The 45,997-nt window shown below is 42.3% G+C and carries 54 protein-coding genes; 39 read left to right on the forward strand and 15 right to left on the reverse strand.

What is annotated here, in order from left to right:
• From QUF07_RS04675 to QUF07_RS04685, 3 genes are all read left to right on the forward strand, one after another.
• Positions 1 to 183 (forward strand): hypothetical protein (locus QUF07_RS04675; RefSeq protein ID WP_289426893.1); only part of this gene is annotated, 183 nt, incomplete at its 5' end.
• Positions 184 to 209: 26 nt separating this feature from the next.
• Complete coding sequence (locus QUF07_RS04680; RefSeq protein WP_217161716.1) at positions 210 to 1,133, forward strand: glutathione S-transferase C-terminal domain-containing protein; 924 nt, start codon at positions 210 to 212, stop codon at positions 1,131 to 1,133.
• Positions 1,134 to 1,207: 74 nt separating this feature from the next.
• Complete coding sequence (locus tag QUF07_RS04685) at positions 1,208 to 2,959, forward strand: 6-pyruvoyl-tetrahydropterin synthase-related protein (protein WP_289426894.1); 1,752 nt, start codon at positions 1,208 to 1,210, stop codon at positions 2,957 to 2,959.
• A gap of 82 nt (positions 2,960 to 3,041) precedes the next feature.
• Here the strand turns inward: QUF07_RS04685 and QUF07_RS04690 are convergent, their stop codons facing one another.
• Entirely contained in the window at positions 3,042 to 4,043 is a 1,002-nt protein-coding gene (locus QUF07_RS04690; protein ID WP_289426895.1) for a helix-turn-helix domain-containing protein, read from the reverse strand.
• Between the two features lie 96 nt (positions 4,044 to 4,139).
• Here QUF07_RS04690 and QUF07_RS04695 point away from each other — a divergent pair, with 96 nt between their 5' ends.
• Positions 4,140 to 5,414, forward strand: a complete 1,275-nt coding sequence (locus tag QUF07_RS04695) for an MFS transporter (RefSeq protein WP_249778399.1) — start codon at positions 4,140 to 4,142, stop codon at positions 5,412 to 5,414.
• Between the two features lie 13 nt (positions 5,415 to 5,427).
• Here the strand turns inward: QUF07_RS04695 and QUF07_RS04700 are convergent, their stop codons facing one another.
• The 4 genes from QUF07_RS04700 to QUF07_RS04715 are packed head-to-tail and all read right to left on the reverse strand — an operon-like array spanning position 5,428 to position 7,743.
• Positions 5,428 to 5,679, reverse strand: a complete 252-nt coding sequence (locus QUF07_RS04700) for a fatty acid kinase subunit FakA-related protein (RefSeq protein WP_289426896.1) — start codon at positions 5,677 to 5,679, stop codon at positions 5,428 to 5,430.
• 22 nt (positions 5,680 to 5,701) lie between these two features.
• Positions 5,702 to 6,340, reverse strand: a complete 639-nt coding sequence (locus tag QUF07_RS04705; protein ID WP_289426897.1) for a glutathione S-transferase family protein — start codon at positions 6,338 to 6,340, stop codon at positions 5,702 to 5,704.
• Between the two features lie 53 nt (positions 6,341 to 6,393).
• A complete protein-coding gene (locus QUF07_RS04710) occupies positions 6,394 to 6,684 on the reverse strand; it encodes an ArsR/SmtB family transcription factor (protein ID WP_217161722.1) in 291 nt (96 codons plus the stop codon).
• Between the two features lie 42 nt (positions 6,685 to 6,726).
• Entirely contained in the window at positions 6,727 to 7,743 is a 1,017-nt protein-coding gene (locus QUF07_RS04715; protein WP_217161833.1) for a zinc-binding alcohol dehydrogenase family protein, read from the reverse strand.
• Between the two features lie 302 nt (positions 7,744 to 8,045).
• Here QUF07_RS04715 and QUF07_RS04720 point away from each other — a divergent pair, with 302 nt between their 5' ends.
• Positions 8,046 to 8,396 (forward strand): winged helix-turn-helix transcriptional regulator, encoded by a 351-nt coding sequence (locus tag QUF07_RS04720; protein WP_289426898.1) that lies wholly within the window; start codon positions 8,046 to 8,048, stop codon positions 8,394 to 8,396.
• 144 nt (positions 8,397 to 8,540) lie between these two features.
• A complete protein-coding gene (locus tag QUF07_RS04725; RefSeq protein ID WP_217161724.1) occupies positions 8,541 to 8,825 on the forward strand; it encodes a type II toxin-antitoxin system RelB/DinJ family antitoxin in 285 nt (94 codons plus the stop codon).
• 514 nt (positions 8,826 to 9,339) lie between these two features.
• Here the strand turns inward: QUF07_RS04725 and QUF07_RS04730 are convergent.
• Positions 9,340 to 9,591, reverse strand: a complete 252-nt coding sequence (locus QUF07_RS04730) for an Mce/MlaD family protein (protein WP_289426899.1) — start codon at positions 9,589 to 9,591, stop codon at positions 9,340 to 9,342.
• A gap of 124 nt (positions 9,592 to 9,715) precedes the next feature.
• Complete coding sequence (locus tag QUF07_RS04735; RefSeq protein WP_289426900.1) at positions 9,716 to 11,044, reverse strand: MFS transporter; 1,329 nt, start codon at positions 11,042 to 11,044, stop codon at positions 9,716 to 9,718.
• An 86-nt stretch (positions 11,045 to 11,130) separates the two neighbouring features.
• Between QUF07_RS04735 and QUF07_RS04740 the strand changes: the two genes are divergently transcribed.
• The gene (locus QUF07_RS04740) at positions 11,131 to 11,253 is read left to right on the forward strand and encodes a hypothetical protein (RefSeq protein ID WP_289426901.1); all 123 of its coding nucleotides are present in this window, start codon (positions 11,131 to 11,133) and stop codon (positions 11,251 to 11,253) included.
• A gap of 293 nt (positions 11,254 to 11,546) precedes the next feature.
• Positions 11,547 to 12,002, forward strand: a complete 456-nt coding sequence (locus QUF07_RS04745; RefSeq protein ID WP_217341413.1) for an HIT family protein — start codon at positions 11,547 to 11,549, stop codon at positions 12,000 to 12,002.
• Positions 12,003 to 12,233: 231 nt separating this feature from the next.
• On the opposite strand, the gene QUF07_RS04750 is transcribed toward QUF07_RS04745, so the two are convergent.
• On the reverse strand, positions 12,234 to 12,485 hold the full coding sequence (locus tag QUF07_RS04750; protein ID WP_430673518.1) for a helix-turn-helix domain-containing protein: 252 nt from the start codon (positions 12,483 to 12,485) through the stop codon (positions 12,234 to 12,236).
• 499 nt (positions 12,486 to 12,984) lie between these two features.
• Here QUF07_RS04750 and QUF07_RS04755 point away from each other — a divergent pair, with 499 nt between their 5' ends.
• The 11 genes from QUF07_RS04755 to QUF07_RS04805 all read left to right on the forward strand — a co-directional run bounded on the left by QUF07_RS04755 (position 12,985) and on the right by QUF07_RS04805 (position 22,435).
• A complete protein-coding gene (locus QUF07_RS04755; RefSeq protein ID WP_289426902.1) occupies positions 12,985 to 14,028 on the forward strand; it encodes a family 20 glycosylhydrolase in 1,044 nt (347 codons plus the stop codon).
• 124 nt (positions 14,029 to 14,152) lie between these two features.
• Positions 14,153 to 15,367, forward strand: a complete 1,215-nt coding sequence (locus QUF07_RS04760) for a glycosyltransferase family 2 protein (RefSeq protein WP_217161736.1) — start codon at positions 14,153 to 14,155, stop codon at positions 15,365 to 15,367.
• Between the two features lies 1 nt (position 15,368).
• The gene (locus QUF07_RS04765; RefSeq protein WP_217161738.1) at positions 15,369 to 15,674 is read left to right on the forward strand and encodes a hypothetical protein; all 306 of its coding nucleotides are present in this window, start codon (positions 15,369 to 15,371) and stop codon (positions 15,672 to 15,674) included.
• Entirely contained in the window at positions 15,667 to 16,557 is an 891-nt protein-coding gene (locus QUF07_RS04770; RefSeq protein ID WP_217161740.1) for a polysaccharide deacetylase family protein, read from the forward strand. The genes QUF07_RS04765 and QUF07_RS04770 overlap by 8 nt, the downstream gene beginning before the upstream one ends.
• A gap of 254 nt (positions 16,558 to 16,811) precedes the next feature.
• Positions 16,812 to 17,876, forward strand: coding sequence for a HoxN/HupN/NixA family nickel/cobalt transporter (locus QUF07_RS04775; protein WP_217161835.1), 1,065 nt, complete (start codon positions 16,812 to 16,814; stop codon positions 17,874 to 17,876).
• 75 nt (positions 17,877 to 17,951) lie between these two features.
• Complete coding sequence (locus QUF07_RS04780; RefSeq protein ID WP_217161742.1) at positions 17,952 to 18,431, forward strand: hypothetical protein; 480 nt, start codon at positions 17,952 to 17,954, stop codon at positions 18,429 to 18,431.
• Positions 18,432 to 18,697: 266 nt separating this feature from the next.
• On the forward strand, positions 18,698 to 19,210 hold the full coding sequence (locus QUF07_RS04785) for an ECF transporter S component (protein ID WP_217161744.1): 513 nt from the start codon (positions 18,698 to 18,700) through the stop codon (positions 19,208 to 19,210).
• Between the two features lie 73 nt (positions 19,211 to 19,283).
• On the forward strand, positions 19,284 to 20,042 hold the full coding sequence (locus tag QUF07_RS04790) for an AIR synthase related protein (RefSeq protein WP_217161745.1): 759 nt from the start codon (positions 19,284 to 19,286) through the stop codon (positions 20,040 to 20,042).
• Positions 20,043 to 20,068: 26 nt separating this feature from the next.
• Entirely contained in the window at positions 20,069 to 20,827 is a 759-nt protein-coding gene (gene cobS, locus QUF07_RS04795) for an adenosylcobinamide-GDP ribazoletransferase (protein ID WP_289426903.1), read from the forward strand.
• Entirely contained in the window at positions 20,828 to 21,415 is a 588-nt protein-coding gene (locus QUF07_RS04800) for a histidine phosphatase family protein (RefSeq protein ID WP_217161750.1), read from the forward strand. It abuts the gene before it with no gap.
• A 309-nt stretch (positions 21,416 to 21,724) separates the two neighbouring features.
• Positions 21,725 to 22,435: an MIP/aquaporin family protein gene (locus QUF07_RS04805; protein WP_217161752.1), complete on the forward strand. Its 711-nt coding sequence runs from the start codon at positions 21,725 to 21,727 to the stop codon at positions 22,433 to 22,435.
• 274 nt (positions 22,436 to 22,709) lie between these two features.
• On the opposite strand, the gene QUF07_RS04810 is transcribed toward QUF07_RS04805, so the two are convergent.
• Complete coding sequence (locus tag QUF07_RS04810; RefSeq protein WP_289426904.1) at positions 22,710 to 23,828, reverse strand: helix-turn-helix domain-containing protein; 1,119 nt, start codon at positions 23,826 to 23,828, stop codon at positions 22,710 to 22,712.
• Between the two features lie 312 nt (positions 23,829 to 24,140).
• Here QUF07_RS04810 and QUF07_RS04815 point away from each other — a divergent pair, with 312 nt between their 5' ends.
• The 20 genes from QUF07_RS04815 to QUF07_RS04910 are packed head-to-tail and all read left to right on the forward strand — an operon-like array spanning position 24,141 to position 40,050.
• On the forward strand, positions 24,141 to 24,443 hold the full coding sequence (locus QUF07_RS04815) for a BMC domain-containing protein (RefSeq protein WP_217161756.1): 303 nt from the start codon (positions 24,141 to 24,143) through the stop codon (positions 24,441 to 24,443).
• Between the two features lie 44 nt (positions 24,444 to 24,487).
• Entirely contained in the window at positions 24,488 to 25,312 is an 825-nt protein-coding gene (gene pduB, locus QUF07_RS04820; protein WP_217161758.1) for a propanediol utilization microcompartment protein PduB, read from the forward strand.
• A gap of 18 nt (positions 25,313 to 25,330) precedes the next feature.
• Positions 25,331 to 27,007 carry a propanediol/glycerol family dehydratase large subunit gene (locus QUF07_RS04825; RefSeq protein ID WP_289426905.1) on the forward strand — a complete coding sequence of 559 codons (1,677 nt, stop codon included), beginning with the start codon at positions 25,331 to 25,333 and terminating at the stop codon, positions 27,005 to 27,007.
• A gap of 28 nt (positions 27,008 to 27,035) precedes the next feature.
• Positions 27,036 to 27,746, forward strand: a complete 711-nt coding sequence (locus QUF07_RS04830) for a propanediol/glycerol family dehydratase medium subunit (protein WP_217161763.1) — start codon at positions 27,036 to 27,038, stop codon at positions 27,744 to 27,746.
• Positions 27,747 to 27,757: 11 nt separating this feature from the next.
• A complete protein-coding gene (locus tag QUF07_RS04835) occupies positions 27,758 to 28,279 on the forward strand; it encodes a diol dehydratase small subunit (RefSeq protein ID WP_217161765.1) in 522 nt (173 codons plus the stop codon).
• Positions 28,280 to 28,300: 21 nt separating this feature from the next.
• A complete protein-coding gene (locus QUF07_RS04840; protein ID WP_217161767.1) occupies positions 28,301 to 30,130 on the forward strand; it encodes a diol dehydratase reactivase subunit alpha in 1,830 nt (609 codons plus the stop codon).
• Positions 30,131 to 30,133: 3 nt separating this feature from the next.
• Complete coding sequence (locus QUF07_RS04845; protein ID WP_217161769.1) at positions 30,134 to 30,487, forward strand: glycerol dehydratase reactivase beta/small subunit family protein; 354 nt, start codon at positions 30,134 to 30,136, stop codon at positions 30,485 to 30,487.
• Between the two features lie 17 nt (positions 30,488 to 30,504).
• Positions 30,505 to 31,149 (forward strand): BMC domain-containing protein, encoded by a 645-nt coding sequence (locus tag QUF07_RS04850; RefSeq protein WP_289426906.1) that lies wholly within the window; start codon positions 30,505 to 30,507, stop codon positions 31,147 to 31,149.
• Between the two features lie 18 nt (positions 31,150 to 31,167).
• Positions 31,168 to 31,452 carry a BMC domain-containing protein gene (locus tag QUF07_RS04855; protein ID WP_275453022.1) on the forward strand — a complete coding sequence of 95 codons (285 nt, stop codon included), beginning with the start codon at positions 31,168 to 31,170 and terminating at the stop codon, positions 31,450 to 31,452.
• Between the two features lie 38 nt (positions 31,453 to 31,490).
• Positions 31,491 to 32,126 carry a phosphate propanoyltransferase gene (locus QUF07_RS04860; protein ID WP_217161837.1) on the forward strand — a complete coding sequence of 212 codons (636 nt, stop codon included), beginning with the start codon at positions 31,491 to 31,493 and terminating at the stop codon, positions 32,124 to 32,126.
• A 34-nt stretch (positions 32,127 to 32,160) separates the two neighbouring features.
• On the forward strand, positions 32,161 to 32,664 hold the full coding sequence (gene pduM / locus QUF07_RS04865) for a PduM family microcompartment protein (protein ID WP_289426907.1): 504 nt from the start codon (positions 32,161 to 32,163) through the stop codon (positions 32,662 to 32,664).
• Positions 32,646 to 32,915, forward strand: coding sequence for a EutN/CcmL family microcompartment protein (locus QUF07_RS04870; protein WP_054748920.1), 270 nt, complete (start codon positions 32,646 to 32,648; stop codon positions 32,913 to 32,915). Before pduM ends, QUF07_RS04870 begins: the two co-directional genes overlap by 19 nt.
• Positions 32,916 to 32,933: 18 nt before the next feature.
• Complete coding sequence (locus QUF07_RS04875) at positions 32,934 to 33,509, forward strand: cob(I)yrinic acid a,c-diamide adenosyltransferase (protein ID WP_217161775.1); 576 nt, start codon at positions 32,934 to 32,936, stop codon at positions 33,507 to 33,509.
• A gap of 6 nt (positions 33,510 to 33,515) precedes the next feature.
• A complete protein-coding gene (locus QUF07_RS04880) occupies positions 33,516 to 33,998 on the forward strand; it encodes a GlcG/HbpS family heme-binding protein (RefSeq protein ID WP_054748918.1) in 483 nt (160 codons plus the stop codon).
• 3 nt (positions 33,999 to 34,001) lie between these two features.
• Positions 34,002 to 35,444 carry an aldehyde dehydrogenase family protein gene (locus QUF07_RS04885; RefSeq protein WP_217161777.1) on the forward strand — a complete coding sequence of 481 codons (1,443 nt, stop codon included), beginning with the start codon at positions 34,002 to 34,004 and terminating at the stop codon, positions 35,442 to 35,444.
• A gap of 6 nt (positions 35,445 to 35,450) precedes the next feature.
• A complete protein-coding gene (locus QUF07_RS04890; protein ID WP_289426908.1) occupies positions 35,451 to 36,572 on the forward strand; it encodes a 1-propanol dehydrogenase PduQ in 1,122 nt (373 codons plus the stop codon).
• Between the two features lie 29 nt (positions 36,573 to 36,601).
• The gene (locus QUF07_RS04895; RefSeq protein WP_217161781.1) at positions 36,602 to 37,786 is read left to right on the forward strand and encodes an acetate/propionate family kinase; all 1,185 of its coding nucleotides are present in this window, start codon (positions 36,602 to 36,604) and stop codon (positions 37,784 to 37,786) included.
• Positions 37,787 to 37,816: 30 nt separating this feature from the next.
• Positions 37,817 to 38,161: a BMC domain-containing protein gene (locus QUF07_RS04900; RefSeq protein WP_054748916.1), complete on the forward strand. Its 345-nt coding sequence runs from the start codon at positions 37,817 to 37,819 to the stop codon at positions 38,159 to 38,161.
• 17 nt (positions 38,162 to 38,178) lie between these two features.
• Positions 38,179 to 39,234, forward strand: a complete 1,056-nt coding sequence (locus QUF07_RS04905) for an oxidoreductase (RefSeq protein WP_289426909.1) — start codon at positions 38,179 to 38,181, stop codon at positions 39,232 to 39,234.
• Between the two features lie 24 nt (positions 39,235 to 39,258).
• The gene (locus tag QUF07_RS04910) at positions 39,259 to 40,050 is read left to right on the forward strand and encodes a tyrosine-protein phosphatase (RefSeq protein ID WP_289426910.1); all 792 of its coding nucleotides are present in this window, start codon (positions 39,259 to 39,261) and stop codon (positions 40,048 to 40,050) included.
• Positions 40,051 to 40,119: 69 nt separating this feature from the next.
• Here QUF07_RS04910 and QUF07_RS04915 read toward each other — a convergent pair whose 3' ends face one another.
• From QUF07_RS04915 to QUF07_RS04940, 6 genes are all read right to left on the reverse strand, one after another.
• Positions 40,120 to 40,548 (reverse strand): EutP/PduV family microcompartment system protein, encoded by a 429-nt coding sequence (locus tag QUF07_RS04915; protein WP_217341404.1) that lies wholly within the window; start codon positions 40,546 to 40,548, stop codon positions 40,120 to 40,122.
• A gap of 21 nt (positions 40,549 to 40,569) precedes the next feature.
• On the reverse strand, positions 40,570 to 41,322 hold the full coding sequence (locus QUF07_RS04920) for a DUF4430 domain-containing protein (RefSeq protein ID WP_217161789.1): 753 nt from the start codon (positions 41,320 to 41,322) through the stop codon (positions 40,570 to 40,572).
• A 25-nt stretch (positions 41,323 to 41,347) separates the two neighbouring features.
• A complete protein-coding gene (locus QUF07_RS04925) occupies positions 41,348 to 42,391 on the reverse strand; it encodes a prenyltransferase/squalene oxidase repeat-containing protein (protein WP_217161791.1) in 1,044 nt (347 codons plus the stop codon).
• 25 nt (positions 42,392 to 42,416) lie between these two features.
• Positions 42,417 to 43,064 (reverse strand): ECF transporter S component, encoded by a 648-nt coding sequence (locus tag QUF07_RS04930; RefSeq protein ID WP_289426912.1) that lies wholly within the window; start codon positions 43,062 to 43,064, stop codon positions 42,417 to 42,419.
• A 64-nt stretch (positions 43,065 to 43,128) separates the two neighbouring features.
• Positions 43,129 to 44,784: an ABC transporter ATP-binding protein gene (locus QUF07_RS04935; RefSeq protein ID WP_289426911.1), complete on the reverse strand. Its 1,656-nt coding sequence runs from the start codon at positions 44,782 to 44,784 to the stop codon at positions 43,129 to 43,131.
• Positions 44,772 to 45,668 (reverse strand): energy-coupling factor transporter transmembrane component T, encoded by an 897-nt coding sequence (locus QUF07_RS04940; protein ID WP_217161795.1) that lies wholly within the window; start codon positions 45,666 to 45,668, stop codon positions 44,772 to 44,774. Before QUF07_RS04940 ends, QUF07_RS04935 begins: the two co-directional genes overlap by 13 nt.
• Positions 45,669 to 45,997: the final 329 nt, after the last annotated feature.

Raw genomic sequence — 45,997 nt, forward strand, 5'->3', positions numbered from 1 at the left:
ATTAAAAAAATCTGTACAACCAAGGGACAAGTGTATCCAAAAGTTCAAAGCAATTCTGAGTTAGTTGAAAAAATCTTACTAGTTAGGACTGATAAACATCATATTTCAACAAAAGATAAAAACATACCCGTCAGTTTTCGAAAAAACACGAAAACTGACGGGCTTTTAATGAACTATGAATAATTCAGGTCATTAGAGGAGTGATTGATATGAGTGATCAATTTAAACCAAATGATGCTTGCAGCTGGCAACCCAAAAAGACAACTGATTCACCATTTTCAAAGAAGTTTTCAACTGGGGAACTGCCGATTGAAGCCAATCGTTATCGATTAATTTGGGGCAGATTCTGTCCGTGGGCGACGCCGATTGCCACGATGATTGATTACACTGGTTTGAATCAGGTGATTTCTAAAGGAGCCATTTATTCGTTGCGTCACGCTGGGGTCAACGATAATTGGTTCTTTGGTAAAGGTGGTCAAAAAGATCCGGTCTTACAAACGGCCAGTTTGCGGGAAAATTTTGAAAAGACCGATCCAGGTTTCACTGGGCGGCCGACCGTGCCAGCTTTGGTTGACGTTAAGACCGGCAAAGTGGTCAACAATTCTTCCCAAGAGATCATGAATGAATTGGCTTCTTCTTGGCAGCCCTATTTTAAGGAAGGCGTAGCCGATGTCCTGCCAGCGTCAGAACGAACGCCAATTCTCGCGTTGACCAGCCAGATCATTACCGACATTACGTCAATTCCCGGCCAAATTGCTGCGGTTAAATCTCAATCTGAATATGAAAAATTAACCAACCAGTATTTTGATCGCTTGCAGTGGCTGGATGACCGTTTGGTTGAACGCCAATTTCTGATGGGCGATAACCTTACTGTTCCCGACTTTTGGCTCGTTGTGAGTCTCATTCGGTTTGACACTGTCTTTTACTTCCAGAGTAAATTGAACCAGAAGCAGTTAACGGATTTTCCCAACTTGTGGCGGTATGCCAAGACTTGTTACCAAATTCCTGCGTTCAAGCAGAATACGGACTTTCAAGCAATTAAAGAACATTTCTTCAAGGTTAGTGATGATCCGGTTGAGTCAATTGACCGGGTGATTCCAGTTGGACCTGATGAAAGTAAATGGATAGATTAAAATTGTTGGAACCCTTTATGCTACAATGATATCTAGATGTTTTTTACTACTGATGATTGTGAGGCAAAGGGTTTATGGTCGATGAGGCAAAGGCAACAAGTAACGGGTCATTTGGTTCACGAGTGGTTTTATTTATTAAGAAGTATTGGCTGACAGCGATTGCGTTTTTAGCCTTTAGTGTCATTAACGTGATTATGCTATTTCGTTATCACTGGTTATTTGGCGGCCAAGATCTACAATTTCACCTTCAACGAATTGACGAAATGTATCATAGTTTGATCAACGGCAACTGGAATCCATATCTGGCGACTTTTAACTTCAATCAATTAGGATCGGCTGTGATGAGTCTTTATCCGAAGTTGCCACTTTATTTATTTGCAATTATACGACTGGTGGTGAAAGATGCCATCACTGGCTATTACCTGGGGATTATCCTAATGACCTTTTTAGGCCTCTGGGTTAGTTATGCGGCTTATCACTCCGTTAGAAAAGCGGATTCAGTCGGTGCATACATATTTGCCATTGCTTACGAGCTGTCTGGTTTAAATATTACCTATAACTTTTTAAGTGCCGACATTGGCATCAGCTTCACCTATTTGATTTTACCGCTGGCGTTTGCCGGCTATTATCATTGGGTAACTGCCGGGAAATTTCGGATGCTGGCAACTGCGATGACCATCATTTGCTTATCCCACGTTTTAAATACCTTAATTACGGTGTTAGCCCTGGTGATTTTTCTAATAGTCGATATCAAAAAAGTTAATCGTCAAAAATTGTTAAATTTGGGCAAAGCCGTTGGAATTACGGTGTTGCTGAGCAGTAGCTTTTGGGTGCCAGCTTTACATTTTGGTACCAGTATTAAAATGACTAAGCCATTTGCTTTTCCGCTAAATGGCATTAATTTATTGCAATATACCACAGCGGCTTTAAGCAACAATATTACTTATGGCTTTACGATTGTGGCTTTGCTGGGCTTTGTGCTGGCAGCTATCAGGTACCGTCATTTATCGCGTTTTAGTAAAGAAATATTTTGGGTTGGGATCGGTTTTGTGATTTTAAGCAGCAGCCTGATTCCATGGCACTTATTTCAAAACACGTCATTGAATCTGTTGCAATTTCCATGGCGCTTCTTAATTTTACCTCAGCTGGGCTTTACTTATTTGTTTAGTTCGATTGGCTCAGCTTTACTAAAACGAGTTCCCAAACGCACATATCAATTAGGGATTCTCAGCATTTTGACGTTGGTTGTCCTGGGCCTTTCTTTGAATTCACAGGCTGGGCGGGTAAACTTTGAACGGAAATCTCCGGAAATTAAAGCCGATCTTTATCCTGACAGTAATCAAATGCCGCTGGTTCAGGGAATCTTTTGGTATCGAGTGACTAATCTGCGACAGTATCGCCACATGATGACGTATCTGCCGGTTACTGATTATCTGCCGAAGATGAGTGATGACATGTTCAAAACGTTGGCAATGCAACGCGCTATCCAGGATAATAATCCCGCTGTCAATATTCCGGTGTTATCTAAAAGTCACTCGAAGGGTAAAAAGATGACTGTCGATATTGGGACGCCAATTAAGAGCTTGGCATTACCATTTGTGATCTATGATCGGCATTACACCGTGACTTTGGATGGTAAGCGTTACCCAGTAAAAGTCAATCAAAATCACGTGTTAACTATTAACCACTTATCAGTAGGTGAGCACACCATTCGGGTGAGTTACCATAACGACGGGCTGACCGCGATCATTTGTGGATTGACGTTGCTGGGGTTAATGGCCATCTTGTTGCCTCAAAAATGGCCAAAGACTACGAAACGACAATGAAATCAAACAGAAAATTAAAAAGTAAATGAGCGAATGGCAGCTAGATGTTTGGGGCTGCCGTTCGCTCATTGTTTGTTATTTGTTACATGATAAACAGCATCGATTTACCCGGCGTCTTCTGGTTTTGTTTGATAAGTTTGACAAACTGAATCAGCATCCCAGCCATCTTTGGTTCGTGGAGAATATGTAAGATATCAATTGCGTCTTGCATCTTGTCAGCCCCTTGTTTACCGTCAGAGTTAATGTAGTCGAACCAACCCTGATAGAATCTCAGCAAAATTGCATAGTTGCTGTCTTCTCTTTGAGCAACCAATTCTTGAAGGTGATGGAGGGTTTGGCGGGCCCAGTCAAGCTTGCGAAAATTGATATAGGTGCTAAATAAGCCAAATAGTAAACCGCCTTGGATGAGTGGCATGATTGGAAAAGTGGCATTGATTGATGTGCGTTTAATGGCGATTTTTTCAAGCTGGTGAACGGTTGTCAGTGGCATTGCGTAGTGGCTGATGCCAAATAGCAGTAGTTCAAATGAACTCCAATTTTCAATGTTATATAAATAAGAAATAATGGGTCGCATCATAATTCGAACCTTGCTAAATCTTTTATCCGTCGTCTGGGGTTGATTAGTGTCGATGTCGTTCTTTAATAATTCTGCTTGAACTTGGTACAAAATTGCTAGCAGGTGATGCCAGTCGGCTGTACCAGAATTTTCCAGTTCCAGAATTTTTTGATTGAAGTACGTCATTGTTTTGGCAGGATTATTTTCATATTGCTGTTTTGATGAATCCAGATCTCGCATCAAGATTACTAACGGGGTCATGAAGTTGGCCGAGAGAAACATCGGGTTACCAATTAAAAAAGAAGATTTTGTTGCCAAGGTTGAATCTTTTCCCAGTAAGTACAGGAATTCTTCGGCGGAAAAATTAATTTTTCCCAGTAAGTGAATTAAGCGGGTAAAACTAATTTGTGAATCACCATTTTCAAACTTACTAATAAATGAAATGCTGTTATGCTCATCTGCCACCTGTTGAAGCGTTAAATGCCGGTCCTGCCGCAATTTTCGAAAGAGTTTGCCTGGTTCATTCATCGAATCACTCCAATTTAATTATCATATAGTGGAATTTTATCATTTCTAGTCTAGTTCTTAGATACAGTGAAAACAATAACTAGAGAGAAGTGGTTGATGATGAACTCGTATATTCGGAGTAAGGGGTTTCGGGCACTAATTAATGCGGCAGTTTTTAATGGCATTGGGAACAGTCTGTTTAATATTGTTTTCATCATCTATGCAGGTAGCTTGCCATTTAAGACTTTAGCAGTCAGTCTGGCCTCATTTGTTACTTATTTGCCCCAAATTCTGAACGTGGTGATTGGCTATTATGCAGATGGCACGCATCATAAATATTTGGCGATGGTAGCCGCCCGCCTCGGTCAATTTGGCTTGTTTATAGGGTTAGCGGTGCTAATGTTGGGATCGATAACGATTTGGACTTTCCTGATTTTGTTAGCGATCAATGTCATTAGTGATTGTCTGGGGCAGTTTTCTAATGGGCTTGAGCTGCCATATTTTAGACACCTCGTTCCCAATAACGAGTTGAATGCTGCCATGGGACTTGAGGTCGCAACGCAAACCACGTTACAGATGATCTTTCAAGGAATTGGTGCGGTGGGGATTGTTTGGTTAAACTATCGCTATAGTTTGTTTGGGATTATTAATGCTGTTACTTTTCTGGCGGCAGCGGGGGTAATTTGGCTGAATCGAGCCATCTTTATTGGCATTGATCCATTGCTGGCAGTCAATCAGGTGGCTGAAACGACCCCCAAAAAGCCACCCATGAAGGCCAGCTTAATAATGACTGGAAAATTGTTGTGGTCAAAGCGGCCACTCGTCATTGTGATCATATTTGCTTTTTTAGTTAATACGGTTGCTTGTGCACTAGATGGGCTAATTAATTTGGCAATCCTCCACAACCGCGCATTGTGGCTGGGAAACTATGGTAATAGTGTTGCAGCGGTAAATATTTGTCTCTCAGCTGGAACGGTGTTGGGCGCGCTCATTCAGCAAGACGGGTTGGCGAGAACAAACTTTTTACGGTTAAACGGGTATGTTTGCTTATCACTCGTTGGCTTGGCGGCAAGTTATATATTTAGTAATTCGCTGGTACTCATTACAATTGTGAGTGGACTAAGTGGGTATCTAATGGGGAAAGTAAATCCCCGCGTTTCGGCGGCGTTCATTAAGTTGATTCCAGACGATCAACTGGGTCGCTCAATGGGATTTGTGAATATGGTTGCTCTGGCAGGGGCACCGCTAGGTAGTGGTGTGTTCCTGACAATTGCTAATCTTGGAAAAAGTGGTCTGTTTAGTAGTTGGTTGATATTTGGAATTACTTCCTTCTTAATTGCGGTGGCCTCTTGGATCTGTGATGCTCGGAACTGGATGGCTACAGCGAAATGAGCCAAGTAACAACTTAGCCCTTCAGTCCCCGTGCTTGCCGATCCATATCCTCAACGACAATGTCAAAGATTTCGCCGAGGGAGGCGCAGTATTCTAAAATCTTCCAGGGATAATTGGTGTGGAAGTGAATTTTCATCAGGGCTTCATCGCCAACGTCCAGCAATGAGTCGCCGTCAAACCTGGCAAGAATTTCGTCGTTTAAATCATCTTCGCTAAGTGGGCAGCCTTCAATTAAGAGTTGGGTATCGTATTTGTATTTAATCATCGGTCAGTTCCTTTCTGAACTTCTAGTAGTTTGATTTTTCAGTTAATGAATGAGGGGCACCTTCAATTTGAAGCACCGCTTTGACACTGGGGATTTGGCGCATCCTCGTGTCAAAGTGTATTAAATTATGAAACTTTTCTAACGGATAATCAAGTTGTTGCATCCAGTTGGTCATCACAAATAAGTAAGGATCTGCAATCGTAAATTTGTTTCCCATCAGCCAGGGACCTGCAAAATGGTTTTCCACAAATTGCAGCCGGGGAGCAATCCGCTGCCAGATCAGCTGTTTAGAATCAGCCGTATTGGGCAGCCAATTGCCTTTACGAAACGGTGAAATAAAGTTCTTATGAAGTTCAGTGGCGATATAGTTCATCCAAATTCTGAGTTGCCAGTAGTTGCTTGAGTCCTGGGTAAACGAATAATGGTGATCAACCTGATGATCAATGTATTCTAAGATAACCGCGCACTCCGTTAGGTATGTACTCGTATGAGTCTGGAGAGTTGGCACATAGGATTTTTCGTTTATCTGGTTGTAATCGCCCTGTTGCCAAGTCTTTTTGTCCAAATTCACTTTTTCCACTGAAAAGTCTAAGCCGCTATCTTCTAGTAAAATATGAGGTGCCATGGCACTGGTTCCTGATGCGTAAAACAAATTCAGCATACTAAGATCTCCTTGTTCGATTGTTATCGAAATACAAAGTAAAAAAGAAAAGACTACAAGGATTTCAGAAACGAGGGCAGGTATTCCTTAAAAGTCTTCTCGTTAATTGACAAGTATTTGGTTTGTGCAGCTTGGCGCGTGTTGGTTAGCCCAGCATGTCGCAGTGCCTTAAAGTGATACGAAACGGTTGATTTACTGATATTGAGCTGTTCGCTAACTTCCGAACAGGTCAGTTCCCGATCAGAATGATCCAGGATCCGTAAAATCCGAATTCGATTTGGTTCACTCAAGGTTTTGAAGATTTCTGCCAATTGATTGTCTTTTTTACTTTGTTCGATATCCATGGAACTAACATACGGCTAGAATATAAAATTGTCAAACTCGATTCATTCATTTGAAATGGCCACTTTGCCGATTTCGTGATTGGTTTCGACCAACGCATGGGCTCGTTTAAGGTTGGCAACGTTAATTGGTCGCAATACTTTCGTAACGGTTGAGTGAATGTCACCATTGTCCAAAAGGCTGGCAACTTCATCCAAAATTTGATGCTGGGTGATCATGTCGTCAGTGTGATAATACGATTTGGTGTACATCCATTCCCAATTAAAGGAAGCAGCTTTCTTGGTCAATTTTTGCAAATCAATCCCGCGCTTATTTTCGGTGATTGCGCAAACCGCACCCTCTGGCTTGATAAGCTCGATAATCTCATTCCAATGCCCATCGAGGTCATTTAAATTGAGAATATAGTCAACATAATGGAAACCAAGTTTGCGAACTTCGGTAACCAAGTTTTCGTGATGGTTAACGGTATAATCAGCGCCGTTTTGAAGGACCCACTTGATTGTCTCAGGGCGAGAGGCACTGGCAATTACTTTGAGACCGGCCAAGTGAGCGAGTTGGGTTGCAATTGAGCCGACGCCCCCGGAACCGTTAATGATGAGGATGGTTTGCCGAGCGTTTTGCTCGCGTGCCTTGTCAATCCCTAATCGTTCAAACAATGCTTCCCAGGCGGTTAAGCTGGTAAGCGGCATGGCACCAATTTCAGCGGCGGTTAATTTGGTCGGTGCGTGACCGACAATCCGCTCGTCAACTAACTGGTACGCACTATCTGATCCGGAACGGATAAAGGAACCCGCGTAAAAGACTTTGTCGCCTGGCTTAAAGAGTGATACTTCGTCACCGATCTGTTCAACAATTCCGTAAGCGTCCCAGCCAATCACTTTGGGTTGCTTTAGAGTTCCCCGACCATGCCCGCGGACACCCACATCTACGGGGTTAACCGAGGTGGCGATTACTTTAACCAGAAGATCGTGACCTGCTGGGTTGGGGACCTCTTCTGTAAATTCTTCAAGACTATTTGGATCGTTAATTGGTAAATGTTTCGTAAAGCCGATTGCTTTCATTGTTATCATTTAAATTTTCTCCTTTTTTATTAGTGAGCAGATCCAAGCGGTTAGAGATCGGAGTGTAAGTCTCCTCGAATAGAAATTTTGGTTTTGGGAATTTTTGTTCGAGGTGCTTACGCGCAGATTGTTGCTTTGCGCAGCTGTCCTAACTACATTTCCAGTGTAAAGCGCTGAAATTTCAATACAAGACGTGAATTTTAATTAACTAAGTTACAATTTTTTCACCTCGGGAAATCGTTGAAACACCGATTTGAATGGCTTATGATGGATTTAGCTAAATTAGGAAAGAACTGATATGAATGAAACGCCGCGTTTATGATTGTCAAAATGGATGTCCGGTTGAAAGCACCTTGCAAATTATTGCTGGAAAATGGAAGAGCGTCATTATTTATCATTTGATGGCTGGCACTGAACGCTTCAATGATCTGCAAAAGCAAATGCCAGATTGTTCACGGCGAATGTTGGCCCTGCAGCTGCACGAACTTCAAGCAGATGGCGTCATCCAAAAGAAAGTTTATCCGGTCATTCCAGTTAAGACTGAATATTCACTGACTGGCTTTGGCCAAACCCTGCGCCCGGTTATTACCGCGATGGAAACTTGGGGCAACTTGTATAATCGACGGGCAACCCGCCAAGCGGCAGCTGACTGACTTTATGCAGATGTTCAGTTAACTACTTAAATATAAAATGGGCCATGCAAAATGCTAAGGTCGAAAGATAATCGTTGACAATTAATGAAAGTTTTGTATTCTAAAGTTGAATTGTGTTACACTTGTCATACAAGAGGTGATAAGATGGCAAAGACTGATTTAAAACCTGCAACGGTGTCTGTTCGAATTAATCCGGATGTAAAAAAGCGCGCAATTGAAAAGTTAGCAAAATCTGGACTGTCATTATCAGATTATACGCGAATTGCAATTACGAGCGTTGCCAATGATGGGCTGCCGAAGTACTTTGGTATTCCCAATTCAGAAGTTTTAGGTGCTGTTAATGAAATGATTGATGATGCTACCGGAAAAAAGCATATGCCCGAGGCTCATGATCTGAATGAACTAAAGGAACGGTTGAATGATGACTAATATTATAAAATATTCCTCAAAGTTCAAATGCCACTACAAGCGCGTTTTGAAAGGCCCTCGTTGGCAGAAGATATTTTATGATAATTTGCCATTGGAAATTACACGGACGGAACAGAAATTCACGCCCTTTGATTTCATTATTACGTGTCTCGAAAGAGATATACCCATTCCAAAATATTTTTACGTTCATCCGATAACGCTTCCAAAAAAGATGGTTCAAAGGTTAAAGTCGGCCTTTGGACATACATATACAAAAATTGCGTGTTTAGATCTACATTTCGATGGCCACAATGGTGATCATTTATTGATTTATGCCACAAACGCAGATGCTAACCTTGTATATTTACTTGAAATTGGAACTCATAGTGAGTTGTTTTAGTAGTTAAGTAACCATGTTTGAAAAAGGGATCCCCATCCTTAGACATTAACGTCTAGCGATGAGGATCTTCTTTAGTAACGGTCATTTACAAAATCCAATGATTGGCTAACTAACTCCTTTAGCCTTTAATTCCAACTAAATTTTTTCGAGGTCGGCGAGGGTGCCAATCGTACATTCATTGATTTGGGCGCTCTTTTTGATGTGAGCCATCAAAGTGAACAGGTCACCGGGAATTTCCCAATGTTGGTCGGTATGATCAGCATAGACAGTTACGGCTCCATTTCGATTGTCGACTCGGTAGCTGATTTGATGCTGCTTCCTGGTTACCTGATTGTAGTCTTCAAAGGCAGCCCGCAGTTGTTGCATTAATTCGTTGTGATCGATCATGTTTCACCAGACTTTCTTCTAAATTCATTATAGTGAGAAAGTTCGTGAAATTACAAGAAAATGAAAAGCTGAACTAAGCAGGGCTATTTTGGGAACATCGCCTTAGGCTTTTTCACAATATCCATTACTTCGTATAATCAATTGACTTGGTTTCTTTGGTTGTTAATAAAGCGATCAATGAGATCACAGCCATTAAAGCTAAATAGTAGCCAACGGAGTGAATGCCCCACTTATCAACCAAGAAAGACGCGATGGTTGGCGCAAATGCGGCACCGATGATGGCGGCTAAGTTGTAGGCAATTCCAGAACCGGAGTACCGGGTGCTGGTTGGGAACAATTCTGGCAATAAAGCGCCAACTGGTCCGTAGATGATACCGTAGATGAAGAAGCCAACGAAGATGAAGAACAGGCCGCCGGCAAGGTTGTGCTGTCCCTGGAAGAAGAATGGGAATACCAATGCAAACGCAATGATCATGAGGGTCCCAGTTACCAGAATCCGTTTGCGGCCAATTCGGTCTGCGAAGAGTGAGGCGACCATAATCATGACCCCGAAAAGGACGACGCCCATCATCAATAATAAGAGCCATTCACGGTTATTGAAGCTCATGGCTGTTGTTACGTAACTGAGGGACCAAGTTGTTAACAGGTAGAAGAATGTGTAAGCAACCCCCATGATAAAGGTACCTTTGAGGATTTGAGCCCAGTTTTTCTTGAAGACCTCTGCTAATGGTGACTTTTGAACTTTTGATTGGTTCATTGCCAAACGGAACAGTGGGGTTTCCTGCATCTTTTCCCGAACCAACAACCCAACAACCACAAGGACCGCTGAGGCCAAGAATGGGATCCGCCAACCAAAGGCCTGCATTTGGGCTGGGGTCAGTGTGGATTCAAGAATGAAGTAAAGCCCATTGCTTAAGAAGAAGCCAATTGGGGCACCAAGTTCAGGGAAGGCGCCATATAGGGCCCGTCGATTTGCTGGTGCATTTTCGGTAGCGACGAGGACTGCTCCGGACCACTCACCACCAAGGCCAATTCCTTGAATGAAGCGAGCTAAACATAATAAGACGACTGCGAAAATGCCTAAGGTTGCGTAGCCGGGAAGAACGCCAATAACCACTGTGGCGGTTCCCATGGTTAGTAATGAAACGACCAACGTTTTCTTGCGGCCTAACTTATCGCCAAAGTGACCAAAAACTAATGATCCGAGTGGTCGGGCGACGAAGGCAACCCCGAAGGTTAAAAGACTTAAGATAAGGGCAATCGCTGGGGTTAATTTAGGGAAAAAGACGTGGGGAAAATATATAGCGGCTGCAGTTCCATATGCATAAAAATCAAAGAATTCAATGGCGGTCCCAATCATTGACGCCAAAATGACTGTCTTCACGGGATCTCTTTGTAACGTGTCTGACGCGGGTTCTACTGAATTTACGGTTGTTTCTGGCGTATCTTCCATAAAACTGTCACTTCCATTTCTATATATTTGTAACAAAAATCAAATTTGGATCTCAAACAGTTAATCACCTCCCTGGGGATAAAAAAATGCCAAGAACTGAATTGATAGTCCTTGGCGAATGCACCAACTCTGCCCACAACTTGCGGGCACTCAAATTAGCCCACAGTATTAATAATGATAATAATGCCGGCAATTGGGTGAAGTTGTAAGTTTGAGTTGGTCATATTTTTTATCTCGCTTTTTCGAATTGATGTTATCTTATCAAAGCATAAATTAGATGAAAATAATTCAAATAATTTTTGACCTTTTGACTAATCAGGCTGATATGTCAACATTTATGACGGGAAATTCTCATTTTATTCTAATTTAAGGACAATTTGTTCCTTATAAACGAAATGATTGTTTATTCGAGTATCAAGATATCTTATCTGGCAATGAGGTTGTGTTTATATTTTTCAGATCTATAATTAACTTTTAAAAAAGTGCTGAGAGGAGATTGAGAATGGTTAATTGGCAAGATGACCGTATTGGTTCAGCAATCAATGGAACCAATCCCATGATAATGAGCGAAATGCCGGGTGGATTCGCAGCATTTGGCGACACCCAATTTTTGCCTGGTTATTCTGTTTTATTGCCTAAGCGGGAAGTGGCCTCATTGAACGATCTGACGATTTCTGAGCGGACGTTATTTTTGACAGACATGAGTCTCCTAGGTGATGCGGTTCTACAAGCAACCGGAGCTATCCGAATTAACTATGATATTTTAGGAAATACCGATAACTTCTTACACGCCCACGTATTTCCTCGATATCAGAGTGAACCGCCTGAACGATTAAAAAAGCCGGTGTGGTTATATAGCCCCGATCATTGGTTTGATGAGCGGTATGCTTATGCCCCTGATCGGGATGGAAAATTGCGGGCGCAAATTACCGAGTTGTTAAAATCGGCGATAAAGTAACTTGACAATTCTCTTTAAAAATTGGGCAGGTTGTGATGATCTACATGGATGACTGCTATTTTTTGCCTACGATGGGGTTGCGGACGAATAATTGTCCTAAATGATTTTATAAATGGTATCAAAAAAATGTTCTGAAGCCGATGGAAAAGTTTCAGAACATTTTTTGTATGATGATTAAGTTAGTTGTGCCATAAATCACCTGCGTATAGTAATTGCAGGTGATTTGCTTTATTAATTGTTTAATCCCTTGACCAGTGATAAGCCAATTTCAAATCCAAGGCCATGGGCATATCGCTCAATGGTCGTTAAGGAGGGGGTGGCGACTAAACGTTCGATTCTTGCCAACTGGGGTTGCTTCATGCCAATCTGGTCGGCAAGGTCTGTTTGGGAGATGCCTCGTTTGATTCGTTCCGAACGAAGAGTTGTCAGGATTTCGGCAACTTTCATTTCAGCAGTGGACGGGGGTTGCACATTGGGGTTCATTTGATTTAACGTCGGCATTCGATTCTTTCTCCTTTGGTTAATGATATCCATTAATCATTTTAGCAGTTTTTCGGCCCAAGCACGGTTAATCATCCACAAAAGTTGAGATTTTGTCCTTTTGCCGTTGCCAATCCCGTCAGCTAAGGCAATAAGACTCTGAATAAGTGGTTAACATTGGCTGAGCCTCTAATTGTTAAATACGCAGAAATGGCCGGCTAGTTTTTGGATAATTGATCGTTGTCATCTGCATCAACAACTTACTTAATTGAGATAGCTTATTGTTAGTAGAACCCCCAACATTAAGGAATTGTATATCATTATTTGAAGTGGTTCTTTAACACTTTTGTCATAATCGATCAGAGTTTCTTAAGACATTCTAATAATCCTTATAATTGAGTGCTGGTTGATTCCATTGAGATTGTTTTTTGTTACGATAGGTTTGCTTCAACGTATTACAGAAATATTTCAATCATGTGACAGATACATAGGGGGCTTTTAGATGCGATTTAAACGGTGGTTAATTTTAGTTCCTTTACTCGTGTTATTGATGGGGTGTAGTTCCGCAGGAAAGTCGAGTCAGGATAAGGCTCAAAACAATAATGGCAAATTTAACGGGTTAACTCTGGACGTTTCCCGGCGGCACTATCACCTTTCAACGTTAGTCAAATTTATCAATTTGGTGGCTGCGAACCATGGCAATTTTGTTCAACTTCATCTGACTGACGATCGAGATTTTGCTATCGAAAATCAAACGGTTGGCCAGACCTTGGATCACGCGACAAAAAAAGATGGCGTTTGGCGCAATAACCAGACAAAGCAGGCCTTTTACAGCAAGGCCCAGATTCGCTATTTAGTTAATATTGCTCAGAAGCGTGGTGTAACGTTGATTCCAGAAATTGATACTCCAGCCCACGTCAACGGGTTGGTTGACACGATGAAGGCTAATGGCAGGGCGAAACTCGCCCGGCAACTCAGCTGGTATTCAAGGAGCTATGGTGATGAGCTGCATTTGAATCAGGCCAGTATTGATTTTGTTGAGAATATTGATAATGAGGTTGGGACGGAATTTGATAATCAAAACAACGCCCGGTTCCATTTGGGTGGGGATGAATTTACTGATAAGCTCACCAAAAATCCGGCCTACGTTAAATATTTAAATGCAACCAGCACCAACGTTGAAAAACTTGGGTTTATCCCCGAAGCTTGGAATGATGGGTTCCTGAACAGTGAGTTGGGTGATCTCAATAAGCATATTCAAGTCACCTATTGGAATTGGACGGCGGATCAGTCAGGCAGCCTGGGAGCCCGACGGAAAAAAGCCTGGGCCTCGATGCCGAAATTGATCAGTCACCATTTCAAAGTTTTGAATTACAACGATTATTATTTGTATTTCAACATTACTAAAGCCAACCTGGCGCCTAAAAATGTCGCCTATATGACTAAGGATATGAAGCAATACTGGAAGCCGACGCTCTGGCATTCCGACCACGCCACCAAGCTTAAATCACTCAATGGGATTGTTGGCAGCAGTGCCTCAATTTGAGGAGATTCGGTCGCCACAATTTCAGATAAAAAAGTTTATCAGGCCGGTTACCAATTTATCAAAGAATTTCTGGTTCTGGCCCGGAAGCCGGCTTGAATGAAGGGGATAGAAAAGGGGGAAGATCATGAACACACTTAGTTCATTTGTGATTTTATATCCAGTGATTGTTTCGACCGTTTGGATTATTGGCTCAGTATTCTTTTCGATTCAGCAGCGACGAGTGCCACTCATAAATTTTCATGCTGGCCAACCTGATGATTTGGTTTCGGTGTTGATCCCGGCACATAACGAGGCTGACACTCTGAAAAAAGTTGTCGAATCTGTCGCCAATATCACGTATTCCAAATTAGAACTCATTTTAATCAACGATGGCAGTGACGACGACACCCTCGCTGTGATGCACGAACTGGCAGAGGAATACACGAAACGATTTCCGGTTAAGATCATTAATATTGAAAGAAATCAAGGGAAAGCCAACGCCTTAAATAATGGTGCCAAGTTAGCTGAGGGCGAGTTTCTCCTGTGTCTGGATGCAGATTGTTACGTTGACAAGGATGCTTTGAAGCCAATGCTCGCCCAATTTTACAACGATCCCCACGTTGGCGCCGTTGCTGGCAAGCCGATTGTTCGCAATCGAACCAGCATATTAGGCCGCTTGGAGTTGTTAGAATACGTTGGGGTTATCGATATTATCAAACGCGGTCAGGCATTTGTGACCGGCCACATTACGACCGTTTCTGGAGTCGTTGTAGCTTATCGAAAAGCGGCTTTGGCAGATGCCGGTTGGTGGAATGCCGATGCGATTACTGAAGATATTGATGTGACTTGGCGTCTATATCATCATAAGTGGCAGGTTGTTTATTGTCCGCAATCGGTAGCTTGGATTCTGGTTCCCGAGCACATTAAAGATCTGGTCCACCAGCGAAGACGCTGGGCACGGGGCGGCTTTGAAGTCTTATTTCGTAACCGGGGGATGTTTGTGACCGGGCGCTTGAGTGAGCAATGGCTGCTCATGGATATGATTTTAAGCGACCTATGGGCCATCAGCTGTTCATTTGTTACGTTATTTTATTTGATCACAGTCCTATTTACCGGTGATCTCATTATGGATGGTGTGATCTTATTTCTGTTATTATTTATTAGCTTGGTTCAATTTCTGATTGGCTATGCAGATTCAAGAAAATCTGATTTCATTAATTGGCATGACTTGTTATTATTACCGCTCTACGTCATCTTTTATTGGTTTATCAACTTGGTCAGCTGTTTAACCGCTCTTGGCTCTTTTTTCTTGGATCCACGCCACGTTGGAAGTTGGCGCAGCCCAGATAGGGGGCTTTAAAATGAAATCAAACAAACGAACTTCAGGTTTGATCATTCGCAAACGGTCATCCTTTTTAACAAATGTTAGGCGGGCACTGATTTTAGTCATCTTGTGGCTTATTACGGGCTATGTCATCTATATTAATGTTTGTTTTCTTTTGAACGCTTATTCGGATGCTCTGGTTTCTGATTACCTAGTGTTAAATCTTTCTTTTAGAGCATACGCGTCGTTTGCATTGTTGGTTTTAGCTGTCGCAATTTTAATGATTGCATTTGGTTGGTGGCGAATTCGACGATTGGAACGGAGGGCGAGAAACCATGACTAAAACACAACGAAAGTGGGCCCTAACCGGATTTATTGTGCTGTTTTTGAGTTTATTGGCATACAGCACCCATCGAAACATCGAATATGAGCTGGGTAATCGCCCTAGTTATGCCATTTCAGCTCACGACCAGCAGATTAAGAATGGGGTGATGGTCTTTTGCTATCATCGAGTCTTGGATAATACCCGAATCGTTAAATTTGATGAAGATGTGTCACCAAATAGCCAGTTTCATGACTTTAATGTTAATTTACCAGAATTCAGGCAGCAGATGAATTATCTCCAAGACCATCACATTAAAGTAATCTCCATGCCTGAGCTGATCAGAAAGATTGATCGGCATGAGCCAATTCGGGGAAAGATGGTGACGATTACCTTCGATGATATTGACCGAACGATGATTGGCAACGCCTTGCCGGTATTATTGGAGCATCATTATCCGTTCACCGATTCAATTATTACTGGAAATACTGGGTGGTATAAGCAAGGCACAAAGCTCGCAACCTGGCCGGCAATTTTACGGATGAAAAAGCGTGCTGGTAACTTGGTCACATTTGGTGTTCATACCAATCGAATGCACTATTTAGTGGATAATGGAACCCCAGTGTTCAATCTTCCCCGCAACTATACCCGCTTCAAGCACGATTACGCCACCAGCCAAGATGTGCTGAAAGAAAAAATTGGCTATCGTTCACCGATCTTCACATACCCATACGGTAGTGGGACCCCGCAGATTCAAAAGTTTCTGGATGAACAACGGCAATTAAAGGTGGTCCTCACTTTGAACGATGGCATTGTGACTGATCGAAGTAACTTGAAGCAAACTCCAAGAGTCATTATTAACTCTAGTAGTTGGCCAAGTGTTGAGAGGTGGATATGTAGTTAACTACTCCGATTATTAACCGCTTGGTTTCGCACTCTTAAAATAGTCACATTTTTCCGTTTCCTTCAGCCAACTTAACGAAAATTTGCTAATAAATGCGCTTTCTTTGGTGCTATACTTTGTGCGCTTGTAAAAGTATACACAATCACCATGAACGATCAAAACAGCTTCTGACCATAATCGACAGATTGTTTATCCTGATTGAATACCGCAGTCATCAGGGAGGAATTGCTTTGGAAAGTTCAACAAATGGTTCAATGGTGCATTACGCACTTAAGCCGGATATTGCAAAGTTTGGTGGATATGTTTTAGCAATTTTTGTTGTTGGTTGGGTACTGGTATTTTCTTATCTGAATAGATACCCTGCGTTATTGGGGATGGCGTTTTTATCATTTACGTTTGGCCTTCAGCACGCCTTTGATGTTGATCACATTTCTGCAATTGACAACATGACTCGAAAGCTGGTCAATGATGGTAAAAATACCCATGGGGTCGGTTTTTACTTTTCACTTGGTCATTCGCTGGTGGTCATCATCATGGCCCTCATCACGATTTTCTTTGTCGAGTGGTCAAAGACAAAGCTGCCCGCACTACAAAACGTTGGCGGCATCTTCGGCACGTTATTTGCCGGGTTTATGTTAATTCTGCTTGGAACCATTAACCTCGTGATTTTAGTCGGAATTTGGAAGTCGTTTAAAGCCATCAATAATGGCAACGTTGAGCAGGCAAATCAATCGACTGACACGAAGATTTTTAGATTTTTCAAAAAGAGTATTAATTTGATCAATCACAATTGGCAGGTTATCTGCGTTGGTTTCCTGTTTGGGTTGGGATTTGACACAGCCACTCAAATCGCCGTTTTGGCAACTTCAGCGGTTGCAACCAGTAAAGGCATTCCGTGGTTTGCTGTCTTCTCATTCCCATTGTTGTTTACGGCGGGGATGTGCCTAATGGATTCCAGTGATGGCTTATTCATGAGCACTGCCTACAGCTGGGTGTTCTCTTCACCATATCGGAAGGTGTATTATAATTTAGCGCTCACTGGCCTGTCAGTCACCGCAGCGTTCTTCGTCGGCATCGTCGATGTTTTACAGGCCTTTGGATCGGATATCCATTCCCATTTCTTTATTATCAAATGGGCACAGGCATTGAACTTCAATATCCTTGGCATTATGCTCGTTGGCCTGTTTATCATCACCTGGAGTGTGGCCCTCATTTGCTGGCAAGTCTTTAACCTCAATGAAAAAGATGAAGCCTTAAAGGAAAAGGATGAGGCCTTGCAAAAAGCGGACTTTTTACAAAATGATCAGCACCGTCAATAGAATCAATTTTGCATGAATCGCTCATTTCTGTTAGACTACTTCCAATCGTTTGGTTGTAAAAGAAAGGATAGATTAATGCAAATTTCTAAGACACTTACCATTCTCGGAGTAACGGCCGGCTTGGCAGCAATTGTTCCTGCTGCTCAGTCTGCTCATGCAAAGACGACGGCTAATCCAGTTCCCCAGGCACTTCAAGGAACTTGGTACGGCAAATATTCAGATGGCACAACTGGCAAGAGCGCGGTAAAATATCGACTGACAAAGTACACGTTCAAGCAGGGAGCCGCCAAGGCCACGAACCAAAACTATCAGGCAATTACTTTCTACGATAACGTTGATAAATACGCGAATACCAAGGATAGCAATTACTTATTTAAAGTCGCTAACAAAGTCAACAAGCACGGTTATTGGAAGTTGACGCTCATCAACGTCAACAGTCCACTTTATTTCAAGAAGGTTCAGCACAACGGTAAGACGGCCTTGAAAATGTACTCTTATCTCAGCTCGAACAGCAAAAAAGCACAAATTAACTATTATTATCAAAAATCAGAATAAATAGTATATTTTGATCAAGAGATTGGGACCAAAGGCGTTTTGATCCCAGAATTTAAGTGAAAAAGTAATGCATTTTGGTTTTGGAATGCATTATTTTTTTGGCTTAAATGGCCGGGATCAGCCGTTTGTCGCTTCCCATTACCTCACTTTTGTTCAATGCGTACAACAATCTTGACTGATCCGGTGAGTCATGTTGAACGGTTCACAATTAATGTTATGATTCTCTTGGACTAGAAATTATTTAGTAATGATAGGAAGTGGATTTTATGAATCGTTCAAATCGTTTAAAACGGATGGTCTTGGCGGCGATGTTGTTGGCATTATGTGTTATTGGCGCCAACGTTAAGATTATGGGATCGGTGGCATTTGATTCAGCACCGGCATTTTTGGGGGCTATTTTGCTGGGACCTGTATTTGGTGGCTTTCTTGGCATATTTGGTCACTTAGTGTCGGCTGCATTGGCGGGATTTCCACTCACCTTGCCGATTCACTTGATCATCGCTGTTGCAATGGGAATCTGTATGTTTGTCTTTGGCTGGCTGCGTCAAAAGCTTGGCAAAGAAGCCATTAAAGGGGTGGTGATTGCTGATATCGTTGGTTATGCAATTAACGTCCCAATTGAATTAGTGTTCATGTATCCCTTGTTAAAACAAGCAGTCTATGTGTACTTTGTGCCACTGACAATTGCGACAATCCTCAATTTGATTGTGTGTGAAGTGATTTATGCTGCCCTGCCAAAACGGGTGAAGGAAGCCCCATTTTTGCGGCTCCATAGCTAACTTGACTTTGGTATTGTTAGGCGCACCGTTACATGCGGTTAGCACCAACTTTTCGTGAAAGGAGAGACACCAAATGAATGGCGATGGTGGACAATTTCGAGATCTTTCCCTGGTTAGACTTGATGCGCACAACACATTAGTGATTGCCTGTGATTGTAGCGCTGGGATCGGGGAGAAAAAATTTGACGAAGTGTTAATTGATCCAGCAATTACAGCGGCTTATTCAGTGCGAGTACCACTGATGGAATTGATGTGTTTTGGTGCGGATCCCATCACGATTGTCGATACAATTGGCAATGAATTGCAGCCAACTGGCGAGCGGGTCATTTGGGGCATTCGCCAAGAGCTCAAAAAGGCAGGGTTATCTGGTCTCCCGCTGAATGGGAGTACGGAAGACAACATGCGGACTCAGACAACCTCAATTGGGGTTACGGTTGTTGCCAAGGCTCATCAGATCAATGTCGCTTCAATTCACTTTTCTGGAGCAGCCCTCGTTTATCAGCTTGGAACCCCATACGTTGGTGAGGAAGTTAAAAAGCATTTAGCCACAATTTTTTCATACGATTTGGTTCGAAAGATCAGGGCAAATGATGCTGTTGTGGATATGTTACCAGTAGGCTCTCGCGGAGTTCGCTATGAACTGGTTCAAATGGCCGAAACCCATCACGCTAAAATTGAAGCGATTGCAGATTTGAGCGTTCCTAATAAAAATCAGTCTGCTGGACCTGCAACGGTCGTACTGATCGCGATTAAGCCAATTCAGCAGCAACAGTTTGAACAAGCTTTCCCCAAGTTGGCATTAATTGCGAGATTAGCAGTTTTGGATTCATAAATTGAAGTAGTTAAGGATGATCGTTAATGATAAAGTCGTTGATTTTACTGACCCAGTTTTTTACTCGAATTCCAGTTCCGTATGAAATAAAGGACGCTACCAGCAGGTTTAAGAAGAGTATTCAATATTTTACGCTATTTGGCTTTTTGATCGGCTGTATTGAAGCCTTATTTTTTTGGCTGATGACGTTAATTTTCCCGATTTGGTTTGCTTGGATCCTGTACTGGATTTCTGACGGCCTGATTACCGGGGGATTTCATTTGGACTCGCTGGCCGATACAGCGGATGGCCTGTACTCTTCTCGCACCGTTGACCGCATTAAAGAAATTATGAAGGACAGTCGCATTGGTACTATGGGCAGCCTGGCATTGACTTATTTCTATGCAATTGTGATGGGGGCTGGTGTGGTGGCCTCACCGTATCTGAAGTTGTGGCAAATGGTTGGGTTAACTGCAGTGACGACGATGGTGGCAAAAACTGGTATGGTTTTGCTATTTTATAAGATGGTTTATGCTGGTAAGACGAAGGGCCTCGGCGCGTTATGGACAGGGGTTTCCCCGTGGCGAATTGCCGTTGCTCAATTATTTGCAATTATTGTGATTGGTTTGATTTTGGGCATTAGTGGTCTAATTGCTTACGTTATGGTGATTGTCTGTGCCTGGATTTATCGTCACTACATTAATCGTAAGCTTGGTGGTTTTACGGGTGACACAATTGGTGCGTATGGTGAACTGGGCCAAATTGTTTTCCTACTGGTACTGGCAGCGTTAGTAAAGGTGATCTAGATGAAGTTATTGTTGAGTCGCCATGGTGAAACAGCTTATAACCGCGAGAAAAAATATTATGGTAAAGCCGATGTTGAATTGGATGATATCGGTTTAAAGCAAGCTGATCAATTAGCTGATAAACTAAAAAATGTGCCAATTACGATTGCAATTCGAAGTAATTTGAAACGAACTGAGCAAACTTTGAATGCGGTCGAAAAGAATCATCCGACTACTCGGGTGATTGTTGAACCGGAATTTGACGAAATGCCCTTTGGAAATTGGGAGGGCAAGAATGCCAACGAGGTTGAAGCCGCTTATCCGGACGTCTGGGAAAAGTGGTTAAAGGCTCCCTTTGATGTGACTCCAGAAGGAGCAGAACCTTTTCATGATTTTGAAAAACGAGTGATTAAAACTATTGATCACTACCTGGAGACTTTGCCAGCGGATAGCACAGTTCTGCTTGTTGCCCATTTGGGCGTGTTACGGACATTGCATCATCATTGGTATCCTGATGTTGATTGGTGGTCTGTGAATTTTAACGCAGGCGATTATTCAGAATATAAGGTCAGCAAGCATGAAGTTAAGCTCATTCAGTTAAATGTTTGATAACCCTTTCAGAATAATTGGAAGCGTGACTGTTTTGTTACAATCATTAACTGTCACAATTTTGAAGTCAGTTCAAGATTGTGACTTTATTTTTGGTGGGATTCTGGAAAATTAACCAAAGGAACTCAGTTTAATTCAATATTTATTTAGAATTCAATTGATAACATTTTGCGCAATGACAATATTTTGTACCCGATCACCAATTTAATGTCAGACTCAAAATCAATTAGGTGAATATTTTCACTTGAACCTATGCTATTCTTAATGCGTCGATTATGGCTTATCAATTAAAGGGTAGGTGGATATATTATGGATGGTTTTATTGGTGAATTTTTTGGCACCATGATTTTGATTATGCTTGGTGCCGGTACCGGTGCTGGGTTTAATTTGAACAAGGCCTATGCTAAGGGGGCTAATTGGACGTTTGTCTGCTTGTCATGGGGGATGGCCGTTGCCATGGGTGTTTATGTGGCTGGATCACTCGGATCAATGGGACATTTGAATCCCGCCGTAACAATTGGATTTGCCTGCTTCGGCTTCTTCCCATGGAGTCAGGTTTTGCCATATCTGGCAGGTCAATTCTTAGGTGCTTTCGTTGGGGCAGCACTGGTTATCATTCAATTTGCTCCTCATTTCAAGGCAACTCCTGATGAAGCTTCAGGAAACCAAGTTGGAATTTTTGCAACGAGACCAGCAATCAAATCGCCATTATTTAATTTCATCTCAGAATTATTTGCCACATTTGCATTTATCTTCATCTTGTTAAACTTAGGTAACTTTACGCAAGGACTCAAGCCATTTATCGTTGGCTTCTTGATCTTCGTTATTGGTACTGGATTAGGTACGACCACCGGGTTCGCCATCAACCCAGCCCGTGACTGGGGTCCACGTTTGGCCTACACAATTTTGCCGGTTCCTAACAAAGGAAACGCCTATTGGGGCTATGCATGGGTACCAATGTTCGGACCGTTAGCAGGTGGAATCTTGGCCGCAGCGATTCAGTTTGCTTTAAAGGGTTAGAGTGCCGAAAGAGGCGCTTTGACGCGATTATATAAGAAGGCCCCCACTAAAGCCTGATTTTGGGCTTTAGTGGGGGCCTTCTTATATGTTAAGCGTCAGCCTCTTGAGGCACGTTTTCTCAACGTAATGGCGGAAATGCTGATTTTGGGCTTTAGTGGGGGATATTAAGTGTCAAACTCTTAAAACCCGTTTCAACCGCATAATCCCAAAACCAAAAGCCTTCAACAGCCATCAAAAAATGCTGTTAAAGGCCTATTTGTCGTCATTAAAAAAGTCAATCACCCGGATATTCGGTATAAATCCACTGAATAACCGACTTGCCTGCCACTGGGACTAACATCGATGAAGCGTTGGGCTGCTTGCAATCAACGGTGAATATCCATCCGCGTTGACCTGAGGAATCGGCTAACCCAGCAATACTGTTGATGTACGGGAACCCATTGACGGGTTGGGAATAATAGCTAATATTATGATCTTGAAAATACTGCTTAGAAACATCATAGACGCTGTCGCTATCCTTCCATGTCAGGTCGCGATGGATTGTCACGATCTTCTGGATTGAAGCGTTTCGCTGTCTAAACTCAGAAGGAGTTAAACCGGTATGCTGCTTGAAAATTTTGGTAAAGTAGCTGGTTTGTGCAAAGCCAATTTGTTTGGCAATATGGCTTACTGGCGACTCGCTTAAACAGAGCTTTTCACCTGCAACGGCAATCTTTTGATTATTGATGTAATCAATAAAGTTCACGTGCATAGTTTTTTTGAATATGCGGCTCAAATACGATGGCGACAGGAATACGTGTTGGGCAACTTCGTCTAGTGAGATGGTCTGATCAATATTGCTTTTGATGTAGTTAAGACAGGCCTCTAGGCTGTGATAGATGTTGCCGGAAGCATCATCGTCAAGCGAATTAGCTTCACTGGCTTTTCCGCCATTGATTGCGGGCATTGACTCAACCGGTGTTGACGATATCTTTTTGCTCGCTTCATTTCTTAAGTAAGTGTCGAAGTTCCGGAGTGCAGAGATGCCTTCACTTCCAAGCGCATCCCAGACGGAAATGTTAACGTCAGTGTCTGATTCAAATATTTGCCCAATAATGTTTTCTAAATAGTTTCTTGATAACGATATTCGTTGCTGTGAGACGTTGACAGAATTGCAAATAACGAGCCCCCAGAGTTTGTAATTCATTGTCACTGGAAAGATCGAAAAGATCTCGTCAGAATAAACGTTGAGACTTTGCTGGACATCTTCTGGTTGTTGGAAAATACTCCCATTTTTCAAAAGTTGGCCATCCAAGGTATAAAAGGCTGTGTCAATTTGAGTAATCCCAGAAAAAGTGTTGATTGCTTCAGCTAGCGTTTGATAGTCTTTCTGTTTGAGAGAATAGGTGATCATTATCGTGCCCCCTAGTCATTTATGAAGCCAATTACAATTGTATAGTGGAACCGCTTCCACCTTGATTCAATTTTATGATAATCAAATCGCGATTACAAGATAAATCATTGAAATAGTTAGTACTTTCTTGTTATTTTATCTTTTGTTGTGTAACCGTTTTCAAATATTGTTATTTTAAAGATGAACTTGTTTAAGATATCATAATGCAAATTCCTTATACTGAAAGTGTTTTCAAAAACAATTGAATTAGTCCAACGGTTCACAATTTCGCGAACCGAGAGATTGGTTCAACACACTTAGGAGGAATTTCACATGGAACAAGAAGCTTTAGGTTTAATTGAGACTCAAGGTCTTGTAGCATCCATTGAAGCTGCCGATGCGATGGTTAAAGCAGCCAATGTGAACTTAGTTGGTCAGGAAAAAATCGGTCACGGATTGGTAACTGTGATGGTTCGTGGTGATGTTGGTGCTGTTAAAGCAGCTGTTGATGCAGGTGTATCAGCCGCAGAAAACATCGGCGAAGTTGTTTCCAACTATGTCATTCCACGTCCACACACGGATGTTGAGAAGATTCTTCCAGATCCTAATGATTTAAAGAACGCTGCCTCAAAGTAAACTGATAATTTAGAAAAAATTTGATGATTATGTAGGTAATAATTATGGATAAAGATAATGATGCGTTAGTTGAGCAAGTCCTTAACGAAATGATGAAAAAAGGTATTTCGGTTAAGGGTGAGGATCAGTCAAAGTCGTCAGGAGGACAGCAAATGAATGATTTCTTAAACTCTACTAGTGCCGTTCCTGAATTAGTTGGAACTCGAAAAATCGGTGACACCATTGGAATGTGTATTCCAAGTGTTGATCCTTTATTGTTAGATCAACTTCATGTAACTAAGAGGTATTCAGTATTGGGTGTACTAAGTGCTCGTTCTGGAGCTGGGCCACATATTATGGCCATGGATGAAGCAGTTAAAGCAACCAATACAGAAGTAATCGATATCGAGCTCCCCCGTGATACAAAGGGCGGTGCTGGACATGGTTCCTTAATTTTAATTGGTGGGTATGACCCATCGGATGTACGTTCAGCCATTAAGGTTGCGTTAGACACGTTGAGTACGACCTTTGGCGACGTTTATAATTCGGCGGCTGGCCATTTGGAATTACAATTCACTGCTCGGGCAGCAGGTGCTTGTCACGCAGCATTTGGTGCTCCAGAAGGTAAAGCATACGGTTTGATTTGTGGTGCTCCTTCAGGCATCGGAGTCATTATGGCCGATACCGCAATTAAAACGGCTAGTGTTAATGTTTTATCATTTGCATCGCCAGGGCATGGAACCAGCTTCTCAAACGAAGGGATGGTTCATATTAGTGGTGATTCAGGTGCCGTAAGACAAGCCGTTAAGGCCGGCCGAGAAGTCGGACTGAAATTACTTGGTGCGATGGGTGAGAAGCCCGTTAATGACTTCCCATCTTACATTAAGTAGTCGAAAGGAGGAACACAATTGAAACGTCAAAAGAGATTTGAAAAATTAGAGAAACGTCCAGTTCATTTGGATGGTTTTGTTAAAGAGTGGGATGACGAAGGATTAGTTGCCCTGGAAGGTAAGAACGATCCTAAGCCTAGTATCAAATTAGAGAACGGTGAAATTACTGAACTTGATGGTAAGAAAAAAGAAGACTTTGATTTAATTGATAAGTACATTGCAGAATATGGTCTTAATTTGGACAATGCTGAAATGGCAATGAACACTGATTCATTAAAGATTGCTCACATGCTTGTTGATCCTAATGTATCGCGTTCAGAAATCATTAAATACACTACGGCCATCACCCCAGCCAAAGCCGAGGAAGTTATTAGCAAGTTAAACTTTGGTGAAATGATTGTGGCTGTTCAAAAGATGCGACCACGTCGAACACCGGCTACTCAATGTCATATTACTAACACTTTGGATAACCCAGTTGAAATCGCTGCTGATGCTGCTGAAGCTGCTCTTCGAGGATTTCCAGAACAAGAAACGACTACTGCGATTGCCCGTTATGCCCCAATGAATGCCATTTCAATTATGGTTGGGTCACAAACAGGTCGTCCAGGTGTTATTACTCAATGTTCTGTTGAGGAATCTGAAGAATTGAGTTTAGGGATGCGTGGATTCACTGCTTACGCTGAAACTATTTCAGTTTATGGAACCGACCGAGTATTTACTGATGGTGATGATACACCTTGGTCAAAAGGGTTCTTGGCTTCATGTTATGCATCTCGTGGATTGAAGATGCGATTTACTTCAGGTGCTGGTTCAGAAGCTATGATGGGCTACACTGAAGGCAAATCAATGCTGTACTTGGAAGCTCGTTGTATCTTTATTACCAAAGCATCAGGTGTTCAAGGATTACAAAACGGTGGTGTTAGTTGTATTGGTATCCCAGGTGCTGTGCCCGGTGGTATCCGTGAAGTCCTTGGTGAAAACTTGATGTGCATGATGATGGATATTGAGTGTGCTTCTGGTTGTGATCAAGCATTCTCACATTCTGATATTCGTCGAACTGAACGAATGATTGGTCAATTCATTGCCGGAACTGACTACATTTCATCCGGTTATGCTGCTGAAGAAAACCGTGACAACACCTTCGCAGGTTCTAACATGGATGTTTTAGATTATGATGATTATTGCGCAATGGAACGTGATTTGGCTGTTAACGGTGGTATTTTACCTATCCATGAAGAAGATGCTATTAAGATCAGAAATAAAGCCGCTAAGGCAATTCAAGCTGTTTTTGATGGATTAGGATTACCAGCAATTACTGATGAAGAAGTTGAAGCTGCAACTTATGCAAGCAACTCAGACGATATGCCTAAGCGAGATATGGTTCAGGATATGAAGGCAGCACAAGACTTAATGGATCGTGGTATTACTGTTTCAGATATCATTAAGGCACTTCATGATCACGGATTTAACGATGTTGCTCAAGCTGTTCTTGCTTTGGCACAGCAAAAAGTTTGTGGTGATTACCTTCAAACGTCTGCCATTTTTGATAAGAATTGGCACTGCATTTCAGCTATTGACAATCCTAACGATTATCAAGGCCCTGGTACTGGGTACCGTTTGTGGGAAGATAAAGACACATGGGACAAGATTAAAGATATTCCATGGGCTATGGATCCACAACATATGGACTTCTAGTACGACTTTTGAAGGGAGGCAAATTTAGATGAGTCAAGAAATAGATGAAACATTATTAAGAAGTATTATTAAAGACGTTATAGGTGAAATGAAAAACACTGATACACCAATTTCGTTTAATGATTCTGGAAACTCAGCAGCGACAGCAACTCAAGCTGCACCTTCAAGTAGTCAGACTTCTGATATCAAACCAGTTGACTGGTTCAAACATGTTGGCGTAGCCAAACCAGGATTGTCAAAAGATGAAGTTGTCATCGCGGTTGCGCCAGCATTTGCAGAAGTATTAACACGAACAATGACCAAATTACCTCATAAGGATGTTTTACGTCAGGTTATTGCCGGAATTGAAGAGGAAGGTTTGAAGGCTCGGGTTGTAAAAGTCTATCGTACCTCAGACGTTTCTTTCTGTTCTGTTGACGCTGATCAACTTTCAGGTTCTGGAATTTCTGTTGCGATTCAATCAAAAGGAACAGCGATCATTCATCAAAAGGACCAAGAACCATTGAGTAATTTGGAATTATTCCCACAGGCACCGGTGCTGACATTGGATACGTATCGAGCAATTGGTAAAAACGCAGCTCAATATGCAAAAGGGATGTCTCCTAATCCTGTTCCTACTGTGAATGATCAGATGGCTCGTGTGCAATATCAAGCATTGTCTGCTTTGATGCATATTCAAGAAACGAAGCAGGTAGTTCCTGGTAAACCGTCCGATGAAATTCAAGTATCATTTAATTAAGGAGGGTCAATATGAGCGAGGTAGATTCATTAGTAAATAAAATCATGAGTCAGTTGAAAGATGAAAACTCATCAGCATCCAGTTCAACATCAACTTCAACTCCGACAAATTCTGATAGTGAACTAGGTCGAAATGATTATCCACTTTTTGAAAAACATCCTGATAAGGTTAAATCCCCAACAGGAAAGAGCTTACATGACATCACACTAGATAATGTTGTTGATGGCACTGTTGGCCCAAAGGATTTACGAATTACCCCAGATACACTGCGTATGCAGGGGCAAATTGCTGCTAGCGCTGGACGAGTTGCAATTCAGAAGAACTTCCAGAGAGCTGCAGAATTAACTCAAATTCCTGATGATCGACTTCTTCAACTATATAATGCTTTACGTCCTTATCGTTCAAGTAAGCAAGAATTATTAGATATGTCGAGCGAACTGCGAGATAAGTATAATGCACCTGTTTGTGCAAATTGGTTTGCAGAAGCTGCTGAAAACTATGAGAAGAACAAGAAACTTAAAGGTGATAATTAATATCTAGTTAGGGGTTTTAGCATGACACGTGTGATTGGTGTTGATATTGGTAATTCTTCAACTGAAGTTGCCCTCGCTGATGTGTCTGATAGTGGCGAAGTTAAATTTCTGGGATCGGGAATTGCAGCTACAACTGGAATTAAAGGAACAAAGCAGAATTTGATTGGCGTTAAAAAGTCAATTGACAATGTTTTGAATTCTACTCATACCGATCTGTCGTCAGTTAATTTGATAAGAATTAATGAAGCAACACCAGTTATTGGTGATGTTGCGATGGAAACGATTACTGAAACGATTATTACCGAGTCAACGATGATTGGTCATAATCCTGGTACTCCAGGTGGTGTAGGAACGGGTTCTGGATATACGGTTCAACTTTTACAATTACTTCATGAAAGTGATCATTCACGCAACTACATTGTTTTAATTCCTAAAGATGTTGATTTTGCTGATGCGGCAAAGCTAATTGATGCATATGTCGCATCGGGCTTCCATATTACCGCTGCGATTATGCAAAGTGATGATGGTGTCCTCGTTGATAATCGATTACAAAACAAAATTCCGATTGTTGATGAAGTTGCCCGAATTGATAAAGTTCCATTAGGGATGCTAGCAGCTGTTGAAGTTGCCCCACAGGGTAAAGTTATTTCTCAATTATCTAATCCGTATGGGATTGCGACTCTATTCGGATTAACATCTGAAGAAACGAAAAACATTGTACCGGTTGCCAGGGCATTGATTGGAAATCGCTCAGCGGTTGTGATTAAAACACCAAAAGGTGATGTTAAAGCTCGGGTAATTCCTGCCGGAACTGTTTATATTACTGGTAATAAAGGAAAAGCTCAAGTTGATGTTGCCGCGGGTGCTGAAGCAATTATGAAAGCGGTTAATGAGTTTGATTCAATTGATGATATCACTGGTAAGTCAGGAACTAACGTTGGCGGTATGCTTGAAAAGGTTCGGCAAACGATGGCTGATTTGACCGGCAAGCAAAATCAAGATATTGCTATCCAGGATTTACTTGCAGTTAATACCTCCGTTCCGGTTAAGGTTACTGGCGGACTTGCCGGCGAGTTCTCCATGGAGCAAGCAGTTGGAATTGCTGCAATGGTTAAATCGGATCATTTACAAATGCAAATTATTGCGAACTTGATTGAACAAGATTTGCGCGTTCCTGTTGAAATTGGTGGGGCTGAAGCTGAAGCTGCAATATTAGGCGCATTAACAACTCCAGGTACCAGTAAACCAATGGCGATCCTAGATTTAGGTGCTGGGTCTACTGACGCATCAATTATTAATAAAGAGGATAAAAAGGTCGCAATTCATCTTGCTGGTGCTGGGGATATGGTTACAATGATAATCAACTCTGAGCTTGGACTAGATGATATTTACTTGGCTGAGGACATTAAGCGTTATCCGCTTGCTAAAGTAGAAAATCTCTTTCAGTTGAGACATGAAGATGGCTCAGTTCAATTCTTTGAGAAACCCTTGCCATCAAATTTGTTTGCGAGAGTTGTTGCAATTAAGCCAGATGGTTATGAGCCACTTCCGGGTAATCTGAGTATTGAGAAAGTCAAGATTGTCCGACAAACTGCCAAGAAACGAGTATTTGTAACGAATGCACTCCGGGCTTTGAGACATGTTAGTCCAACAGGAAACATTCGAGATATTCCGTTTGTTGTGATCGTTGGAGGATCTGCTCTTGATTTTGAAATTCCTCAACTTGTGACTGATGCATTGTCACATTATAACTTGGTAGCTGGGCGTGGAAACATTCGGTCAATTGAAGGCCCACGAAACGCCGTTGCAACTGGGTTAATTCTTTCATATTCAAGCGAGAAAAGAGGATAGCACATGGCAATCGATAATGATAGACCGGCAATTTTAATAGCTTTATCCGACAAATTGAATAACAAACTTCCTGGCAATTTGGAACCAATGCTACATGGAATCGAAGAGGAGCAAATTCCTTTCCAAATGATACAGGTAGCGGATTCTAGTTCAGCTGTCGATCGAGCCTATCAAGCGGCAGTGGCCTCACGTTTATCGGTTGGCATCTCGTTTGACGATCAACAAATTGTGGTTCATTACAAAAATTTAAACCCAAATGAGCCACTTTTTGTGGTTCCTATCGACAATCCGACAAATGTCAGAAAGATCGGTGCCAATGCCGCAAGATTGGTCAAAGGAGTACCATTTAAGAAATAAGGACAGGTGAGTGATTTATGGAATCAATTGGATATCTAGAAGTCGAGGGTCTGTCTGGTGCGATCGTTGCTGCTGATAGAATGCTTAAAACTGCTCAAGTTCAATTAAAGTTTCTTGAGAATACAAAAGGTAATGGTTGGATTACCGTTTCAGTTACTGGCGATGTTGCCGCTGTTGAAGCAGCGATTGATGCTGGGAAAGGCGAAATGGGCGATCGGGTTGCTGGCTCGATGGTAATTGCCAATCCCGCACCGGGAATTAGCGAGTTAGGTAAAAATGATGCCATCAAGAGTAAATTTGATGCTGCAACTGAATATGATGATTCCGATGACGATGGCCCAGATGATGATGGACCGGATGGCGGATCAGCTACCAACGCCAATCCAAAAGATGACGGTCCAAAAGGTGGTGGTTCTAATGGTGGGTCAAGTACCACGCCTGGTTCTGCTTCTACTAAGAAGGATGAGTCAAAGTCTGAAATAAAGCCGACAGCTCAAGCGGCAACAAAGCCTGCCGATAAGTCAGATAATAAGCCGGCAACTACGAGGGCTGCCACCACAAAGTCCACTAGTTCTAAAACAACTAGTAAGTCTACGAGTCAGGCAGCACGTAGTAAGCGGTCAAATACTCGACGAACACCTAGAAAACAAACTAAGAAGTAAACAAATTAGGAGGAATTTATTATGAATAACGCACTTGGAATGATCGAAACAAAAGGATTAGTTGGCTCTATCGAAGCAGCCGATGCAATGGTTAAAGCAGCTAACGTTGTTTTAATTGGTCAAGAAAAGATTGGTAGTGGGTTGGTAACTGTTATGGTCCGTGGTGATGTTGGTGCCGTTAAAGCTGCCGTTGACGCAGGAGTTTCTGCTGCAGAAAACGTTGGTGAAGTATTAACTTCATTCGTCATTCCTCGTCCACATTCAGAAGTTGAAGGTATCTTGCCAAATATTGACAAGAAATAATTCAAATTCAATCTAAGGACGGTTAGTGATTTATGGAAATTACTGAAGATAAGATTCGACAAATAATTCGTCAAGTAATTGATGAGCAAAATGACCCTTATCGAATTCCAATTGGTGTATCAAATCATCATATCCATTTAACCGATGAGGACTATAACACATTATTTCCAAATCAAAAGATGACGATACTAAAACGATTAAAGCAGCCAGAAGAATTTGCAACCAACCAAACAGCAACACTGATTGGACCTTCTGGAAAGATTGAAAATGTTCGTGTGCTTGGGCCAAATCGTTCACATTCACAAGTTGAAATTGCCCGTTCAGAGTGTTTTACACTTGGAATTGATGCGCCCATTCGCTTGTCTGGTCACCTCGATGGGGCCCCATCAGTTAAAATTAAGACGCCAGATGCTGAAATAACGGTTCAAGGAGTCATTGTTGCAAAACGCCACATCCATATGAGTTTAGAAGATGCTCAACGCTTTGGTGTCAAACTAGGAGATATTGTTTCTGTACGAATCGATTCGCCAGAACGCCGGACAACGTATGATGATGTTGTTTGTCGTCCAAGAAAAGATTTTGTCACAGAAATGCATTTGGATACTGATGAAGCAAGTGCAGCTAATGTTCGTGGTGACACGGTTGGTCACATTATTCTTCCAAAGGAAAGTTGAGATTTTGAACAAATAGCAAAGGTTGGTGGCCAAAATGGATCATATTGTTGAGCAAGTACTGGCTAAAATCAGGCAGCGCGAACACCAATCTTACGAAGTTGATCATTCCAGTGAGGGACTAGTGCCCGATCAGGGTGTTTATACAGATTATGCCAATGTGACCATTGATAACGTGACAATTCCACTGTTGGCCAACATCTACCGGCTGAATCTGGACGATTCCTGGACAAAGTGGATATTACAAGGGATTAGTTTCCAAGTAAACTTTACTTTTCAGATTAGTTCATCGATGGTCAACTTTATTCCAAAAAAAATGTTGTTAGATTGGCCTGTATCATTTGTCGTTGATCAAAAGCGGGCAGTCACTTCATTTTATCAGAAGGCAATCAGTCGTTCAGATCTTGCTACGCTGCCGGATAAATCAATTGTTGTTGTAACTCCGAATCAAAAGCTTACTGGTGAGGCTGAACAAATTAGTCAGCTGAAACAAATGATAATACAAATGAGGACTGATGAAAATTGTATATGGCACGAGTAATGGGGAGCGTCGTAGCTACCCAAAAAGATCGTTCATTGGTTGGCCGAAAACTAATGATTGTTCAGCCAGTGGATTCTGAAGGCAAGCCTACGAAGTCCGAAGAAGTCGCTGCTGATACAGTTGGAGCCGGAATTGGCGAATATGTACTATTAGTACGTGGTGCCGGTGCAAGACGAGCTACGGTCAGTCAAGTCCAAAACGATGTAAATGATTGTTCGATTGTAGGAATTATTGATCGATTCGACAAATGAAAAAAGAAGGGATTTTAAATGGCCATTTACACAAAGGGCGGCGATAAAGGATCAACAAGCCTTTTTGACGGCGAGCGAGTATCTAAAGACTCTTTGCGGGTCTCAACTTATGGAACGTTTGATGAACTGAATGCCAACATTTCACTGGCTGATAAGTTTTGTATCAGCGAGCGCAACAAGAAAATCTTGCAGCGAGTTGAATACCGAATGTTTTTCCTGCAGGGAGAAATTGCCACTAAAGATGCTGAAAAGTTCCGATCCCAAAGCAGAATTATAACGGATGACGATGTTCATTATCTTGAGTCAATTATTGATGACTATACTGCTCAATTGCCTAAAGTTAACAGTTTCATTTTACCGGGTTCGAGTCTTGCCGGTGCTCAACTTCATGTTTGTCGAACGGTATGTAGAAGAGCTGAACGACAATTGGTAGCGTTTATGAAGGTTAATCCCGTAAGACCGGAAATCGAGAGATATGTCAATCGCCTTTCTGATTTCATGTATATTATGGCCCGTTCTGAAGACCATCAGGACTATCTGGAAAAGGTTATCGAGAAAGTTGTTCAACGATACTGTAAAGCGATAGAAGGGTAAATGACCATGGATAAAGAACAAATTAATCAAATCGTAAAAGAAGTTTTATCTAAGGGATCAAATGCAACCGCTTCAAATGCATTTGACCGTCATAAGATGGAAAAAGTAATCGACGCAGCTGTTGCTAAGGCAGACGAATTACACGTTGGAGTCACAATTTGTATTATGGATATCACGACAACCGTTCAGATGTTGTACCATATGCCAAATGCAAACTTGGTTAGCTCCACATTAGCGCCAAAGAAAGCATGGTCTGCCATTGCGATGAAAGAGCCAACCAAGGACATTAGTAAAGATATTCAACCTGGTGGTCCTTTATATCAGATGGAAACGATGCTTGATGGAAAGCTCGTCTCATTCCCAGGGGGCATTCCACTTATCGAGGATGGACAGATGATTGGTGCTATCGGTTGTAGTGGTGGCTTAATCGAAGAAGATCAAGCCATTTGCGAAGCAGCCGTTCAAGAATTTTCTAAGGAGCGTATGTGAGATATGCAAGAACAAAATATTGAAGAAGCAATCAGAAAAATTCTAAAAGAAGAATTAAGCGGTCAATCGCAATCTGGTTCTGATAATAATGAAGCCCAACCCACAGGTTTAGGAAACGGAATTTTTGAAACTGTTGATGAAGCGATTGCAGCTGCAAAACAAGCTCAAGAAATTTACGCTGACAAACCTATGGCATTTCGTGAAAAGGTCATTCAAGCAATTAAAGATGGCTTCGGTCCAAAGATTCACTACATTGCCCAAGCAACTCGGGATGAAACCGGAATGGGAACTGTTGAAGCCAAGGAAACCAAGCTGAAGAATGCCTTGTACAACACTGCTGGCCCTGAGATTTTGAAGCCAGACGTTGAAACTGGCGATGGTGGGATGATCATGTATGAGTACACACCATTTGGCGTTATCGGTGGTGTTGGCCCAAGTACAAATCCCGGCGAAACGGTTATCAACAATTCCATCATGATGCTTGCTGGTGGCAATGTCTTATTCTTTGGTGCCCATCCAGGTGCTAAGAACATTACGCGTTGGATGATCGAGCACTTAAATGAATTCGTATACAAAGCAACCGGTCTGCGGAATTTGGTTGTATCGTTGGCAACCCCATCCATTGAATCGGTTCAACAGATGATGCACCACCCAGATGTTGACATGTTGGCTGTAACTGGTGGTCCTGCCGTTGTTCACCAAGCATTAATTAGTGGTAAAAAAGCAATTGGTGCCGGCGCTGGTAACCCACCTGCCATGGTTGATGATACTGCCGATCTTGATTTGGCCGCTCATGATATTATCACTTCATGTGGATTTGATAACAACATCCTATGTACTGCTGAAAAGGAAGTTGTTGTCCAAGCCGATGTTAAGGATCAACTGATTGAAAAAATGCAAAATGATGGTGCCTTCTTGTTAACGGATCAGAGTAAGATTGATGAAATTGCTCATATGACGATTCAAGAAAATGGTGCCCCTGATCGTAAATTTGTTGGTAAGGATGCAACCTTTATCCTGGATGAAGCTGGTGTATCTTACACAGGCCATCCAACCGTTGTGATCTTTGAGGCCGATAAAGATCACCCATTGGTAAAGACTGAAATGTTAATGCCATTATTGCCAATTGTTTCCTGCCCAACATTCGATGCTGTTTTGAAGACCGCAATTGAAGTTGAAATGGGTAATCACCATACTGCCTCAATTCACTCAGAAAATATTCCGCACATTAATAAAGCAGCTCACCGAATGAATACGTCAATCTTTGTTGCTAACGGCCCAACATTTGCTGCAACTGGTGTTGGCGATAATGGTTACTGGAGTGGAGACGCTGCGTTAACGATTGCTACTCCAACTGGTGAAGGAACAACAACTGCCAAGACATTTACTCGCCGTCGTCGCTTCAATTGCCCAGAAGGATTCTCATTGCGTTCATGGGAGGTCTAATATAAGATGGAAGAAATTCAAATTCCAACTAAAATTTACTCGGGTAATGACAGCTTAGACTGGCTGCAGACCTTAAAAGGCAAAAAGATTTTAATGGTTTGTGACGCGTTTTTGCCAAATACCCCCACCCTAGACAAGATTAAGGGTGAAGTTGATGGTAACAATGATGTTTCAATCTTTTCTGACGTAAAGCCTGATCCACCTTTGGATAATATCATGGAAGGCGTTGAACAGTTCGGTAAAGTTAAGCCTAATGTGATGATTGGAATCGGTGGTGGTTCAGCTATTGATACTGGCAAAGCCATTCGTTTCCTTGGTGAGAAGGTTTATCAACATCCGATTGATGAATTTATTGCTATTCCAACAACGAGTGGAACTGGTTCAGAAGTAACTAACACCAGTGTGGTTTCTGATACAAAGAATCATACCAAGATGCCAATTATTAAAGATCATTTGACTCCAGATATTGCGTTACTTGATCCTGAACTTGTGATGACGGCCCCTAAGAGTGTCACAGCCTTCTCGGGATTGGACGTTTTAACTCACTCACTTGAGTCACTGGTTTCACGGGATGCTAATACCATCACTGATGCTTTAGCTGAAAAGGGAATCGATGTTATTACTCACTGTTTGGTAGAATGCTACAAACATGGTGATAATGAAGCAGCTCGTAAAGTTGTTCACGAAGCATCATGTGCTGCTGGAATTGCGTTTAACAATGCCGGTTTAGGGATTTGCCACTCACTTGCCCATCAATTGGGTGCTAACTTCCATGTTCCGCATGGTTTGGCTTGCGCAATGCTTTTGCCACACGTTGTTGAATACAATGCCAGTCATTCAGAAGAAGCCTTGCACAAGTACGGTGCTGCCATCAAGAAGACCGGCTTGGTATCCCAAGGGATGAGTGATCGAATTGCCGTTCAACGAATTGCTGCTAAGATTCGTCAAATGATGGTTCAAATGGATTGCCCACAAACCTTACGGGCGTTCGGAATCGACCCAGCAGAAGCTGAAAAGAAGACGGACGTTGTGGTTGCTGATGCAAAGAAGGACGGTACTTTCCCAGGAAATCCTGTCGTACCAACTGATGATGATTTGAAAGCAATTTACGATAAAGTCATCAAATAATTAAATTAGAGACAGAGAGGAAGCACAGTATGGTAGAGAAAATTCTTGCAATCAACGCTGGGAGTTCATCGCTGAAGTTCAAGCTATATTTGATGCCCGATGAGCAGGTCTTAATTCATGGAATGGTTGATCGAATTGGTCATCCTGATGCGGTCTTTACTTACCAGACGGCAGATGGCGCTAAGCACAACACCACCGAATCGGTTAAAGATCACACGGAAGCAACTGAGCTCGTTATCCAAGCGTTGAATGAAAGTGGTGTAATCAAAGATAAGTCGGAAATTGTTGGCATTGGTCATCGGGTTTCTCATGGGGGTAGTTATTATACGCAATCCGTTGAGATTAACGATGATGTTGCCAAGCGAATTTCTGAATTGTCAGTGCTTTCTCCCTTACACAATCCGGCTAATTTGTTAGGAATTGAAGCCTTTGAGAAATTGTTACCGGAAGCGCGAGAAGTTGCCGTATTCGATACGTCGTTTCACAGCACAATGCCGCCAAAGGCTTACACATACGCCTTACCGTATAAATATATTGAAAAATATGGGATCCGGCGTTATGGATTCCATGGCCAGTCGCATCAATATATTTATAGCGTTGTTCGTGATCGTTTTGGCGAACAAGTTGCTGACAAGCTTATTTCTTGTCATTTAGGAAATGGTGCCAGCATCTGTGCAATCAGGGATGGTCGATCGGTCAACACTTCAATGGGCTTTACCCCACTGGCTGGACTGGTGATGGGAACTCGTTCAGGTGATATTGATCCGGAAATTTTACCATTTCTTGAAGAAAAGGAGCATCTGGACTCTGAAGATGTCAGGAGCATGTTGAACCACGAATCTGGTGTCTTAGGAATTTCAGGGGTATCTAACGATATTCGGGATGTTTTGAAGGCAGAAGCTGAAGGTAATCAGCGTGCTAAATTGGCACTTGATGTCTATGTTCATCAAATTCAACAATTTATTGGTGCTTATACCACAGATCTTGGTGGCTTGAAGGTCTTATCCTTCACCGCTGGGGTTGGCGAACATTCTGCTCCAATTAGAGCTCGGGTTTGTGAAGGACTTGAATATTTAGGCATCAAGATTGACGAAGCAAAGAATCAAGCAAATGATATTGAAATTCAAACTTCAGATAGCAAAGTGAAAGTTGTCGTAATTCCAACCGATGAAGAGTTAATTATTGCTCGAGAAACGGCCAAAGTAATCGGCTGAACAGATAAAAAACAGGATGGGGTGGTAAAAGTGGCTAGAGATATTGAACGGAGTATTCAAGAATACGTTCCTGGTAAACAGGTGACCCTGGCCCACATTGTTGCCAATCCTACGCCTGATATTTATGAAAAGCTCGGACTACAGGCTCATCGGGATGCCATTGGAATTCTGACAATTACGCCAAGTGAAGCATCAATTATTGCGGGTGATATTGCCACCAAATCAAGCAATGTAACCCTTGGATTCATTGATCGATTTAGTGGTTCAGTGGTCATAATCGGCGAAGTTTCAGAAGTAGAATCAGCACTCAAAGCAGTGGTTGAAAAGCTTCACGATCTGTTGGATTTTGATATTCCAAAAATCACAAGAACATAAAGGTGGAGAACAGCATTATGCAATTACAACAAATTTTGAATGATTATCAAATCAAGAAAGATTTCAAATTGAATAATCGGATCGTTCTCGCCCCGTTGAATATTCAGTCATCCTTATTTGATGGCAGTGTGAGTCTTAACGATATCCTTTTTCATCAGCAGCATGCTCAGAAAGTGGGCATGGATATTGTTGGCTCAGCTTATGTTTCACCGTCTGGGAATACGGATTACGGCTCGGTGAGTGCCGCTGATGATAAGAAGATTCCTGGCCTAACCAAGTTGGCTGAAGCCATCCATGTTAGTGGCGGTAAGGCTATTTTGCAATTAGTTCACGCTGGTCGGATGACTAATGGGCACATTACGCAGGGCCACGAAGTTGTGGCGCCAAGTGCCATTAAAGCCACCCACGGTTACGTGGACATGCCAAAAGAACTTACTACTGAAGAAATTAGTGACATTATTGATGAATTTGCCGCTGCAACTAGACGGGCAATCCAGGCTGGTTTTGATGGGATTGAATTACATGGTGCGAATACATTTTTGCTCCAGCAATTTATGTCGCCGCTTTCGAACCAGCGGCAAGATTCGTTTGGTGGTTCCTTAGCTAAGCGAATGAAGTTTCCAATTTTCCTAGTTAACCAAGTAAAGGCCGTTGCCAAACAGTTGGCTGACAAGCCATTCATTATTGGTTACCGGCTGTCACCTGAAGAAATTGAAGCTGGTGGATTGACCCTCAAAGACAATTTGATGCTGGCGATGGTTCTAAAAGAAATTGGCATTGATTATTTGAGTTTGTCATTGCGGCAATACAATCAATTGCCATTGACCAGTGATAAGCTGCAAAGTTTTGCCATTCCAGACATCTTCAGAAAAGCTGTTGGTGACTTGCCATTAATGGTAGCAGGTGCATTGAGTTCTCAGCAGAATTTGGAAGATGCTCACGCGGACATGTTGGCCGTTGGCAGTAAACTGTTTATGGATCCAATGTGGCCTGAAGAATTGGTAACCGGTCAATCTCGCTTGGGGGCACCCATTACTGGTGGCGTTCCTTACAGCAATGTTTGGCCGAAGTAATCTGAAGCTTTTGGAGGTCTGAAAATGGTGGCGACTAATCGACATATCGAAGTAGCACATAGTGTCAATATTCGTGATCTCGGTGGTTACTCAACTGTTGATGGCCGAAAAATCAAGTGGCGTAAGCTTGTCAGGGCGGGGGATTTATCAGAGTTGTCTGAGGATGACCAGCAAACCCTGCTTGATTATGGTATTACGGTGGATGTTGATTTGCGGTCAAATGCGGAACGCAAGCAATTTCCAGATCAAATTCCCACGCAAATGAAATTTCTTCATTTGCCACTGTTTGATGATGACGAGACTGAGAGCCGGACAACTAATGAACGGTTGCAGAAAGCTTATTCGAGCAATCCCCATAGTGGGTATTTGCGGATGCTTTATGCATACCGTCGATTGGTAGTTAACCCACAACCGCAGCAAGCCTACCAACGATTCTTTTCCTATCTGTCTACTCACGGCGAAAATGAGACCGTTCTCTTTCATTGTTCAGCAGGGAAAGATCGGACTGGGATGATGACGATTCTGTTGCTCAATGTTCTCGGGGTGCCAGAAGAAGTGATTCGAGCTGATTATCTATTAACCAATGAATTTTCGGTTCCCAGAATTAATCACCGAATTGCATTAGCCAGAAAGGCCCATATGAACCGATCGTTTATGGCATCACTACGGGACTTATCATCGGTTTCGATTGATTATTATGATCAGGCGATGACCCTGATTAATTATGAATTTGGTGGTATCCAGGGATATTTAAGGGATATCGTTGGGTTGTCAGATTCGGATTGCGAAAGATTGAGAAATATATATCTTGAATAAAAAAGTGATCATAAAAATGCGTTGACTCAGAAAATTGACTTTTCTGGATCAACGCATTTTTTAGTTTGGCTACTCTTGCAAATACTGTGTGAATTCACTGACATTTTTACCGGTCACGGCTGACACCTCAAACACTTTACCAGCGCCAGCATCGATAAGGCGATCTTTTACCAGGTCAACCTGATCTGGAGTTGCAATATCAATCTTAGTGACGATTCCAACCGTTGGCTTGGTAAACATGGTACTGAACCCAGTTGGCAAAACAATTCGGGGATCAAGGGCGCTTTGCATTAACACAACTACATCGGCATCAATGGCCGACGTCATCAGGTTAGAGTACATCGCGCGGTGTTCAACGTATTCACCAGGCGTATCGATAATATTTGAATAGAACTCAAGGGTCTGAGTCTTGTTGTACGAGATTTTCAACTTATCCAAGCGCTGAATTAACGTTGTTTTACCACAGCCGATTGCACCAATAAAAATTGCCTTTTTCACAAGAATTCACCTTTTCATTCATTATTTACCGCTGAGGCCGTTTACTGAGAAGTACCAGTGAACGGTATCGCCAGGGGTAATGCGCTTCTGATCGGCAGCTTTATCAACGAATTTGCTGTTAACTGAGTACATCCAACCACTGCCGACCTTAATGTCATTTTGCTTTAAGCCGTTGATTGAACTGACATAAACGTGGGGACTACTTTGATAGACCAGCTTTAAGTGGGTCCGTTTTAGCAGTGAAAATGCGGTGGCGGACTTGCTGATGTTCATGTGACCGGCGTATAAGGTCTTTTTGTAACCAGACACCTTGATATACGCTGTTCCAATTGAATCGTTTTTGGCAGCGGCTTTTTTTGCATGGTGGCCGTTGGTTGCATTTGCACTGCTGCCAGCATGTTTGTGAGTCGAAGTTTTGGCCGACTGTGATTGAGTCGAAGTGGCGGCTGAATGACTGGTTGCTGATTTGGAATTGGCATTCTTGTTCGCAGTGGTATCGTGGTTCGCTGATTTGCTGCTCTTAGTTAATTTGCCAGATGTTGAGGAAGCTTTAGACTTACGTGAGTTTTCCTTAGCTTTGTTCTTCTTAGGATTTGCTTTGGCATTCGAGCTTTGGCTGGCCGCTTTTTGTGAAGACGAGCTGGCCGCCTTGGACGAAAGGGCGGTTGCCGGCTTATGATCTCCTCGGTTAGCGATCACTTGCTGAACCCCAAAGCCAATTCCGATGACCAGGACAAATGCTAAAATAATGCCAACAATGCGTCCTTTTTTCATGAAATCTTTTCCTCTCACTTAAGAATTACTTGATTGTATAAACTGATTTATGATTCAAAGCTTGACGGTACGCAGCGGTTGCCAAGTTAATCTGGCCGACGCCGATCAACTGGCTGGCAGCGCCTTTGATTGAACCGGTCTTATTAACGTAAGTGAACATTGCGTACAATGGTGAGGCAGCTTGGCTTGACTTGCTGGTGCCATTGACGTATTTCAACGTATTTTGCTTGGTTGATAATGCAATGATCGCTTCGGCAGTTGAGTTACCGTTAGGGATGTTCTTGCCATTGAAGGTGTAACCATAGGCACCAGATGGGTAAACAGCACTCTTCAGGTATGATTGGCCCTTGGTGATCGCTGAAGCACTCGCATTGGCCTTGCCGTGAACTAATGCGGTGACAGCCATTGCGGTTGTATCTGAATCAACTGTGTCGAGCTTATTATTGTATGCCCAACCGTTGTTGCTCAATTGATTCTTAACAATAGAATTACTTAAGCTGTTAATTGAAAACTTGGCAGTCGATGGCCGTTTGAATGATGAGCTCATTGTGAGCGCCAACAGTACCTGACTCTTAACGTTCACGGTTTGGTTACTCATTGATTTGCGGTATAAAACTGATACCAAGTTGACGGCCTTTTTAGTGCCAGAACGACGGAACTTGGTTGGGTTCATGCCAATTGACTTGAGCCCTTGAATAGCATTAGCTAAATCGGCTGGGGTACTCTTGCTGTTTAAGACCAGGCTTGAAGCAACCCGTTTCTTTTGGTTAGTTGTGAATTTGTATCCCCAACCTTTTAAGCTTAATAGGAAGTCTGCGTAACCCCCAGCAGCTCCGGTTGTTGGGTAAGCTTTCTTACTGAAAATATAAGCAGTCTTTCCGGACAAACCAGTTTTATTTTTAACGAGCATCTTTTTAGCATAGCGGTAGCTCGCTTTGATCTTGGTATTTTGATAACTGCGGCTGGCAGTCTTGACGCTGGCAGCACTGGCAGTAACGGCCGGGCGGACAGCTCCAAAGGTTAATAAAGCAGATGCGGAGACTAATAATAATTTACTTGTTAATTTCATGAATGACCCATTCCTTTTATATGAATTATTTAGTAGGTAAAATTCGATACTTCTTAACTAAGCGATTGAACAACTTCTGCCACCCTTTATAAAATAGGGCAATTAAGACGGCATTTGAAATCGCGTGATTAAGATCAAACAAAAAGCTTGAAGCATATGCTAGAAAGAAACTCTTGACGGTAATTGGTGAGACATAGGCCAGCGCATACCAGAGGTCCATAATCCAACCGAACAGGAACCCCCAGATAAAGGCAAAGATAATCATAAATATCAGGCTGTGACTCAGCTTGGTATTGCTCAACAGCCCAGCAGTTAAGCCCATCAGCCCCCAGGCGACCATTTGCCAAGGCGTCCAAGGCCCCTGACCAAGAAACATATTTGAAACTAAGGCGGTTGTTGCGCCAGTGATGAATCCTAATTCCGGTCCCAAGCTAATGCCGCTTAAAATGATGATGAAGCTGGCGGCTTGAACCCCTGGAATTGAAGCCAGTGGGACCCGACCAGCCACTCCCAATGCAATTAAGACAGCAATGAACATCAAAGTCTGGGTGCTAATGGTTTCTCGTTCAAATCGCCAATATGCCGGGAGAATACTACATATTAGAATCATGAAGCTAAATAGCAGGTAGTGTTGACCTTTAAGCAATAGTATCAAAACTAGAAATGCTGCCATGAGAAGCACGGCAATCAGCAATCGGTACACATAGGTGATCTCCAACACTTTTCTCAAACATTGATCACCTCCCTTCAGATTCTAAAGTAAGATCGTTAACCAACAAAGCGTTCGGCACCTGATCCCTCACAATTCGGTTGATTGGCGTTGTGAAGAAGAAGTTGTTGGCAAAAAATGCCGTGGTGGGCAACAACGTGTTGAGATGACCATCAAACATGAACGTACAGTGATCAGCGAATGCTGCACAAAATTCCATATCGTGACTTGCCATGATAATTGTAACGCCGTTTTGTTGAGCCTCTTTCAAAGTATTACCGACCATTACCTTGGTATAAGGATCAAGCCCTTTGGTTGCTTCATCCAAGACAAGCAAGTCCGGCTTAGCCATTAACGCGATTGCCAGGCCGAGCAGCTGCTGTTGACCACCACTAATGTCAAATTGATTTTGATTGAGAATTTTTTCTAAATGGAATTTAGCGACAAGTTGCTTAATTTGTTGTGCTGGATCACGCAGCTTGAGTTGGTTGGCCTGAACTTCCAACTCCTGGCGAACACTGTCGGCAGTAAATTGCAAGCTAGGGGTTTGGGACAGGAAGGAAATTCGCTTAATGCGATCCGCCGTCCGGATTTTCCAAACAACCTGCTGTTCGAATCTAATTTTGCCATGTTGAGGCGTTGTGAGGCCGATCAGTAAGGATAATAAGGTGGATTTTCCAGACCCATTTTTGCCGATGATGGCTAACCAATCCCCTCGATTAACGGTTAGATCCAGATGATCAACCACGTTGCGGGTTCCGTCAAAGGTAAATGAAATGTTTTTGGCGGTCAATAGCGGCTGCTGCTCACTATTTGATTGGTGAACGGTTGGTTTAGCAGTTGGGATGAATTTTAAGTTGGCAGCTTGAATAGCAGCTTGTCCCTGAGCGACAGAAATTGGCAAGGATCCAACTGTGATTTGATTGGCTAAGAATAACTTTGGAATTGATGGAATAAAGTAGGTCAGCCGATCATCTTTAAACATCTCTTTGATGCCGTCTGTTGGTGAGCCATCGAAAGTAATTGTTTGGTGTTGTAGAAGGATCATGCGATTGACCAAACTAGAGATGGTGCTAAGTCGATGTTCTGTCAAGACAATTGTGATCCCCAATTCACGCTGAACACGATATAATACATTCAGAAAATTCTGGGCGGTTAATGGATCTAATTGAGAGGTCGGTTCATCTAACAAGATGATTTTGGGACGCAGAATTAGCACCGAAGCCAAGTTAACTAGTTGGAGTTGGCCGCCGGAAAGTTGATTAATTTCTCGATTTAGTGATTGATCCAGCCCTAAAAAGTTACTCAATTCGGTGATTCGTCGTTCAATTTCGTCACTGGGACAGCCGATGTTTTCCAGTGGAAAAGCCAGTTCGTCGATGACCCTTGACATCACCGGCTGAACCTGGGGGTCTTGGGCAACGTAGCCGACAGTTTGGGCGCTTTGCAATTTGGTTAAGTCATCAATTGCGGTCCCATCAATCGTAATGTATCCTTGACGATTTCCCAGTGGCATCAATTCTTTTTTGAAGTGGTTCAGCAAGGTGGTCTTGCCACTGCCCGTGTTGCCGGCAATGAGCAGAAAGTCACCTGAGTTGATTGTGAGGTTAATGTGATCCAAGACTTTGACGGTCTGATCGGGATATGCGAATGAAAGATCCTGAACAGAAACTAATTTGTGCATGCGCGATAGATCCCTTCAGAAAGAATGGGTAATAAAAAGAGGACTAATAAAAGGCCGATTGGCAACAGATCCGCCGGGTGAAAAATATTGGTAAAATTCGCTACTGAACGACTCCAACCAAAGTTGAGGAATCGGATATAAATAATCATTAATAATAGCAGGAAAGAAAATAAGATAAAAACAAGATCGGACGATTGCCAATGGTAAGATCGATAATGGGTGCGTTTGGTAGCACCGAACCCCCGGGCATCCATCAAATTTGCCGTTTCCATTGCCGACGAAAGGGAATCCTGAAGCATGATTTCAAAGATGTGCAGGACTTTTTTGATCCTTGTCAGTAAGGAGCCGCTGGACACATCTAAATTCCTAGTTTTTTGTAATGTGATGAGTCGCTTGAATTTTAAGATAAAGTTGGCCACTAAGCTAAATGAAATGGATACTAGCATTGCTAGCCTGGGGGTGATCGGTGAGAAGACGTAGATGAGGCGATTCGGGGTCAGAATAGCATTGAGTAACGCAAAAACAAACAACATTGAGATGAGAACCAACGCCATTGCAACGCCATAAAGAAATGCCGAGTAGGAAAATCTGTAAGTTAGAACGCCCCAGTGAAATTGCCAAAGAATTGGCTGGAACTTTTGATTTAACAAAGTATTAAAAAATAAAATCAGGACCAAAAAGCTGCTGGCAAATTTTAATTGCTGAGTCATCGATTCTTTGCCTAAGTAATAGAAACCACAAACGATCAGGCCAACGATTTCTGTTAATGCGACAGTCACGTGATTGAAGAGCAGCAGACAAACCATCAGTTCAGCAAAGTAGATTGTCGAGGCTACTGGATGCACCTGTGAAAAGAACGTCATTTGTAAAGGTAACCGTTTCATTAATCGTAGCCTCTTTCCAGAACTATCGTAAGCCTTTCCAACAGTATACCATTTGAGAATATGGGGGTAAATATTCTTCCAGGACCCTGCAAAATAGTTGCATTGCACACAAGATAATTGCTATATCTGGCTGTTTCAATGACGAATTTTTGCTATCTAATTAACACTATTTGGCTGTTGAAATTGTTTGATTGATTAATTTGTCAATGTTTAAAAATAGAGGTGCTATTCAGAGCAAATAATTGGTATCATGGTAGATTGCAAATTTAATCCGAATTTTTGGACAAATTTGTCAGCATAACCTGATACGGTGTTTGCCAGTCGAGTAT

Origin of the sequence: Lentilactobacillus sp. TOM.63, assembly GCF_030361045.1 — a bacterium.
GTDB classification, from domain to species: domain Bacteria; phylum Bacillota; class Bacilli; order Lactobacillales; family Lactobacillaceae; genus Lentilactobacillus; species Lentilactobacillus dabitei.

Coding starts and splice junctions, on each gene's coding strand:
- QUF07_RS04680 (WP_217161716.1), top strand. CDS start 210: ATGAGTGATCAATTTAAACCAAATGATGCTTGCAGCTGGCAACCCAAA.
- QUF07_RS04685 (WP_289426894.1), top strand. CDS start 1,208: ATGGTCGATGAGGCAAAGGCAACAAGTAACGGGTCATTTGGTTCACGA.
- QUF07_RS04690 (WP_289426895.1), bottom strand. CDS start 4,043: ATGAATGAACCAGGCAAACTCTTTCGAAAATTGCGGCAGGACCGGCAT.
- QUF07_RS04695 (WP_249778399.1), top strand. CDS start 4,140: ATGATGAACTCGTATATTCGGAGTAAGGGGTTTCGGGCACTAATTAAT.
- QUF07_RS04700 (WP_289426896.1), bottom strand. CDS start 5,679: ATGATTAAATACAAATACGATACCCAACTCTTAATTGAAGGCTGCCCA.
- QUF07_RS04705 (WP_289426897.1), bottom strand. CDS start 6,340: ATGCTGAATTTGTTTTACGCATCAGGAACCAGTGCCATGGCACCTCAT.
- QUF07_RS04710 (WP_217161722.1), bottom strand. CDS start 6,684: ATGGATATCGAACAAAGTAAAAAAGACAATCAATTGGCAGAAATCTTC.
- QUF07_RS04715 (WP_217161833.1), bottom strand. CDS start 7,743: ATGAAAGCAATCGGCTTTACGAAACATTTACCAATTAACGATCCAAAT.
- QUF07_RS04720 (WP_289426898.1), top strand. CDS start 8,046: ATGAAACGCCGCGTTTATGATTGTCAAAATGGATGTCCGGTTGAAAGC.
- QUF07_RS04725 (WP_217161724.1), top strand. CDS start 8,541: ATGGCAAAGACTGATTTAAAACCTGCAACGGTGTCTGTTCGAATTAAT.
- QUF07_RS04730 (WP_289426899.1), bottom strand. CDS start 9,591: ATGATCGATCACAACGAATTAATGCAACAACTGCGGGCTGCCTTTGAA.
- QUF07_RS04735 (WP_289426900.1), bottom strand. CDS start 11,044: ATGGAAGATACGCCAGAAACAACCGTAAATTCAGTAGAACCCGCGTCA.
- QUF07_RS04740 (WP_289426901.1), top strand. CDS start 11,131: ATGCCAAGAACTGAATTGATAGTCCTTGGCGAATGCACCAACTCTGCC.
- QUF07_RS04745 (WP_217341413.1), top strand. CDS start 11,547: ATGGTTAATTGGCAAGATGACCGTATTGGTTCAGCAATCAATGGAACC.
- QUF07_RS04750 (WP_430673518.1), bottom strand. CDS start 12,485: ATGAACCCCAATGTGCAACCCCCGTCCACTGCTGAAATGAAAGTTGCC.
- QUF07_RS04755 (WP_289426902.1), top strand. CDS start 12,985: ATGCGATTTAAACGGTGGTTAATTTTAGTTCCTTTACTCGTGTTATTG.
- QUF07_RS04760 (WP_217161736.1), top strand. CDS start 14,153: ATGAACACACTTAGTTCATTTGTGATTTTATATCCAGTGATTGTTTCG.
- QUF07_RS04765 (WP_217161738.1), top strand. CDS start 15,369: ATGAAATCAAACAAACGAACTTCAGGTTTGATCATTCGCAAACGGTCA.
- QUF07_RS04770 (WP_217161740.1), top strand. CDS start 15,667: ATGACTAAAACACAACGAAAGTGGGCCCTAACCGGATTTATTGTGCTG.
- QUF07_RS04775 (WP_217161835.1), top strand. CDS start 16,812: ATGGTGCATTACGCACTTAAGCCGGATATTGCAAAGTTTGGTGGATAT.
- QUF07_RS04780 (WP_217161742.1), top strand. CDS start 17,952: ATGCAAATTTCTAAGACACTTACCATTCTCGGAGTAACGGCCGGCTTG.
- QUF07_RS04785 (WP_217161744.1), top strand. CDS start 18,698: ATGAATCGTTCAAATCGTTTAAAACGGATGGTCTTGGCGGCGATGTTG.
- QUF07_RS04790 (WP_217161745.1), top strand. CDS start 19,284: ATGAATGGCGATGGTGGACAATTTCGAGATCTTTCCCTGGTTAGACTT.
- cobS (WP_289426903.1), top strand. CDS start 20,069: ATGATAAAGTCGTTGATTTTACTGACCCAGTTTTTTACTCGAATTCCA.
- QUF07_RS04800 (WP_217161750.1), top strand. CDS start 20,828: ATGAAGTTATTGTTGAGTCGCCATGGTGAAACAGCTTATAACCGCGAG.
- QUF07_RS04805 (WP_217161752.1), top strand. CDS start 21,725: ATGGATGGTTTTATTGGTGAATTTTTTGGCACCATGATTTTGATTATG.
- QUF07_RS04810 (WP_289426904.1), bottom strand. CDS start 23,828: ATGATCACCTATTCTCTCAAACAGAAAGACTATCAAACGCTAGCTGAA.
- QUF07_RS04815 (WP_217161756.1), top strand. CDS start 24,141: ATGGAACAAGAAGCTTTAGGTTTAATTGAGACTCAAGGTCTTGTAGCA.
- pduB (WP_217161758.1), top strand. CDS start 24,488: ATGGATAAAGATAATGATGCGTTAGTTGAGCAAGTCCTTAACGAAATG.
- QUF07_RS04830 (WP_217161763.1), top strand. CDS start 27,036: ATGAGTCAAGAAATAGATGAAACATTATTAAGAAGTATTATTAAAGAC.
- QUF07_RS04835 (WP_217161765.1), top strand. CDS start 27,758: ATGAGCGAGGTAGATTCATTAGTAAATAAAATCATGAGTCAGTTGAAA.
- QUF07_RS04840 (WP_217161767.1), top strand. CDS start 28,301: ATGACACGTGTGATTGGTGTTGATATTGGTAATTCTTCAACTGAAGTT.
- QUF07_RS04845 (WP_217161769.1), top strand. CDS start 30,134: ATGGCAATCGATAATGATAGACCGGCAATTTTAATAGCTTTATCCGAC.
- QUF07_RS04850 (WP_289426906.1), top strand. CDS start 30,505: ATGGAATCAATTGGATATCTAGAAGTCGAGGGTCTGTCTGGTGCGATC.
- pduM (WP_289426907.1), top strand. CDS start 32,161: ATGGATCATATTGTTGAGCAAGTACTGGCTAAAATCAGGCAGCGCGAA.
- QUF07_RS04875 (WP_217161775.1), top strand. CDS start 32,934: ATGGCCATTTACACAAAGGGCGGCGATAAAGGATCAACAAGCCTTTTT.
- QUF07_RS04880 (WP_054748918.1), top strand. CDS start 33,516: ATGGATAAAGAACAAATTAATCAAATCGTAAAAGAAGTTTTATCTAAG.
- QUF07_RS04885 (WP_217161777.1), top strand. CDS start 34,002: ATGCAAGAACAAAATATTGAAGAAGCAATCAGAAAAATTCTAAAAGAA.
- QUF07_RS04890 (WP_289426908.1), top strand. CDS start 35,451: ATGGAAGAAATTCAAATTCCAACTAAAATTTACTCGGGTAATGACAGC.
- QUF07_RS04895 (WP_217161781.1), top strand. CDS start 36,602: ATGGTAGAGAAAATTCTTGCAATCAACGCTGGGAGTTCATCGCTGAAG.
- QUF07_RS04905 (WP_289426909.1), top strand. CDS start 38,179: ATGCAATTACAACAAATTTTGAATGATTATCAAATCAAGAAAGATTTC.
- QUF07_RS04910 (WP_289426910.1), top strand. CDS start 39,259: ATGGTGGCGACTAATCGACATATCGAAGTAGCACATAGTGTCAATATT.
- QUF07_RS04920 (WP_217161789.1), bottom strand. CDS start 41,322: ATGAAAAAAGGACGCATTGTTGGCATTATTTTAGCATTTGTCCTGGTC.
- QUF07_RS04925 (WP_217161791.1), bottom strand. CDS start 42,391: ATGAAATTAACAAGTAAATTATTATTAGTCTCCGCATCTGCTTTATTA.
- QUF07_RS04930 (WP_289426912.1), bottom strand. CDS start 43,064: ATGGCAGCATTTCTAGTTTTGATACTATTGCTTAAAGGTCAACACTAC.
- QUF07_RS04935 (WP_289426911.1), bottom strand. CDS start 44,784: ATGCACAAATTAGTTTCTGTTCAGGATCTTTCATTCGCATATCCCGAT.
- QUF07_RS04940 (WP_217161795.1), bottom strand. CDS start 45,668: ATGAAACGGTTACCTTTACAAATGACGTTCTTTTCACAGGTGCATCCA.